Annotated in this window: 56 protein-coding genes, 1 other RNA gene and 1 pseudogene (1 of these 58 running past the window's edge); 24 read left to right on the plus strand and 34 right to left on the minus strand. The window is 66.1% G+C overall.

The window, feature by feature from the left end; genetic code table 11:
* Positions 1–1,736, minus strand: a 1,736-nt coding sequence (locus V6M48_RS08260; RefSeq protein ID WP_332812063.1) for a UvrD-helicase domain-containing protein, incomplete at its 3' end; no start/stop codon positions are given.
* Positions 1,737–1,894: 158 nt separating this feature from the next.
* Entirely contained in the window at positions 1,895–2,128 is a 234-nt protein-coding gene (locus V6M48_RS08265; protein WP_332812064.1) for a hypothetical protein, read from the minus strand.
* Positions 2,129–2,437: 309 nt separating this feature from the next.
* On the opposite strand from V6M48_RS08265, the gene V6M48_RS08270 reads away from it, so the two are divergent.
* On the plus strand, positions 2,438–3,805 hold the full coding sequence (locus V6M48_RS08270) for a hypothetical protein (RefSeq protein ID WP_332812065.1): 1,368 nt from the start codon (positions 2,438–2,440) through the stop codon (positions 3,803–3,805).
* A gap of 138 nt (positions 3,806–3,943) precedes the next feature.
* Entirely contained in the window at positions 3,944–4,168 is a 225-nt protein-coding gene (locus V6M48_RS08275) for a hypothetical protein (protein WP_332812066.1), read from the plus strand.
* Between the two features lie 103 nt (positions 4,169–4,271).
* Here the strand turns inward: V6M48_RS08275 and V6M48_RS08280 are convergent, their stop codons facing one another.
* Positions 4,272–4,415: a hypothetical protein gene (locus V6M48_RS08280; protein ID WP_332812067.1), complete on the minus strand. Its 144-nt coding sequence runs from the start codon at positions 4,413–4,415 to the stop codon at positions 4,272–4,274.
* Positions 4,416–4,474: 59 nt separating this feature from the next.
* Entirely contained in the window at positions 4,475–5,779 is a 1,305-nt protein-coding gene (locus tag V6M48_RS08285) for a glycoside hydrolase family 43 protein (RefSeq protein WP_332812068.1), read from the minus strand.
* Positions 5,780–5,962: 183 nt separating this feature from the next.
* On the opposite strand from V6M48_RS08285, the gene V6M48_RS08290 reads away from it, so the two are divergent.
* Entirely contained in the window at positions 5,963–6,784 is an 822-nt protein-coding gene (locus tag V6M48_RS08290) for a phytanoyl-CoA dioxygenase family protein (protein ID WP_332812069.1), read from the plus strand.
* 49 nt (positions 6,785–6,833) lie between these two features.
* Here the strand turns inward: V6M48_RS08290 and addB are convergent, their stop codons facing one another.
* The 5 genes from addB to V6M48_RS08315 form a co-directional block, all read right to left on the minus strand.
* Positions 6,834–9,881 (minus strand): double-strand break repair protein AddB, encoded by a 3,048-nt coding sequence (addB, locus tag V6M48_RS08295; protein ID WP_332812070.1) that lies wholly within the window; start codon positions 9,879–9,881, stop codon positions 6,834–6,836.
* A gap of 74 nt (positions 9,882–9,955) precedes the next feature.
* Entirely contained in the window at positions 9,956–10,720 is a 765-nt protein-coding gene (locus V6M48_RS08300) for a nucleotidyltransferase family protein (RefSeq protein WP_332812071.1), read from the minus strand.
* Positions 10,717–11,721, minus strand: coding sequence for an aminoglycoside phosphotransferase family protein (locus V6M48_RS08305; RefSeq protein WP_332812072.1), 1,005 nt, complete (start codon positions 11,719–11,721; stop codon positions 10,717–10,719). The genes V6M48_RS08300 and V6M48_RS08305 overlap by 4 nt, the downstream gene beginning before the upstream one ends.
* The gene (tsaE, locus tag V6M48_RS08310; protein ID WP_332812073.1) at positions 11,706–12,149 is read right to left on the minus strand and encodes a tRNA (adenosine(37)-N6)-threonylcarbamoyltransferase complex ATPase subunit type 1 TsaE; all 444 of its coding nucleotides are present in this window, start codon (positions 12,147–12,149) and stop codon (positions 11,706–11,708) included. Before tsaE ends, V6M48_RS08305 begins: the two co-directional genes overlap by 16 nt.
* 25 nt (positions 12,150–12,174) lie before the next feature.
* Positions 12,175–14,532 (minus strand): sensor histidine kinase, encoded by a 2,358-nt coding sequence (locus V6M48_RS08315; protein WP_332812074.1) that lies wholly within the window; start codon positions 14,530–14,532, stop codon positions 12,175–12,177.
* Between the two features lie 360 nt (positions 14,533–14,892).
* Here V6M48_RS08315 and V6M48_RS08320 point away from each other — a divergent pair, with 360 nt between their 5' ends.
* From V6M48_RS08320 to V6M48_RS08330, 3 genes are all read left to right on the plus strand, one after another.
* The gene (locus V6M48_RS08320) at positions 14,893–18,090 is read left to right on the plus strand and encodes a TonB-dependent receptor domain-containing protein (protein ID WP_332812075.1); all 3,198 of its coding nucleotides are present in this window, start codon (positions 14,893–14,895) and stop codon (positions 18,088–18,090) included.
* Positions 18,091–18,181: 91 nt separating this feature from the next.
* Complete coding sequence (locus tag V6M48_RS08325) at positions 18,182–19,174, plus strand: 2OG-Fe(II) oxygenase (protein ID WP_332812076.1); 993 nt, start codon at positions 18,182–18,184, stop codon at positions 19,172–19,174.
* Positions 19,171–21,003 carry a tetratricopeptide repeat-containing sulfotransferase family protein gene (locus tag V6M48_RS08330; RefSeq protein WP_332812077.1) on the plus strand — a complete coding sequence of 611 codons (1,833 nt, stop codon included), beginning with the start codon at positions 19,171–19,173 and terminating at the stop codon, positions 21,001–21,003. Before V6M48_RS08325 ends, V6M48_RS08330 begins: the two co-directional genes overlap by 4 nt.
* A 61-nt stretch (positions 21,004–21,064) precedes the next feature.
* Here V6M48_RS08330 and ahcY read toward each other — a convergent pair whose 3' ends face one another.
* From ahcY to V6M48_RS08345, 3 genes are all read right to left on the minus strand, one after another.
* Positions 21,065–22,477, minus strand: coding sequence for an adenosylhomocysteinase (gene ahcY, locus V6M48_RS08335; protein ID WP_332812078.1), 1,413 nt, complete (start codon positions 22,475–22,477; stop codon positions 21,065–21,067).
* 136 nt (positions 22,478–22,613) lie between these two features.
* Positions 22,614–23,039 carry a hypothetical protein gene (locus V6M48_RS08340; protein WP_332812079.1) on the minus strand — a complete coding sequence of 142 codons (426 nt, stop codon included), beginning with the start codon at positions 23,037–23,039 and terminating at the stop codon, positions 22,614–22,616.
* Between the two features lie 258 nt (positions 23,040–23,297).
* A complete protein-coding gene (locus tag V6M48_RS08345; RefSeq protein WP_332812080.1) occupies positions 23,298–23,858 on the minus strand; it encodes a YqgE/AlgH family protein in 561 nt (186 codons plus the stop codon).
* Between the two features lie 103 nt (positions 23,859–23,961).
* Here V6M48_RS08345 and V6M48_RS08350 point away from each other — a divergent pair, with 103 nt between their 5' ends.
* Positions 23,962–24,444 (plus strand): peroxiredoxin, encoded by a 483-nt coding sequence (locus V6M48_RS08350; protein WP_332812081.1) that lies wholly within the window; start codon positions 23,962–23,964, stop codon positions 24,442–24,444.
* 70 nt (positions 24,445–24,514) lie between these two features.
* On the opposite strand, the gene V6M48_RS08355 is transcribed toward V6M48_RS08350, so the two are convergent.
* The 7 genes from V6M48_RS08355 to trmD all read right to left on the minus strand — a co-directional run bounded on the left by V6M48_RS08355 (position 24,515) and on the right by trmD (position 30,623).
* A complete protein-coding gene (locus V6M48_RS08355) occupies positions 24,515–25,066 on the minus strand; it encodes a YbjN domain-containing protein (RefSeq protein ID WP_332812082.1) in 552 nt (183 codons plus the stop codon).
* 49 nt (positions 25,067–25,115) lie between these two features.
* A complete protein-coding gene (locus V6M48_RS08360) occupies positions 25,116–26,963 on the minus strand; it encodes a M2 family metallopeptidase (RefSeq protein WP_332812083.1) in 1,848 nt (615 codons plus the stop codon).
* A gap of 113 nt (positions 26,964–27,076) precedes the next feature.
* Complete coding sequence (locus V6M48_RS08365; RefSeq protein WP_332812084.1) at positions 27,077–27,838, minus strand: alpha/beta fold hydrolase; 762 nt, start codon at positions 27,836–27,838, stop codon at positions 27,077–27,079.
* The gene (locus V6M48_RS08370) at positions 27,819–28,262 is read right to left on the minus strand and encodes a GFA family protein (RefSeq protein ID WP_332812085.1); all 444 of its coding nucleotides are present in this window, start codon (positions 28,260–28,262) and stop codon (positions 27,819–27,821) included. Before V6M48_RS08370 ends, V6M48_RS08365 begins: the two co-directional genes overlap by 20 nt.
* Positions 28,263–28,347: 85 nt before the next feature.
* Positions 28,348–29,376 carry an aspartate-semialdehyde dehydrogenase gene (locus V6M48_RS08375; protein WP_332812086.1) on the minus strand — a complete coding sequence of 343 codons (1,029 nt, stop codon included), beginning with the start codon at positions 29,374–29,376 and terminating at the stop codon, positions 28,348–28,350.
* A gap of 82 nt (positions 29,377–29,458) precedes the next feature.
* Positions 29,459–29,881 carry a 50S ribosomal protein L19 gene (gene rplS / locus V6M48_RS08380; RefSeq protein ID WP_332812087.1) on the minus strand — a complete coding sequence of 141 codons (423 nt, stop codon included), beginning with the start codon at positions 29,879–29,881 and terminating at the stop codon, positions 29,459–29,461.
* 46 nt (positions 29,882–29,927) lie between these two features.
* The gene (gene trmD / locus V6M48_RS08385) at positions 29,928–30,623 is read right to left on the minus strand and encodes a tRNA (guanosine(37)-N1)-methyltransferase TrmD (protein ID WP_332812088.1); all 696 of its coding nucleotides are present in this window, start codon (positions 30,621–30,623) and stop codon (positions 29,928–29,930) included.
* Positions 30,624–30,700: 77 nt separating this feature from the next.
* Here trmD and V6M48_RS08390 point away from each other — a divergent pair, with 77 nt between their 5' ends.
* On the plus strand, positions 30,701–31,621 hold the full coding sequence (locus V6M48_RS08390; RefSeq protein ID WP_332812089.1) for an NAD(P)/FAD-dependent oxidoreductase: 921 nt from the start codon (positions 30,701–30,703) through the stop codon (positions 31,619–31,621).
* A gap of 15 nt (positions 31,622–31,636) precedes the next feature.
* Here the strand turns inward: V6M48_RS08390 and rimM are convergent, their stop codons facing one another.
* The 3 genes and pseudogenes from rimM to ffh all read right to left on the minus strand — a co-directional run bounded on the left by rimM (position 31,637) and on the right by ffh (position 34,378).
* On the minus strand, positions 31,637–32,185 hold the full coding sequence (rimM, locus tag V6M48_RS08395) for a ribosome maturation factor RimM (protein WP_332812090.1): 549 nt from the start codon (positions 32,183–32,185) through the stop codon (positions 31,637–31,639).
* A 230-nt stretch (positions 32,186–32,415) separates the two neighbouring features.
* A pseudogene (gene rpsP / locus V6M48_RS08400) lies at positions 32,416–32,859 on the minus strand (30S ribosomal protein S16); the annotation flags it as partial.
* A gap of 28 nt (positions 32,860–32,887) precedes the next feature.
* The gene (ffh, locus tag V6M48_RS08405; RefSeq protein ID WP_332812091.1) at positions 32,888–34,378 is read right to left on the minus strand and encodes a signal recognition particle protein; all 1,491 of its coding nucleotides are present in this window, start codon (positions 34,376–34,378) and stop codon (positions 32,888–32,890) included.
* A gap of 198 nt (positions 34,379–34,576) precedes the next feature.
* Between ffh and dapF the strand changes: the two genes are divergently transcribed.
* From dapF to V6M48_RS08435, 6 genes are read left to right on the plus strand one after another with little or no spacing between them, the layout of a single operon-like run.
* Positions 34,577–35,380 (plus strand): diaminopimelate epimerase, encoded by an 804-nt coding sequence (gene dapF / locus V6M48_RS08410; protein ID WP_332812092.1) that lies wholly within the window; start codon positions 34,577–34,579, stop codon positions 35,378–35,380.
* Positions 35,377–36,630, plus strand: coding sequence for a tRNA (N(6)-L-threonylcarbamoyladenosine(37)-C(2))-methylthiotransferase MtaB (gene mtaB / locus V6M48_RS08415; RefSeq protein ID WP_332812093.1), 1,254 nt, complete (start codon positions 35,377–35,379; stop codon positions 36,628–36,630). The genes dapF and mtaB overlap by 4 nt, the downstream gene beginning before the upstream one ends.
* The gene (ftsY, locus tag V6M48_RS08420; protein ID WP_332812094.1) at positions 36,627–37,565 is read left to right on the plus strand and encodes a signal recognition particle-docking protein FtsY; all 939 of its coding nucleotides are present in this window, start codon (positions 36,627–36,629) and stop codon (positions 37,563–37,565) included. The genes mtaB and ftsY overlap by 4 nt, the downstream gene beginning before the upstream one ends.
* Positions 37,562–38,173, plus strand: a complete 612-nt coding sequence (locus V6M48_RS08425; RefSeq protein ID WP_332812095.1) for a septation protein A — start codon at positions 37,562–37,564, stop codon at positions 38,171–38,173. Before ftsY ends, V6M48_RS08425 begins: the two co-directional genes overlap by 4 nt.
* Positions 38,170–39,135: an ABC transporter ATP-binding protein gene (locus V6M48_RS08430; RefSeq protein WP_332812096.1), complete on the plus strand. Its 966-nt coding sequence runs from the start codon at positions 38,170–38,172 to the stop codon at positions 39,133–39,135. Before V6M48_RS08425 ends, V6M48_RS08430 begins: the two co-directional genes overlap by 4 nt.
* Positions 39,132–39,905: an ABC transporter permease gene (locus V6M48_RS08435; protein WP_332812097.1), complete on the plus strand. Its 774-nt coding sequence runs from the start codon at positions 39,132–39,134 to the stop codon at positions 39,903–39,905. The genes V6M48_RS08430 and V6M48_RS08435 overlap by 4 nt, the downstream gene beginning before the upstream one ends.
* Here the strand turns inward: V6M48_RS08435 and V6M48_RS08440 are convergent.
* Positions 39,902–40,528 (minus strand): superoxide dismutase, encoded by a 627-nt coding sequence (locus tag V6M48_RS08440; protein WP_332812098.1) that lies wholly within the window; start codon positions 40,526–40,528, stop codon positions 39,902–39,904. The two genes, V6M48_RS08435 and V6M48_RS08440, sit on opposite strands and share 4 nt — an antisense overlap.
* 101 nt (positions 40,529–40,629) lie before the next feature.
* Positions 40,630–41,679 (minus strand): phage shock protein operon transcriptional activator, encoded by a 1,050-nt coding sequence (pspF, locus tag V6M48_RS08445; protein WP_332812099.1) that lies wholly within the window; start codon positions 41,677–41,679, stop codon positions 40,630–40,632.
* Positions 41,680–41,807: 128 nt separating this feature from the next.
* On the opposite strand from pspF, the gene V6M48_RS08450 reads away from it, so the two are divergent.
* From V6M48_RS08450 to V6M48_RS08480, 7 genes are all read left to right on the plus strand, one after another.
* Positions 41,808–42,002: a hypothetical protein gene (locus tag V6M48_RS08450; RefSeq protein ID WP_332812100.1), complete on the plus strand. Its 195-nt coding sequence runs from the start codon at positions 41,808–41,810 to the stop codon at positions 42,000–42,002.
* Positions 42,003–42,093: 91 nt separating this feature from the next.
* Entirely contained in the window at positions 42,094–42,780 is a 687-nt protein-coding gene (gene pspA / locus V6M48_RS08455; RefSeq protein WP_332812101.1) for a phage shock protein PspA, read from the plus strand.
* A gap of 4 nt (positions 42,781–42,784) precedes the next feature.
* Complete coding sequence (gene pspB / locus V6M48_RS08460; protein WP_332812102.1) at positions 42,785–43,072, plus strand: envelope stress response membrane protein PspB; 288 nt, start codon at positions 42,785–42,787, stop codon at positions 43,070–43,072.
* Complete coding sequence (gene pspC / locus V6M48_RS08465; RefSeq protein WP_332812103.1) at positions 43,069–43,455, plus strand: envelope stress response membrane protein PspC; 387 nt, start codon at positions 43,069–43,071, stop codon at positions 43,453–43,455. The genes pspB and pspC overlap by 4 nt, the downstream gene beginning before the upstream one ends.
* A 101-nt stretch (positions 43,456–43,556) precedes the next feature.
* Positions 43,557–43,739 carry a hypothetical protein gene (locus V6M48_RS08470; protein ID WP_443019065.1) on the plus strand — a complete coding sequence of 61 codons (183 nt, stop codon included), beginning with the start codon at positions 43,557–43,559 and terminating at the stop codon, positions 43,737–43,739.
* A 45-nt stretch (positions 43,740–43,784) separates the two neighbouring features.
* The gene (locus V6M48_RS08475; protein WP_443019063.1) at positions 43,785–44,042 is read left to right on the plus strand and encodes a hypothetical protein; all 258 of its coding nucleotides are present in this window, start codon (positions 43,785–43,787) and stop codon (positions 44,040–44,042) included.
* A 33-nt stretch (positions 44,043–44,075) separates the two neighbouring features.
* The gene (locus tag V6M48_RS08480) at positions 44,076–44,492 is read left to right on the plus strand and encodes a SufE family protein (RefSeq protein ID WP_332812105.1); all 417 of its coding nucleotides are present in this window, start codon (positions 44,076–44,078) and stop codon (positions 44,490–44,492) included.
* Between the two features lie 113 nt (positions 44,493–44,605).
* Here V6M48_RS08480 and V6M48_RS08485 read toward each other — a convergent pair whose 3' ends face one another.
* The 10 genes from V6M48_RS08485 to V6M48_RS08530 all read right to left on the minus strand — a co-directional run bounded on the left by V6M48_RS08485 (position 44,606) and on the right by V6M48_RS08530 (position 52,964).
* The gene (locus tag V6M48_RS08485) at positions 44,606–45,139 is read right to left on the minus strand and encodes a J domain-containing protein (protein ID WP_332812106.1); all 534 of its coding nucleotides are present in this window, start codon (positions 45,137–45,139) and stop codon (positions 44,606–44,608) included.
* Positions 45,140–45,342: 203 nt separating this feature from the next.
* An RNA gene (gene rnpB, locus V6M48_RS08490) (RNase P RNA component class A) lies at positions 45,343–45,725 on the minus strand.
* 6 nt (positions 45,726–45,731) lie between these two features.
* On the minus strand, positions 45,732–46,436 hold the full coding sequence (locus tag V6M48_RS08495) for an N-acetylmuramoyl-L-alanine amidase (RefSeq protein WP_443019064.1): 705 nt from the start codon (positions 46,434–46,436) through the stop codon (positions 45,732–45,734).
* A gap of 48 nt (positions 46,437–46,484) precedes the next feature.
* The gene (locus V6M48_RS08500) at positions 46,485–47,348 is read right to left on the minus strand and encodes a CheR family methyltransferase (protein WP_332812107.1); all 864 of its coding nucleotides are present in this window, start codon (positions 47,346–47,348) and stop codon (positions 46,485–46,487) included.
* Positions 47,339–48,409: a chemotaxis protein CheB gene (locus V6M48_RS08505; protein WP_332812108.1), complete on the minus strand. Its 1,071-nt coding sequence runs from the start codon at positions 48,407–48,409 to the stop codon at positions 47,339–47,341. Before V6M48_RS08505 ends, V6M48_RS08500 begins: the two co-directional genes overlap by 10 nt.
* Positions 48,410–48,435: 26 nt before the next feature.
* On the minus strand, positions 48,436–48,801 hold the full coding sequence (locus V6M48_RS08510; RefSeq protein WP_332812109.1) for a response regulator: 366 nt from the start codon (positions 48,799–48,801) through the stop codon (positions 48,436–48,438).
* 87 nt (positions 48,802–48,888) lie between these two features.
* On the minus strand, positions 48,889–49,374 hold the full coding sequence (locus tag V6M48_RS08515; RefSeq protein ID WP_332812110.1) for a chemotaxis protein CheW: 486 nt from the start codon (positions 49,372–49,374) through the stop codon (positions 48,889–48,891).
* Positions 49,371–51,722 (minus strand): chemotaxis protein CheA, encoded by a 2,352-nt coding sequence (locus V6M48_RS08520; protein ID WP_332812111.1) that lies wholly within the window; start codon positions 51,720–51,722, stop codon positions 49,371–49,373. The genes V6M48_RS08515 and V6M48_RS08520 overlap by 4 nt, the downstream gene beginning before the upstream one ends.
* A gap of 109 nt (positions 51,723–51,831) precedes the next feature.
* Positions 51,832–52,467, minus strand: a complete 636-nt coding sequence (locus V6M48_RS08525; protein WP_332812112.1) for a histidine phosphotransferase family protein — start codon at positions 52,465–52,467, stop codon at positions 51,832–51,834.
* A complete protein-coding gene (locus V6M48_RS08530; RefSeq protein WP_332812113.1) occupies positions 52,464–52,964 on the minus strand; it encodes a M67 family metallopeptidase in 501 nt (166 codons plus the stop codon). The genes V6M48_RS08525 and V6M48_RS08530 overlap by 4 nt, the downstream gene beginning before the upstream one ends.
* Positions 52,965–53,006: 42 nt before the next feature.
* Here V6M48_RS08530 and V6M48_RS08535 point away from each other — a divergent pair, with 42 nt between their 5' ends.
* From V6M48_RS08535 to V6M48_RS08545, 3 genes are all read left to right on the plus strand, one after another.
* Positions 53,007–54,032, plus strand: coding sequence for an RluA family pseudouridine synthase (locus tag V6M48_RS08535; protein ID WP_332812114.1), 1,026 nt, complete (start codon positions 53,007–53,009; stop codon positions 54,030–54,032).
* Positions 54,019–54,924: an RNA polymerase sigma factor RpoH gene (rpoH, locus tag V6M48_RS08540; protein WP_332812115.1), complete on the plus strand. Its 906-nt coding sequence runs from the start codon at positions 54,019–54,021 to the stop codon at positions 54,922–54,924. Before V6M48_RS08535 ends, rpoH begins: the two co-directional genes overlap by 14 nt.
* 77 nt (positions 54,925–55,001) lie before the next feature.
* Positions 55,002–56,225: the 5' portion of a hypothetical protein gene (locus V6M48_RS08545; RefSeq protein ID WP_332812116.1), read on the plus strand. It continues 339 nt past the right edge of the window; 1,224 of the gene's 1,563 nt are visible here — the first part of the coding sequence; the start codon lies at positions 55,002–55,004; its stop codon lies off the right edge, out of view.

Below are 56,225 nucleotides of genomic sequence, written 5' to 3' on the forward strand. Positions count from 1 at the left end.
AGCGGCCGGCCGCGTGCCTGGACATGAAAGGGATGGTCGAGCCACGCCCGCACCTGCTTGGCGAGCCGGGCCGCATAACGCCGCACCACGTCGCTGACCCAGCCTTCCTCGCCGGAGTCGCCATCGTCGCCCTCATTCTCCTCGCTATAGGGCTGCCAGAGCACGACCGTGCCGGGCCGATCGTGATGGTGGCTCTCGTGGCTGTTGGGCGGATCCGGCAGCCCAAGCGCGTCGTGGCCGAGCTCCTCGATCACCCGGTCGACCAATGCCAGGATCGGCGGCGCAGAGCGGAAGCTGCGGTCCATCGACAGGTCGAGGAAATCCTGCTCGGCAGCACGCGCCTCGCGCGCGAACCACGCGCGGGCGGTGTTGAACGATTCCGGGTCGGTGCCCTGGAAACCGAAGATCGCCTGCTTGTAATCGCCGACGGTGAAGATCGTCCGGTGCCGGGATGACGCGCCCTCGCCGACAAAATATTCCTGCGCCAGCGCCCGGACGATGTTCCACTGACGATCGTTGGTGTCCTGTGCCTCGTCGACGAGGATGTGGTCGATCGACTGGTCGAGCTTGTAGCGCACCCAATCGCCCATCCCCGGCGTCAGGAGCAATTGCTCGGCCCCGCGTATCAGATCGTCGAAATCGACCAGCCCGGCGGCGCGCTTGGCGCCGGCATAGGCCAAGGCGAAGCTCTGGCCGGCGCGCAGGCCGGCAGCGAGCAAGGCGACAAAGCCGGCGACCTTGCGCATGCTGACCAGCCGCGCACAGCAATCGAACGCGGCTCTCGCGAAGGCGGCATAATCATCATCCGCGGGAGCCTGGCCGCGGCCGAACGAGCGTATCTCACCATCCTTCTTGGCCCACACCGCGTGAAGCTGCTCGAGCAGCGCGGCACGCTCGGCCGGCGCGGCGACGAGCCAGCGCTCGCACAGCCCCGCGCGCTCCTGCCCGCTCTTGGTTGTCCAGCCGGCATTGAGCGAGGCGATGCGGCGCAACGTGGCGACATCGAAGACATCATCGCCGCATTCGGCGACGATCGCCTCCTCTATGTCTCCCGCGGGCAATCCGAACGCGCGCCGGAGACGCGCTTCCACGCCCTCGCGGACTCCGAGCGCAGCAATTGGCGCGCGCGCGCATTGCATCAGATAGGCTTCGGCGCCACCCTCGCCGAGGCGATGGCTCAGCGCCTGAAGATCGGCAATCAGCCCGAGATCGCCCTCGCGCTCGGCACGCACGAGCAGGTCGGCAAGGGTCTGCCGGGCCAGAAGCTGCTCCTCGCGTCCTTCGAGCGGCCTGAAGCCCGGCACCAGGCCGGCCTCGGCCGGAAAGGCCGCCAGCAACGATTGCGCGAAAGCGTGGATCGTCTGGATGCGCAGGCCGCCGCCCGGCGCATCGAGGACTCGCGCGAACAACGTCCGCGCGTTCGCGAGCGCCACCTCGTCATTGGGCTCATCGAGCGCGAACAGCTCCTTGCGAAGATCCGCGTCCTTCAAGCGCACCCAGGATGCCAGCCGGGCATGGATGCGGTCGGCCATTTCGGCAGCGCCCGCTTTGGTGAAGGTGAGACAGAGGATCGAGCCCGGATCGACTCCGGAGAGCAGAAGGCGAAGCACACGCGCGGTGAGCACGTGCGTCTTGCCGGTGCCCGCGGAGGCCGAGAGCGCGGCATGATCGCGCGGCGCCGAAGCCCGATGCTGATCCCCCTTCAAGGGAGATAGCGGCTTGAGGCGATTAGCCATGAAGGAAGTCAGCCGACATCGAGGCTGCTATAGGTGCGGATGGACCGCTTCGCCATCGCTCGACGGAGCGGACGCCCTATCGCAACGAAGCTGCCCCGGCGCCGACCGAACCATTCGGGCGGCCGGCGCCGTGTCTCTAAAGATCAGGGCGCCGACGATCAGGGGCTGGAGGGGTTGTCGATCGCCTCGTAGATGAAATAGCCGCCCAGGATCAGGGCAAGCAGGATACCGGCCTGGAGGAGCAAGCTCGCGCCATAAATCTGCTGGTTGTCGCCGCTGATCGTCTCGCTCGCCGGCGCGACGTCGGACGAGGCCGCATGGCCCCCCGCCGCGAGAACGGGCGTCGCCACAAGCGCGATCGAGGCAGCGGCCGCGACAAATTTCTTAAGCATGAAAACAGGTCCCCTTGATGTTCTGACCGCGATGCGGATTGCTGCTTCATACGAAATTTGTATTGCCGCGCAAAGTCTCCGCGTGAGATAATGAACGGGCCGCCGAAGCCGGGACCCGCTTCGGCGCAGATAATCCCGCTTTCGGCCTTCTCCTGCCCGGCTGTTTGGCTATGGCAGGCGGCGCTGCAGGAACCTGGCGAAGCTCTGGGCCAGGTCTTGGACCAGCGTCTTCGGGCAGGGTCTTTGCGCAAGACCTTTGCAGAATGGCTTGGCCGAACGGGCCGAGAGTTGGAAGGATCGCTAAGGCCGATGAGTGCAAGATTTGGGAAGCTGGCCCTGGCGGTGCTGAGCGTTGCGATGCTGATGCTTCCGACCGGGCTGCAGGCGCAAGACCAGGCGCAAGACAATGTGACGATCGGCCCGCCGCAGCTGCGCGGCTTCCAGCTTCCCGGCACGACGACCACCCCGGCGCCTCAGGAGGAGCCCCCCGCCACACCTCCAGCCACCGAGGCTCCGCCGGCGGGGACGGCTGAAACCCCTGCCCCGGCACCCGATCCAAACGCGCCGGCAGCGCCGGCGCGGGCAGCAGAGGCTGACGATGGCGCCCGTGATCCGGAACGCGTCGCGCCGGAGCGCACGCGCCCGCCGGTGCGTGCGCCGCTCGAGCCGGCCACGGCCCCGGCAAGCGACGTCCCGCTTTCTGCGCCCGAGGCGCTGGATGCAGCCCCGGTTGCACCGTCCGAACCAAGCGTAGCCGCTGAGCAGGCGGCAGAACCCGGCAGTGCGCTGCGTTGGCTTTACCTGTTCCTTGCCGTCGTGATCGCGGCGGCCGTAGCCCTGTTCGTCGCACGAAAGCTTCGCACCGCAGGCGTGGAAGAAGCGGAGGCCTATTATGCCGAACCGGCGCCGGAGGAACCGCAAGCTGGGATCGCACGCTCTCCCGCTCCGGCAAGTGTAGCAGAGCCCGCCCCTGAGCCGGCGCCGCCGGTCGCGTCGAAACCAGCTGGGCCGGTGGTCAGCACTTTGCTGCGGCCCGCACCTGCCGGGCCGGCCTCCGCTCGGCAGCCGGTTCCGGCGCAGCCTGCGCACCCGGCGCCCGCCCCGCCCGCGCCGGCCGCACCGGCTCCCGCCGTTTCCGCGGGTTCCGGCGTCGTGGGCCTGGCGATCCGACCGTGGCTGAACCTCGAATTCATCCCCGATCGGGCAGCGGCGACGCAGACCGAGGCGGTCGTGCAATATGAATTGCTGATCAAGAATGTCGGCAACATGGTCGCCGGCAACATTCGGGTGGCGGCCCGGATGTTCAACGCCGGCGCCGACCAGGACGAGCAGATCAATGCCTTCTTCAGCCAAAAGATCGGCACCGGCCCGTCGGTCTCGAAGGTGCTTGCGATCCCGCCGCGCAAGGGAGCACGGCTGCGCAGCGCCGTCTCGATGAGCAACGAGGAGGTGCGCGAGATCAGCGTCCAGGGACGCCGCTTGTTCATCCCGCTGGTCGCGATCAACGTCCTCTACGAGTGGGGCAACCGCCGCTCTGGTCAGACCGCGGCCTCCTATCTCGTCGGCCGCGAGCCCGACGCACCCGAGGGCAAGATGGGCCCCTTCCGTCTCGACCTCGGACCGCGCGTCTATCGCTCGGTCGGCCAGCGACCGAACAAGGTGGCGTTGGTGGTGTGATCGGCTCGTGCGGCGTGCGGCGGACGCTTCGCACGCATGAATTTGCCGACGTAGCGCTTGGAAACCCCCAAGTGGCTCTCTAAACCGAGGTCATCAGCCGAAGCCGCTTCGGCCCGGCGTGAAGCATGGAAGAGTGAGATGCCTGCTCGAAAATCCCCGCCCGACGATACCCGCCCCAGCAACACCGATTCCAGCAATGCCGAAGGAGCGAGCGACATAGCCGCCGGCGCGGAAGGCAAGCAAAGCGATGCCATGCGAAACAAGAAACTGGCGACCCGGGTCGCGGTCGGGATCGGCTCTGCCGCGATCGTCGCAGCGTTGCTCTATGCGGGGCGCAACAAGATCGGCGATCGGGACAAATAGCCGAGAGCAGGTTGCGATGAAGTGGAATCGCAACCTGCTCTCTTACCTTTGATACCGCATTGCTGCTCGCGAAAAGCCGGTACCCACCTTTTCGCTCAATGCTTTAGAAAGGCAGCATCCCGAAATAATGAAGCACCGCGACGACCGCGATCAGCAATGCGATCGCGGCAATGATGCCGCCGCCACTGCCGCGCTCGACGATCACAGTCTCTTTTTCCACCGTAGCGTTGCGATCCGGATCGCTCATCGACAGTCTCCACTATAGTTACAGAGGTGAAACGCTCCCTAGCACCGGCTGTTCCGGCGCTACCCAAGCGGATCGACGCTGTCGGTCCCGAACGCCAATCCGCAACTCAGCAAGGCCCTGAACTCCTTATAGCCGGCCCGGCCGGGGACGAAGGCATGAAAGAACAACCTCGGGACTCCGTCCGGCCCGAGCGCGACCGAGGGGTGGCCTGGGCCCCGCCAATCGGCCGACGAGCGCAGGATCGGATCGTCCATCTTGCGAAACGGGCCGAGCGGAGACGAAGCGATGGCGACTCCGATGCCGTATTCGGCGGTCGAGAAATCGTTGCCCGAGTAGAACAGATAATAGTGATCGTCATGGCGCGTCAGCCACGGCCCTTCGATCAAATGGCCTTCCCAAGCGAGATCGTTGACGAGGATGATGCCCGGGGATCCGATCAGCGATTGGCCGTCGGGTGTCAGGGGTTGCGCGAAAATCGGCGTGCGCATCGCCTCAAGGATCGGCTCCGCTACGGCTTTCCCGGACGTTTCCTGATCGAGGCGGGCCAGCTTGCGGCGAAGGAGCGTGAAATCTTCGACTGCCGCCTCGATCAGCGGCTGCAGCGCGAAAAAGCGCTCCATCGGCTCGAGCCCGCGCACCAGCGGCCAGAGCGCGCCCGCCAGTGCCGCCGTGCGCTGATCCGCAGGATCGTCGAACAACGGTCGCGCGAGTGCGGGCCGTTCGTGGAGCAGCGCGGCGAGCAATGCCGGCCAGCGATCGTTGCTGTCCTCCTTCCACAGCAATAAGATCGATCCGTCCGCATCGACGAAGATGTTCGGGTCGATCATCCCGCCGCGCAGCAGCGGCCAATCGGGCAGGCTGTACGGTCCTTCGGGGTGCGCCGATCGCGCGATCGCGATGGCAAGCGTGCCGTCCTGCTCGCGGGCGGAAAAGCAGAGCAGATATTCGTCGCCTGAGCGGTGCAGCTCGGGCGCCCAGCAATCGCTCGTTCCGACACCTTGCGCGATCCAGTCGGGCCAGCGTCCCTCGGGAAACACGAAGCCTTTGAGCTGCCACTGCTCGAGATCGCGTGAGCGGAGGATCGGAAACGCATTGGGCGCATCGTTCGAGGTGACGACCAGGTAATAGACGGGCGCGCCATCCTCTTCGGTACGCAGCACCGCAGGGTCGCCATAGCCATAGAGGATGTCGGGCGAGATATTGCTCGTCAGCAGGGGTCGCCACGGCTGGGCGGGGCCGGGTGCCGGCTGCGGCTGGCGATTGCGTGGCATGCGGGTTGCGAAATCTTCCGCGATCGCGGCGAACCAATCGAGGTAATCCTGCTGCCCGGTGCCGGTGAGCCGATAGACCCTTCGCACCGCCACCGCGGAGCCGCGCTCAGGCCCGGTAATCGTAATGCGTCGCTCCTCTCCGCGGGGATTCGGATCCGCGTCGATCGTGAAGCGGGGCGGAACTGAATCGGGTCCAGCGGCTTGCATCGGATAGGACAGCTTCCTCGCAATCAGTATAAGCGACTTGGGACGACACGCGATGCGAATGCAATTGGCATGAACGATCGGGATCTGGATCCGGCTGCGATCATGGGCGGCCTCTACGGCGACGGCATCATCGCGCTCAAGGGCGCGTTCAGCCGCCAGTGGACCGAGCGAATGCGCGAAGACATCGAGAAATTGTTCGCCGAAGCCGTTGCGACGCCGGGCAGCGCATTGCCGCGCGGCCCCGAACGTTATTATGTCGAGGTCCATCCGGAGCGTATCCGCGGCCTCGTCGACATCGTCACCCATCCCTGGTTCGTTGCGGTCTGTAAGGCGGTGCTCGGCCCCGATTACAAGGTGGTCGAGGTCGGTTTCGACATTCCGTTCCCGGGCGCTCAGGACCAGCCGTGGCATCGCGACTTCGCCGCGCCCGCCGCGACCCTGGTGGGGCGACGCCTCAACTCGCTGGCATTCAATCTCACGGCGGTCGACACGATCGTCGAGATGGGGCCGCTCGAGATCGCGCTCGGCACGCAATGGGACGATCTGTCGCAATACCCCAACGGCATGTTCCCGCCGAAAGAGCTCTATCCCCGCTACATCGAACGCGCGGTGCAGAAGCTTCCGCAGATGGGCGACATTTCGGCACGCTCGGCGCTGACCATCCACCGCGGCACCGCCAACCGCTCAGACCGGGCGAGGCCGGTGCTGGTGGTCGGCGCCGATGCGCCCGACGGCACCAACGCCAAACATCACGACCTGCAGATCACGCGCGCCTATGCCGAGAGCATCCCGCCCGAAATGCTCGAGCATTTGACCTATCGGCTCGTCGACCAGCTTCGGACGGTGAAGCAGCATCATGTCATCGAGGGGCTGCTCGAAGCGGCTTATTGAGCGCACAAGCACTCTCCGTTCGCGACCACCGCCTCGCAAGAGCCTTATATTACGCCGGAGCCGCCCCTCCGCCCCCGTCAGGGCGGCCCGCCTCCTCGCGCCGCGGAGCATCGTCCTCCGCCTCGCGGCCGTACCATTCGTCGAGCCGCATCAGCTGATCATATTCCTCGTACGGCGCATAAGCCGGGTGGAGCTTGGCGGTGAATGGCGCCTCGCCGGTCAGCCAGAGACGCGCGGCGGCGATGAAATTGCGCGCCGCCAGGGTCGTGAACTCGCCCGGATCCACGCCGCTGCGCCCGCCGGTCGGGCTGGCGACATAGCCGAGCCTTCCCTTGTCCTTGGCGAGCGACCAATATTCGAACGCGGCCGGGAGCCCTTCGACGTCGTCGAAGCCGCCATGCTCGGCGATCAGGCCGAGCAAGCCGAGCTGCATCGCATAGCCATCGTGCACCGCTTTGGCGCTCGGCGCGCGACCGGTCTTGTAATCGACGATCGCAAGGCCCCCGTCGGCCAGCCGGTCGATCCGGTCGGCACGGCCGTAGAGCATGACGCCCTCGATCACGCACTTGCCGTCGGCCTCGGCTCGCAACGGCCGCCGCCCGGCTTCTTTATTGCGGTCTATTTCCTCCGCGATCCAGTCGATCGCTTCGAGCAGGCGCGGCTGCCACAAGGCGCGCATCAGCGGATGGGCGCTGCTGCGCGCGAGCAACGCTTCGGCGCGCGGGCGCAGCTTGGCGGGATCGCAATCATCCTCCTTCATCCACTTTTCCAGCACCTCGTGCACCGCGCTGCCGCGCCAGGCCGGGCTTGGATCGGCGTCGATCACGTCGAGCGCCGCGAGCGACAGCATCTTGCGCGCGTAGAAAGCGAACGGATCGGCCTTCAACCGGTCGACCTCGGTGACCGAGATGCGCTCCGGGCGATCCGCGCGATCGGGCGCCGGCGCGGGCCGCGCGGCCGGCTTATAGTCCGCCGGCTGGTCGATCGCGTGCGCCCAGGAGCGGAGGCGCGGCGCGCGGGTCAGCCCGCCGGTCATCGCCTCGAGCCGCAGCCAGAAGCGCGATGCGATCGCCGGCGCGCGGCTGTCGCGGCGGGCGCGAGTCACCAGCACGTCGCGACCGCCGAGCGCGGTGGCGAAGTCATGCGCGGCGAGCCCTATCCGGCGCTCGAGCCCCGGCAGTCCAAGGTCGTGACGGATGCGCGGCGCGAGCCAGGGATCGGGGGTCGGTAGCGATGGCCAGGTGCCTTCGTTGAGGCCGCCGAGGATCATCAGATCGGCGTGCTGCAGACGCGCCTCGAGCAGGCCCCAGATGAACAGCCGCGGATGCTGGCCATAAGGCGGGCGAACCGCCGCGGAAGCCATCAGCTGCTCGAGCAACGGCGGCAGATTGTCGACATCGAGGCGCGCCGGCCCATGCTCCGCCGCCGGCTCGAGCGACGCGAACAGGTCTGCCGCGCAACGTCCTGCCGGTCCGGCCCAGGCTTCATCCCCGGCGAGCGCCGACACCGTTTCGCGCAGCGCCGCGATCAATGCGCTCATGCTCGGGCGCGCCGCGCAGAACGCCTGCTCGAGCGGCGCCAACAACGGCGCGACCTCGGCCCACCATAGTGCGGCACGCTGACGAATCTCATGATCGCGCGCATCGCCTTGAGCGAGATGCGTGCTGATGCCGTCGAGGCCGCCCGGCGGCCGCGGCCCCCGCAACGCGAGATCGAGGGCCCGCGCGCCGTCGAGCCAGGCGAGGCGCGCCTCCCCTTTCCGCACCAACGGATGCTTGAGCAAAGCCAGCAACGGCACCGGCGCGAAGCTTTCGACCGCGGCCGCGGCGAGCACAAGGATGAGCGTGCCCGGCGGCGTCTCCGAAAGCGGCCGGCCGGCGCTGTCGTCCGCCTCCACGCCCCACCGTTTGAGGTGCGCCGAAACCCGGCGCGCGAGCAGGCGATCGGGCGTGACCAGCGCCGCGGTGCGGCCGGGCTGATCGAGCGCTTCACGCATCGCGATCGCGATCGCCTGGGCTTCCTGCGCGGGATCGGCCGCCTCGAGCGCGCGGACGCCGCCCAGCCGCCGCTCCGCCGGCCTGAGCGCCTGCCATTTGGACGTGAAGGAGGCGGGCGCCATCGCGTGCGAGATGGCGCGGCTGCGCACCGCCGGTGCGTCGCGGCGCGCGCCCTCGGCTCCGCCATAGCGCCAGCGCTCGACCTCGCCGCGTCCGACTCCCATCCGGTCGAGAAGCAGTTTGAGGTGGAATTGAGGATGGGTCTCGATCGACGGGCGGCGGCGCGTCGCAGGATCGGCCCTCTTCAGCGGGTCGGGCTCGTGCGGCCCGAGCGCGTCCCATTCCTCGTCCGGCATCGCAAGGTCGAGCGCGGGAAAGACGACAAGCCCGTCGGGCAATCGCGAGACGGTGCGCAGCAGGCGCGCGACCGCGGGCGCGCCGGTGGTGATGCCGGCCGCGGCGACGAAGCCTTTCGGCGGCGTCTCGCGCCAGCGCCGGGCCGCGGCCGAAAGCAGCCGGTTACGGCGGTCGGCGAGCTCGATGCAGCCGCGCGCCGCGAGCATTGCTGGCCATTCGTCGAGGATGATGCGCAGGCGGTCGAGCGACTTCTGCCAGTGCAGCGAAAGGTCCGGGAGATCGGCGGCGATGCCGTGCAGCCGGGCCGGATCGACCTCCTCGATCAGCAGGTGATCGAGCGTGCGCGCGAGATCCTCCGCGAGGCGAAGCGCTTCGGCGGCTTGCATCTCGCCAGGCATGTGCTGCTGGACGAGCTGGGCGAGCCGCATCAGCCGCTCGATCGGCGCCATCGCTGGCGGTATCGCGTCGGCCGCATCCAGCGGTTCGATCGCGCCGCCGATCCGTGCCTCGAGATCATCGTCGCCGATCGGGACGAGGCGCGGCAGCAGCAGCCCCCCATCCGAGCGCCGCACGAAGGCGGCGGTGATCGCCCGTGCGGCGCGATTGCTCGGCACGAGGATGATCCCTTGGGCAAGCGCCACCTTGTCCCTGCCGTGACGCGCGATCAGCCCGGCCGCGAGCGCATCGGCGAACGCGCGATGCGGCGGGATCGTGTAGACGGATGGGCGCGACGACGGGTTCACACCCAGGGACTAGCCGCTTCGATGCGGCCGCGTCGAGATCAAGCCGTCAGATGATCCCGATCAGCCGGTGCCGATCAGATCGTGCCGAGCAGCTCTTCGGTCTTGGTGACGTTGCTCGGCGTGCCGACGTCGAACCACAGGCCCTGATGGACCGCGCCGAAACAGCGCCCCTTGGCGATCGCACGGTCCCACAGCATGTTGGTCGAGAACGGGCCTTCCGGCACCGGCCCCTCGCAGAGCCGCTTCGAGACCATCTGGATGCCGGTGTAGACGAACGGCGCGACCCCGCCGCTCTTCTTGCGGCGGAGCGCCCCGGTCGCTCCCATGTGGAAATCACCCTGGCCGGAATGGCAATTCGCGCGGGCCAGCGGGACCAGCAGCAGCAACGCGTCCATCCGCGCATCGTCCCAGCTCGACGCCAGCAGGCGAAGCGAATCGAGCGGTCCATCGATCCACAGATTGTCCGAATTGACGACGAAAAAGGGATCGGCGTCGATCAACGGCAGCGCCTTGATCAAGCCGCCGCCGGTTTCGAGCAGCTGGCTGCGTTCGTCGGACACGATGATGTCGATGCCCTTCACGCGATTGGCGAGATGCGCCTCGAGCGCGTCGGCAAGATAGTGGACGTTGACGACCGCGCGCTTGACCCCCGCCGCGCGGAGGCGATCGAAGCAATGATCGATCAGCATCTTGCCCGCCACTTCGACGAGCGGCTTCGGGCGGGTGGCGGTGAGCGGGCGCATGCGCTTGCCGAGCCCGGCAGCCATGACCAATGCCACTTCGGGAACCGCGACTTGCGGATCGGGACGGATCGCGAGCGGCCGCTGGGTGCGCGTCATCGGCTGCCCTCGGCCGCCCAGGCGGCGGCGCGCTTTTCGGGCGGTACGTTTGCGTCGAACCAGGCGCGGACCGGCTCGAGCGCCGGGTGGCCCAAATTGCGTTCGAGATAGCCCCACACCCGCGGCTGCAGCGGAAGATAGTGCGGCTTACCGTCACGCTTCCAAAGCCGGGTGAAGATCCCGAGGATCTTGCTGTTCCGCTGCGCTCCCAAAATCTCGTAATGCGCACGGAACTGGGTAGGATTGGTGATATCGGCCGCCTCGTAATAATGGTCGAGCATCGCTTCCTCGAGCGCCGGATCGACGTCGCGCCGCGCATCCTGGAGCAGCGACACCAGATCATAGGCCGGATGGCCGGCGAGCGCGTCCTGGAAATCGAGCAGGCCAAGCTCGCGGCGGCCGGGAAGCACCATCAGATTGTCGGCATGATAATCGCGCAGCACCAGCACCGGCTTGCGCGCGACCCATTCGAGGACGTCGCCCCACACCGCCTGCCAGGCGGCGCGGTAACCGGCCTCGTCGATGTCGATCGCGACGGCCGGCGCATACCATTCGGTGAGCAGTCCCGTTTCGCGCTCCATTGCCGCTGCGTCGTAAGGCGGGATGTCGCGCGGCGCGGGCGTGCGGCCGAGTGCAGCGAGCGTATCGACCGCGCTTTCGTAGATTTCGCGTTCGCGATGCGGCTCGCGGGCGAGCACCGGCCCCACTCTGTCGTCGCCGAAATCCTCCAGCAGCAGCAGCCCTTTTTCGCGGTCGAGCGCGAGCGGCCGCGGCGGCGTGAACCCGCGTTCGAGCAGATGATGCGCGACCCTGAGGAACGGCCCGACATCCTCATGCTCGGGTGGCGCGTCCATCAGCACGGCGCTTTCGCCGTCGCGGTGAACGCGGAAATAGCGGCGGAAAGACGCATCCCCCGCCAATGGGCGGATGTCGGCACCAGCCCAGCCGTTGGCAGCCAAAAATGCCGGCGCCGACGCCGGCGGAATCATCGTGGAGGCCATCTGCCCTCCCAAGCGGGCGGCACCTGGGCTGTCAAGGAGCGCGCGCCGTCGCTACTTTCCTCGAGGTGGAGCCGGAGGCTGTCGGGCCACAGCGCGCCGCCGAGGCGCTCGGGCCATTCGATGATCAACGCCGCCTCGTCGCGCGCCTCGTCGAGCGCCAGCTCCGGCAATTCCTCCTGGTCCTCGATGCGGTAGAGATCGACGTGCCAGAGCGGGAGGCGCATACCCGGGTCGTCGTAGACCTGGACGATCGGGAAGGTCGGGCTGGCAACGTCGCCGTCGAAGCCGAGCCCGCGAAGCAGTCCCCGCGCCAAGGTCGTCTTGCCGGCACCGAGATCGCCGAACAAGGCGACGACATCACCAACGCGCAACGATCTCGCCAGAGCCTGACCCAGCCTGCCGGTGGCACTCGCATCGGGAAGACGCATCAAGCCGGTGCGCGGACGAGGCGCATCAGGCGGCAGCGGTCGTGCGCGGCAGGCGCACGGTGACAGTGGTGCCCTCGCCGACCTTCGACTGGAGCTCGATCGATCCGCCGTGCGCCTCCACGAATTGCTTGGCGAGCGGCAGCCCAAGCCCGAGCGCCGCCTCCTCCACCGCCACGCCGTCGGCGCTGCGGCTGAAACGGTCGAACACGCGCGCCTGATCGGCGGGGGCAATCCCAGCGCCCGTATCCGAGACGCTGATCTCGACATGCTTGTGATTTCCGCCGCCGCGCAGCGCGATCCTGCCACCCTCGCCGGTGTGGGCAAAGGCATTGCGAAGCAGATTGTCGAGCGACTGGCGCAGCCGCCGCCGGTCGCCGGTGATCTCGCCGATGCTGCGCTTGACGTCGACGACGAACTCGATCTCCTTGCGCAGCGCCGTCTCCTGGAACGCAGCGGCTGCCTCGCGGCACAAGGCGGCGAGATCGACGCGATCCTCGGCGAGCAACAGGCTGCCCGAATCGCTCTGGGTGAGGTCGAGCACATCGTCGATCAGCGCTCCGAGGCGGGCCACCGAGTCGAGAATCGCGCTGACATAATCGGCTGCCTGCGCCGGCAACTCGCCGGCATAGCCGCCGGCGAGCATTTCGGCGAAGCCGCTGATCGATGTCAGCGGCGTCCTGAGCTCGTAGCTCATGTTCGAGACAAAGGCGGTCTTGAGCCGATCCGCCTCCTCGAGCGCCTCGTTGCGTTCGCGCAGCGCCGTCTCGATCACCCTTGAATCGGTGATGTCGAGCATCGTGAACAACGCATTGCCGTCGGGCAGCGGCACCGCAGCAAACTCGAAGTCGCGGCCGTCGACCAGCGAAACCCGGCCCTTGCGCTGCTTGCGCTCGACGGTGGCGGTGCGCACCAGCTCGCGCATCAAGCCGGCATGGGACGGGTTCTTGAGCTTCTTGGCGAGGTGCGGCGTCAGCATATCGACCCGCGGGTGCGCGGCGAGCTGCTCTTCGTCGAACTGCCAAAGCTCGCGGAAGCGATTGTTCCACAGATGCAGCCGCCCGTCCGATGCGAACACACCGACCGCCTCGAACAGATTGTCGAACGTCGCGGTGCGAACGCGCAGCAAGGTGTCGCGCGCCGAGGCGAGCTGGATCTGCTCGGTGCGATCCTCGAAGATGAGCAGCAGCCCACCGTCGGGCAGCGGCTGCGCGACGACTCTAAGATGCTTGCCGCCGGGGAGCAGCCAGTCTTCCTCGTCGGCGACGAGGCCGGCGGTGAACCAGCCCCGCTTCTCGTCCTTCCAATCCGGGAAGTCGCGCACCTCGGGCAGGTTTCCGCCCTCCCGCATGCGATCGATCACGCGATCGAATTCGGGGCGGTCGGCGAGCCAGTCGGCCTGGAGCGAGAACAGTCGGGCGAACGGCTGGTTGAAGAAGATCAGGCTGCGATCGCGCCCGAATTGCGCGACACCCGCGGAGAGACGATCGAGCATGTCGCGCTGCGCCCGCACGAAGCGCGCGAGATCGGCGCGCGCCTGCTCGCGATCCTCGACGTCGATCGCGAAGCCGGCCACCCCGTCCCTGCCGAGCGGCACCTCGACGACGCGCATCATCCGCCGCTCACCGGCGATCGTCGCCGGCACGGTGCGCGCCGATGCTTCGCCCTTCTCGCGCACCTCGGCAGCCTGGTCGATCGCGCTCCGGCCCTCCCCTTCATCGACCAGCTCGATGCCGGCGCGGATCACCGCAAGCGCGCTGTCCGCCTCGACCGCTTCGACATAGGCGCTGTTGACCATCGCCAGCGACAGATCGGGGCCGCGATGCCAGATCGGAAAAGGTGCCGCCTCGATCAGCCCCGACAAGGCGTCGAGCGCGGAAGAGAGGCGTTCGCCTTCGCCGCGCAGTGCCGCGATCTGCTCCTCGGTCTCGGTCGCGTCGATGAACCACAACAGCACCGCCCCGTGGGGAAACGGCGACGGTGCGGGAGACCCGCGCACGAGAAAGACGCGCGGCGAGCCTTCCGGCGCGACCGCCGTCGAGAAATTGCCGCCCCCCAAAGCGACGTCGCGCAGCCGAGCTGCAAGCGTCGCCGCGTCTGTGGGCTTCAGGCGCGCGAAAGCGTCCTCGACCCGCGCCGGGGCGTGATCAAGGCCGAGCAGATCGAAAACACGCGCCGAGCCGTCGACTGTCCCGTCATGATGAACGAGGAGCGACAATGCCGGGCTCGCCGCGAGCAGCATCGCGGCGCCTGCAAGCTCCCGATCTTGCGCGGCCGCCTCGCGACGACGCCGCAGCCCCACAAGCGTCGCCCAGCCGGCGATCCCGAGCCAGAGCCCGCAAAACAGCGCGATCGACGCGAGAGCCGTGCGCGAGAATTCAATCATTCAAGCACTGCTTAGCAGGATCGGAACAGCGCTATCCGACGCGCTGAGGTTTGCTGCCGCGGCCATGATCGCCGTCTAAGCACTTCTCCCTTCTAGGGAAAGGCCTCGAGCGAGATGGCACGTTTCGATTCGGCTGTTCCGCCCCCTTTCGCGACTCACGCGGGGCCTTCGGTATCATCGCGGAATCCTTGGATTAAACTGGATCAACACCGCATTTGCCGCACCTGTTGCAGATGCGTGACAGCGAAACGCCATTGCTCTGATGAACGCCGCGTTAACCTTGAATCGAAACGCGTTAACCTTCAATTCGGGCCTAATGAGCCGCAACAACGCCGGCTAAGAATTTTTGAAGGGAAATCCATGAAACGATATGGTCTGCTCGGCACGAGCGCGCTCCGCTCGGCTGCGGCGCTCGGCATTTTCGCGACCTCGCCCGCCTTCGCGCAAGAGGTCCCGGCCGAGGTCACTCCTCCGCAGGCGCTTCAGAGCGAGCCTGAGATCGAGTCCGGCACGTCCGCGGCCAATACCGCGCAGACCGGCGACACGAGCGCCACCGCCGACGAGCAAGCCATCGTCGTCACGGGATCGCGCATTCGCCGGCCCAACCTCGAATCGACCATTCCTATCGCATCGATCGGCGGCGAAGAGTTCTTCGAAACCGGCCGGGTTTCGATCGGCGACACGCTCAACGAGCTGCCGGCGCTGCGCAGCACGCTCGGCCAGGCCAATTCGACCGAAGGGCTCGGCACCGCTGGTCTCAACCTGCTCGATCTCCGTGGCCTCGGCATCGGCCGCACCTTGGTGCTGCAGAACGGCCGCCGGCACGTCGCCGGCGACATTCTCTATTCGGGTACCGCAGTCGACGTTAACCAGATTCCGACCGATCTGGTCGAACGCGTCGACATCGTCACCGGCGGCAGCTCCGCGATCTACGGCTCGGACGCGATCGCCGGCGTGGTCAACTTCGTCCTCAAGCGCGACTATGACGGAATTCAACTTCGCGGGCAAAGCGGCATCAGCTCGCGCGGCGACGCCGGCAGCTATCTGGTGAGCGCGATCGCCGGCAAGAATTTCGCCGATGGCCGCGGCAATATCGCCGGGAGCTTCGAATATACGCGCCAGAATCAATATCTCGGCAGCAATCGCAGCTATTATTCGGAGAATGCGAACTTCACGGTGGTCGACACCGACCCGGCAAGCGCGCCGAGCGACAGTTCCCCGGATCGGATCTTCATCAGGAACCGCACTTCGGCGACCCTCAGCAGCCAGGGCTATGTCGTGTTTTTCAACGACGGGCCGTTCGCGAACCCTTATTCGTTCGAGCCGAACGGCGACCTCGTCGAGCTGACCGGCGACCGCGTCGGCATTCCGCCCTATGGGCAATTCGTCAATGCCAACCGCCAGGATCATTTGCGCGACATGCGGCAGCTGCAGCTCCTGCCGCGCAACGACCGCTACAATTTCAACCTGCTGGGCCACTTCACCGTCAGTGAGGCGTTCGAGCCGTTCTTCGAAGCGAAATACATCAAGTCGACGTCTCGCGGCAGCGGCTTCACCGGCCCCGCCTTCACCCAGGCCGGCTCCACCTTCGGGTCTCCGCGCGACCGCTTCTACACCGACAATGCCTTCCTGACTCCGCAGGCGCTGGATGTCATCCGCCAGGGCTATGGCGACTATTATGGCGATTATGATGCCGACGGGAATCCGCTGGGCAATGGGGCGAACGACGCCGACGAATTCGGCTTCACGATCTGGAAGAATCTTTTCGATCTCGGGATCCGCAACGAAGTCGCCAAGCGCAAGACCTATCGTCTGGTCGGCGGCGTGCGCGGCACGTTCAACGAGGATTGGACCTACGAAGTCTCCGCCAACTACGGGCACTTCAAGGAAAGGACGCATGTCGGCGGCAATCTGAACGTGCAGCGCTACCTGCTCGCGACCGACGCCGTCCGGGATCCGGGCACCGGCAACATCGTCTGCCGCTCACAGCTCGATCCCTCGAGCGCCGCACCTTATGAAAGCGCACTCGATCAAGCCGCTGCCGCGGCGCAGCTGCCGAACGACATCGCGCAGTGCGTTCCGGTCAATCTGTTCGGTCTCGGCACCGTCAGCAGCGCGGCACGCAACTATCTGATGCAGGACACGGTCTCGCGGGGAAAGATCACCCAGCTCGTGTTCAACGGCTTCATGTCGGGCGACACCAGCGAGTGGTTCAACCTGCAAGGCGGCGCGGTCGGCTTCTCGATCGGCGCGGAATATCGGCGAGAGACCAATTTCTTCAAAGCCGATCCGCTCGTCGAGCAGGGTCTGACCTTTTATAACGCGCTGCAGACCTTCTCGTCGCCGTCGTTCGAGGTGAAGGAAGCCTTCGGCGAACTTCGCATCCCGCTGCTTCGCGACAAGCCGTTCATGCACGAGCTGACGCTCACGGGCGCCGGGCGCGTCGCGGATTACAAGGGCGCGACCGGCACCGTCTTCGCGTATAACGCCGGTGTCGACTGGGCACCGGTTCGGGACATTCGCTTCCGCGCCAATTATGCCAAGGCGGTGCGCGCGCCGAGCCTGGCCGAGCTTTACCAGACGCTTGGCCAGAATTTCGCGCCCGGCTTCGCCGATCCCTGCTCGCTGCGCAACATTTCAAGCGGCAGCGCGACCCGTGAGGCGAATTGCCGCGCAGCGGGTATCGGGCCGGATTATGATTACCAATATATCCAGTCGCTCGAGATCTTGTCGGGCGGCAATCCGGACCTTCGCGAGGAGAGCTCCAAATCACTGACGATCGGCGCGGTCGTTCAGCCGCGCTTCGTGCCGGGTTTCTCTTTTTCGGTCGATTATTACGACATCAAGGTCGACAAGGTCATCCAGTCGGTCGATGCGCAGACCATCGTCGATGCTTGCTACGATGCGCCGGATCTCGACAACCAGTTCTGCGATCTGATCCAGCGCGCCGGCCCGAGCGGCGGATCCCACCAGGAAATCCCAGGCCAGATACTCGAAGGCACGCTCGAGGTGACGCCGCTCAACTTCGCGGCGCTGAAGGTGCGCGGCATTGACTTCGAGGCGAGCTATCGCCGCGATATCGGCATCGGCACGCTGTCGAGCAGGCTTCTCTATACCCATGTCCTCCAGGCGGATGAGTTCCTCGACCCGGTCGATCCGGGCCGCGCCGACCAGTATCTGAAGGAAATGGGCGATCCCCAGGATCAGGCCGTCCTCAAGACCGAGTTCAAGGCTAATAACGGGTGGTCGTTCGGTTACGACCTGCGGTACGTCGGCAAGCAGCTGGCGATCAACACGGCCGAATATGAGTTCTTCTTCTCGAAGCAGGGCCGGCCCGCCCAGAATAGCGACTATTCCGATCCGGTCTGGGCACCAGCGCGCTGGTACCACGACATCCGGCTCGGCTATGACATCAAACCGAACTTCAACATCTACTTCGGTGTCGACAACGTGACCGACAAACTGCCGCCGTTCCGCAATCAGGGTATCACTGCGGAGAGCGCGATCTGGGATAACGTCGGCCGCTTCTTCTACGCTGGCGCCGTCGCCAAATTCTGAGCGGAAACAACGCTATCTCGAGGGGCCGGAGCGCAAGTTCCGGCCCTTTTTTTGTAGCCGCCACAACCCCAAGCTGCCACAGACTCGGCCGATGGGAGCAGTGACGCCCTCGCCCGCTCAGGCTGCCGAGGCGCTCGCCTCGCGCGGGCGATTGCCCGAGGCACTGGATTTGCTGCGGCGCGGCGTCGCCGAGAGCGATCCCGATGCCGCATTCACACTCGCCGCCTGGTGCCTGTCCGGCCAGCATGTCAGACGCGACTTGGCGGCTGCGCGCCAGCTGTTCGAACGCGCCGCCGCTGCGGGTCACGGCGATGCGGAACCCATATTCATCGCTTTCCTCGCGAACGGCACCGGCGGCACCCGGGATTGGCGGGAAGCACTGCGCCTTCTGGCGAGAAGGTCATCCGGCCATCGCGAGGCCAACGAAGAAATCGAATTGCTGGAGGCGATGCAGCTCACGTCCGATGGCGACCCTGCGACGGTGCCGGAACCGGAAATCCTCAGCAGCCGGCCACAGGTCGCGCTCTATCGCGGCCTCTTCACCCGCCGTGAATGCGACTATCTGATCAATGTCGCGAGCCCCTTCTTCACCCGCTCGGTCGTCGTCCACCCCGACACCGGACAATTGATCGAAGATCCGGTGCGCAGTTCCGATGTCGCTGCCTTTCCTCTCGCCTATGAGACGCCTGCCGTCCACGCGCTCAACCGCAGGCTTGCGGCGATCAGCGCGACCGCTGCCGAGCAGGGCGAGCCGCTGCAAATCCTCCGCTACGGAACGGGCCAGCAGTATAAGGCGCACAGCGATGCCTTGCCGAACGCCGCCAATCAGCGGATCTGCACCGCTTTGATCTATCTCAACGACGATTATGCCGGCGGAGAGACGCACTTCCTCGCCAATGATCTCAAAGTGCGCGGTGCTGCGGGAGACGCCATCCTGTTCGTCAACGCCGATCGCGACGGCCGCCCGCATGCCGACGCGCTTCACGCCGGGCTTCCAGTCACACGCGGCACGAAGCTGCTCGCGTCGCGCTGGATCCGCGCACGCCCGCTCGACCTTTCCGCGCCTGGAGCGACAGCGGCATGACCGACGCCAGAGATGACGCAGCCGAGGACGTTGTGGCGGCGCTTGCACACGCCAGCGGATTGCTCGGCGATGACCCGGCAGCGGCGCTCGAGCAGGCGCAGGAGATTTTGGGCAAAGACCCCCATCACGGCCACGCCCTGCGTCTCGTCGCCCGCGCTTTGCGCCGCCTTGGCCGCGACGCGGAGGCCGAACAGGCCGAGATGGACGCGATCCGCGCCTCGGCACACAATCCGATCCTGGTGCAGACGGCGCGGGCTATCACCGAAGGCCGCTGGCGCGATGCCGAGCATCAGCTCCGCCCCTATCTCGGGAGCGTTCCCGACGATGCTGCGGCGATCAACATGCTCGGCCAGATCGCGCTGCATGTCGCCGCGCATGACGAAGCCGAGCGCCTGTTCCGTCAGGCGATCGCGCTCGCTCCCCGTTTCACTGCGGCACGGCTCAAGCTTGCCGACACATTGATGCAGCAGAATCGGCGCGGCGAAGCGATTGCCGCACTCGACGAGCTGCTCGCCTACGAGCCCGGCCATTTTCGGGCGCAGAGCACGCGAGCGGCATCGCTCGCGGCGATCGGCGACTATGACAAGGCCGCAAGCTCCTACCGCGGACTGCTCGATGTTCATCCCGACCGGGGGGCGCTGTGGATGAGCTACGGCCATGTCCTCAAGACCGTCGGCCGGCTCGCGGAGTCGATCAGCGCCTATCGCCGGGCGATCGCGCTCGATCCCGGCCTTGGCGAAGCCTGGTGGAGCCTCGCCAACCTCAAGACGGTCGAACTGGGCGAGACTGACCGAGCCGCGATGCTCGCCGCGCTGGAGACTGCGGGAGACGATCCGGATCGCCGGCTGCACCTCCATTTCGCGCTGGGCAAGGCCTATGAGGACGACGGCCGCTTTGCAGAGTCGTTCGCCCATTATTCAACCGCCAACGGCATCAGGCGCAGCATGCTCGGCTACGATGCCGACAAGCTCAGCGACCAGGTCGACCGGCTGATCGCGCTCAGCTCACCCCACTTCTTCGACACGCGACGCCCGGACGAACAAACCGCCGCCGATCCGATATTCGTGCTGGGCATGCCGCGCGCCGGCTCGACCCTGGTCGAGCAGATATTGTCGAGCCACTCGATGGTCGAAGGAACGTCCGAGCTTCCCTATATCCCCGTACTGGCGCGGGAATTCATCAGCGAATTGTGGCGCTCGCCGGACATCAGCTACCCGGAACTGCTCGCCGAGCTCGACGCTTCCGCCCTGAGGCGGCTGCGCGAGGAATATCTCCGGCGCGCCGGCTTGCACCGCAAGACCGATCGCCCCTTTTTCGTCGACAAGCTGCCGAACAACTGGATCGATATCGCTTTCATCCAGCTGATCCTGCCCGACGCAAAGATCATCGATGCTCGGCGCCACCCGCTCGCCTGCTGCTTTTCGAACTTCAAGCAGCATTTCGCGCGCGGCCAGGCCTTCGCTTATTCGCTCGAAGACATGGGCCATTATTATCGCGATTACGTGCGGCTGCTCCGCCATTATGACGAGGTGCTACCCGGTCGGGTCTACCGCGTGATCCACGAGGATCTGGTGGCGCAGCCGGACGCGCAGATCCGCAAGCTGCTCGCGCACCTCGAGCTTCCGTTCGAGGAAGCGTGCCTGCGTTTCCACGAAAATACCCGCGCGGTCCGCACCCCCAGCGCCGAGCAGGTCCGCCGGCCGATCGACCCGAGCGGCCTCGACCATTGGAAGGCCTACGAAGCCTGGCTGGACCCGCTCAAGGCCGTGCTGGGGCCGATCGCCGATCTTTATCCCGACGTACCCGAGGAGCTTCCTCAGACCATTTGAAGCGAGCCTGATTCACGCTCTCGGCGGAAGCGCGAAGCGCTTCCACCTCAAACGATCAGGCTCAGTAGCGATAATGTTCGGGCTTGAACGGCCCTTCGACCGGGACGCCGATATAGGCCGCCTGCTTTTCCGTCAGCTTGGTGAGCTTTACCCCGAGCTTCTCGAGGTGAAGCGCGGCGACCTTCTCGTCGAGGTGCTTCGGCAGGACATAGACGTCGTTCGAATATTTGTCGGCGCCGCCCCACAGCTCGATCTGCGCGAGCACCTGGTTGGTGAACGACGAGCTCATCACGAAGCTGGGATGGCCGGTCGCGCAGCCGAGATTGACCAGCCGGCCCTTGGCGAGGACGATGATCTTCTTGCCGTCCGGGAATTCGACCTCGTCGACCTGCGGCTTGATCTCGATCCACTTGAAGTTGGACAGCGCGCTGATCTGGATCTCGCTGTCGAAATGGCCGATGTTGCAAACGATCGCCATGTTCTTCATCTCGCGCATGTGATCGAGCGTGATGACGTCGGCATTGCCGGTCGCGGTGACGAAGATGTCGGCGCGCTTAGCCGCTTCCTCCATCGTCACGACCTCATAGCCTTCCATCGCCGCCTGCAGCGCGCAGATCGGATCGACTTCGGTGACGATGACGCGCGCGCCGCCGTTGCGCAGGCTCGCGGCCGAGCCCTTGCCGACGTCGCCGAAGCCGGCGACGCAGGCGACCTTGCCGGCGAGCATCACGTCGGTCGCGCGGCGGATCGCGTCGACGAGGCTTTCCTTGCAGCCGTAGAGATTGTCGAACTTCGACTTGGTGACGCTGTCGTTGACGTTGATCGCCGGGAACGGGAGCTTGCCCTTCCTGGCGAGCTCGTAGAGCCGGTGGACGCCGGTGGTGGTCTCTTCCGAGACGCCCTTGATCGCCTGCACCGTTTTGGTCAGGAAGCCGGGCGATTGCCTGATCCGCTCGCGCACGAAGCGCTGGAAGATTTCCTCTTCCTCATTCTCGGGCGCCGGAAACTCCTCCCCGGCCTCGATTCGAGCGCCCCACAAAGCGAACATCGTCGCGTCGCCGCCGTCGTCGAGGATCATGTTGGCGGTCTCGCCATTGCCCCAGTCGAAGATGCGATCGACGTAATCCCAATATTCCTCGAGGCTCTCGCCCTTGACCGCGAACACCGGGATGCCGCGCGCGGCGATCGCGGCGGCGGCATGGTCCTGGGTCGAGAAGATGTTGCACGAGGCCCAGCGGATCTCGGCGCCGAGCGCGATCAGGGTCTCGATCAGCACCGCGGTCTGGATGGTCATGTGGAGCGAGCCGGTGATCCGCGCGCCGGCGAGCGGCTGGGCGGCACCATATTCGCTGCGCAGCGCCATCAGGCCCGGCATCTCGGTCTCGGCGATCTCGATTTCCTTGCGGCCGAAGTCGGCAAGGCTGATGTCGCGGATCACATAATCGTCGAATTTCGTCTCGGGCTGGGTGGCCACGACGCTCTCCTCAAGAAGGCAAAGGCCGCCCGAAATGGCAGAGGCGGCCGCAGCAGATTGCTCTAGCCGCGCCCGCCTCCCAAGGCAAATATAAAGATATCTTTATATGTGTATTACCCGCCTGCAGATTTGCGGGTTACTCGCCGATCGAAGCGAAGGTGACCTTGCACCTGCCGCCCGGCAGGCTCGGCTCCGAGCCCATCGAGTCCGCGATGTCGAGCAGCCGCTGGACATCGCCCCGAGCGGCGACGGCGTCCTGCGCACGCTCGGCTGTCTCGCGGCAGACCGACGCATTGGTCGGCTCTGCGCCATAAGCATTGGCGAGGACGGTCGTGAAGCGGTCATATTCGGTCTGGCCGCGCGCGCCGAAGCCCTTGGCGAACTGCGCCTTGATCACGCCGTTCGCATCCTGGATCGTCCCGCGGTTGGTGCGCACGAATTCATTGTAGGCGGGCAGCACGTTGATGCCCATCGCGTTGCAGCGCATCGTCGCGACCATCAGCCGCGACTGAAGATCGCGGATCTTCGCGGCCGCGACATGCTGCGCGTTCCAGCAGTTCATTGCTGCATGCGCCGGCTGCATGAAAAAGCCGGCAGCGATCACGGCGGCGCATACGCCGCCCTTCAAAAGGTGATTTGTCACTATGATTCCCCGTGTCCCCCCGGCACGTCGGTGCGCCGGTAAGCTCTAGTTCCCACAACGGAATTTTCGGGAAGTGACTGGAATTGGTTAACGGAACCTAAGACATATTTTCTTTTTTTAAGACTTTTTTCAGGGCGCGAATTTCAGGGCGCGAACCAACTGCGGCCGCGGCCGCAATCAAGCGGTTCCGAAGTCGGAGGTGAGCAGACGCGGGTCTATGCCGGCGCTCTTGAACGCATTCTCCCAGCGCGATTTGACGTCGCAATCGTAGAGCAGGGCATCGCCGCCGGGCGTCGCGAACCAACCATGGCCGGCCATCTCGCGATCGAGCTGCCCCTCGCCCCAGCCGGCATAGCCGAGCGCCGCCACCCATCGCGACGGACCCCGCCCTTCCGCGATCGCGCGCAATATGTCGAGCGTTGCGGTCAGCGCCCAGCGGCCGCTCACCTCGATACTGTCCTCGCCGCTCCAGTCGAGCGTGTGGAGGATGAAGCCGCGCTGCGGCTCGACCGGACCGCCGAGGTGGATCGGCACGTCGGGGGCGACGCCGGGATCGATTTCGAGCTGGCGCAGCAGGGTGTGAAAGCCGATGCGCGGAATGATGCGGCCCAGGCCGATGCCGAGCGCGCCGGCCTCGTCGTGGACGCACATCGCGATCACCGCTTTCTCGAAGCGCGGATCGCCGATACCCGGCAAGGCGAGCAGGAACTGACCGCTGAGGAACCGTGGTTCGTCCATTCGCTTCGCCTCTCCCGGCCACGCGCCCAGCCAAGCCACTATCGCGCCTCATTGAGCCTTGCTAGAGGCTCACGACCTTCATTGTAGAGAGAGAGCGAAGAAGATGGCTATCAAAGTCGGTGATCGCATTCCCACCACCAATTTCGTCAAGGCGACCGCGGACGGCCCCCAGCCGGTCGACAGCGACAGCTTCTTCAAGGGCCGCAAGGTGGCGCTGTTCTCGGTGCCCGGCGCCTTCACGCCCACCTGCTCCGCGCGTCACCTCCCCGGCTTCATCACCAAGGCCGACGAACTCAAGGCCAAAGGCGTCGACGAGATCGCCTGCACCGCAGTCAACGATGCCTTCGTGCTCAACGCCTGGTCGGATAATGCCGGCGCCAAGGACAAGGTGACAATGCTCGCCGACGGCAACGGCGATTTCGCCAAGGCGGTCGGCCTGCAGATGGACGCCAGCAAATTCGGCATGGGCCAGCGCGGCCAGCGTTTCTCGATGGTGGTCGACGACGGCGTCGTCACCCAGCTCAACGTCGAGGAGCCGGGCGCGTTCAGCGTCAGCACCGCCGAGCATATGCTCGATCAACTTTAGGCCGAGCGGCGGAGGCGATGCGCTAATCGGGCGCCGTCTCCGCCTTCGCAGCCGATGGGATCACAGTGGGTCAGCGCGGTCCGGCACCCTTGCCGACAAGGGGCTCGAGCACCTCACGCGCGAAGCGCTCGGCCTGATCGGCGAACACGAGCAGATCGACCGCGAGATTGCCGCGCAGGAAGCCGTAATCGCCGGTCAGATAATATTGCAGCGCCGGCCGGCCATCGCCGGTCACGAACGCCTTGGCGAAGGCATAGCGCTGGTTGAACCTGCCGATCGCCTCGGCGAGCCGCTGCGGCGGAACCGCCGGCTTCGTCCAGGAGGCCTGGATGGTGAGCGCCTTGCAGGCACTGCCGCTGCGATTGCACGCGCTCAGCGCGATCACGGCGCGGCGGCCGGTCGGAAGCATCGCGACGATCACCGGGTTCGACGGATCCGAACCGCTGCGCTGGGAACGTGCGCCGATCGCGGCAAGCACGCTTTCGACAGCGCCCAGACTGAAGGCGGGGATGAGCTGGTTGTTCTCCGGCGCCTTGGGGTTCCAGCGTGGCAGCGTCGGTTGCGCCAGCGCGGGCGCAGCCACAGCGACCAACGCCAGGCACAAAGTTGCATGCGCTTTCATCGCGCCGACTCCACCCGTTCACGCGCCGAGCTTCTAGCCCTGCAGAGGCTCACCAACCGCAGCGACGGCCCTTATTCTGCTGCTGCAGCCAGGTCGACAGCGGCCGAAAATATTCAAGCAGCGCATCGCCCGACATCTCGCGGCTGCCGGTGAACACCTTGAGCGCGTCGGGCCACGGCTTGGACGCGCCCATCGCCAGCATCGCTTCGAGGCGCTTGCCGACCTCCGTGTTGCCATAGAAGGAGCAGCGGTGCAGCGGCCCTTTCCAGCCCGCCTGATCGCACGCCGCCTTGTAGAATTGGAATTGAAGCACGCGCGCCAGGAAATAGCGCGCATAGGGCGTGTTGCCGGGGATATGATATTTGGCGCCCGGATCGAACTGCGCCTCGCTGCGCGGCACCGGCGGGATGATGCCCTGATATTGCAGCCTCAGATCGTTCCAGGCCTTGTTGTAGCCGCTGGTCGGAATGCTGCCGCTGAACACCCCCCAGCGCCATTTGTCGATCAGCAGGCCGAACGGCAGGAACGCGACCTTGTCCATGGCCTGGCGCAGCAGCAGCCCGATGTCCCGGTCCGCAGGCGGCACCTGCGAGCGGTCGAGCAGGCCGAGCCGGACCAGATAGTCCGGCGTCACCGACAATGCGACGAAGTCGCCGATCGCCTCGTGGAAGCCGTCGTTCGCGCCATTCTGATGGAGGTGGGACTGGCCGGCATAAGCGCGCTGGTAATAATTGTGGCCGAGCTCGTGGTGGATGGTCACGAAATCGTCGGCATTGACCTTGGTGCACATCTTGATGCGCAAATCGTCCTTGGCGTCGATATCCCAGGCCGAGGCATGGCAGATCACCTCGCGATCGCGCGGGCGGGTGATCATCGAGCGCTGCCAGAAGGTCTCGGGGAGCGGCGCGAGGCCAAGCGAGGTGTAGAAGCCCTCCCCTGTCCGCACCATCCGCACAGGATCATATTTCCTCGCCACGAGCAGCTCGGTGAGATCGTAGCCGATGTCGCCCGCGCCGGCGGGCGCGACCACGTCATAGATATTGCCCCATTCCTGCGCCCACATGTTGCCCAGCAGATCGGCGCGGATCGGCCCGGCAGCGGGCTGCACCTGCGCGCCGTATTTCTGGTTGAGCTTGGCGCGCGTGTAGCAATGGAGCTGATCGTAGAGCGGCTTGACCTGCGCCCACAGCCGATCGGTCAGAGCAGCGAATTCGTCAGGCGGCATATCGTAGCTCGAGCGCCACATTGCGCCGACGTCGCCGAACCCGAGCTCGCGCGCGCCCTCGTTGGCGATCGTCACCATTCGGGCATAATCGCTACGCATCGGAGCGCCGACATTGTCGTGCCAGCTGGTCCACATCTCCTTGAGCTGTGCGGGGTCGCGCACCGTCCCCATCTTCTCTTCGAGATCGTCGCCGGTCATCACCTTGCCGCCGAGCGTGCCGCGGCCCTTGCCGTAAGCGGAGTTGAGTCGCGTCGCGATGTCGTTGAGCTCGGTGGCCGCTCCGGGGGCGGACGGCGCCGGAAGGATGATGCCGCCGCGCAGGATGTCGAGCTTGCGCCGAGCTTCGGCGCTGAGCCCGGGTGCTTTCTGGTAACGCGCAGCCTCGGACGCCAAGCGCACCTGCATTTCTGTGCTGATCGTTCCGAAATAGGCGGCGAGCGCGTCGGTATCGTCGTTGATATAGGTGTTGTTGACCCATTGGGCGCGCGCGTTGATCACGTTGAAATCGGCCAGCTCCTTCTCGGCGCGCGCGAGGAAGGCCTGCGCCTCGGCGGCGGTCGGCGCGGCCTGCGGGGCGGCGGTGGTGGCAGGCGTCTTCTTGCTCTGCGCGATAGCCGCCGAGCCGGCGGCAATCATGATGGCAATGGCGAACGCGGATACTGTGGCTTTCATGGGCAGGTCCTGGATACTGGTATGGAATTGCGCGCGATTTGGACGGCGCAGCGCATGCCGGTCAAGCGGCGCTCGCCAAAATTCGTCTTTCCTGCAAGCACTTGACGCGCCTTTCAGTCTCGCTCGAGGAAATCTGCGATCGCCTTTCCGAACTCGGCCTTGGTGACCACGTTCATATGGTTGCCCGGCACCTCGACATAGTTCGCATCGGGCAGCAGTCGGGCGAGCGCTTCGGCCGAGCCGTTATCGCGATCGTCGGCGCCCGACAGGACGAGAGTCGGCTGCGCGACCGCGGCGATCTCCGCCTCGCTGGTGTCGGCGAAGCTGTCGAGCAACGGCAGCAGCGCCGCCGGATCACCGCCGGTGGTCCTGAGGAACTGCTCGGCCATCCATTCGGGCGATCCTTGCGCAAAGCTGCCGAGACCTTCGAGGATGCGTTTGAAATGCGCCGCACGCGCGCCGGTATCGAGCAGGCCCTCGAGCCCCATGCCGGCGACGATCAGCCGCCGCGGCCTCGCGCCGGTGACGACCATGCGCAGCGCGGTGCGAGCGCCAAGCGAATAGCCGCCGAGATCATATTCCTCGAGCGCGAGGTGCGCGATCAGCTCCCGCGCATCGCGGACCAGCACCTCGCGCGGGTAAAAGCGCGGGTCATGCGGCTTCTCGCTCTGCCCGTGAGCCCGCAGATCGGGCATGATCACCCGAAAGCCGCGGCCGGCGATCCGCTCCGCATGGCCGAATTTTATCCAATTGACATGGGCATCCGAAAAAAGACCGTGGAGCAGCACGACGGGCTTGCCCTCGCCCAGCTCGTGCCAGGCCAGTCTGATGCCGTCGGACGCAGTGAAGTCGTGGCTAGTCAGGGAGCTTGCCAATCGCCTTCACCCACCGTTCCACGAGAGCCGGATACTGATCGCTGCGATACTCGGGCAATCCCTCGGTATTGATCCAGGCACGGTGCAGACCCTCGCTTCCAAAATGATGCTTGGGCACGAAACGCGCCGGATCGTCGAACGAGCCCACCGTCAGGTCCATCTTGTCGCTATCCGGATAATCGAAGCTCAGCGACGTGCCGCATGCGGCGCAATAACCGCGGCGCGCGATCGGCGAGGATTGGAAATAATCGGGCTCGCGCTCCCAGCGCACCGCCTCCTTGGGCAGGTTCTTGAACGCCATCGACACGCCGCCGCTGGCCTTCTGGCACATCCGGCAATGGCAGAGATAGGCATCGTCATTGGCGACGGCGGCCGCGTAGCGGACCCTGCCGCACGCGCAGCCGCCGGTCATCATCTCAGACATCGGGCACCTCCTCAGCAGGCTGCAGGACGAGACGAACCGACGGGGCTCCTCCATCATACCAGTCAAGAAAGCGCGCGCGAGAGGCTCAGGCCGCTTTCTGCAGATGCTTGCGCCCGAGCAGTTCGGCGATCTGCACGGCGTTGAGCGCAGCACCTTTCCTGAGGTTGTCCGAGACGCACCACAGGGACAGACCGTTCTCGATCGTCGAATCCTCGCGGACGCGGCTGATGTAGGTCGCATATTCGCCGACGCATTCGACCGGCGTGACGTAGCCGCCGTCCTCGCGCTTATCGACCAGCATCACGCCGGGCGACTCACGAAGGATGCTCTGAGCCTTGGCGGCGCTGATTTCATTCTCGAACTCAATGTTGATCGATTCGGAATGGCCGACGAATACCGGCACCCGCACGCAGGTCGCGGTCACCTTGATCTTGGGATCGAGGATCTTCTTGGTCTCGACCACCATCTTCCATTCCTCCTTGGTCGACCCGTCGTCGAGGAAGCTGTCGATATGAGGAATGACGTTGAACGCGATCTGCTTGGTGAACTTCTTCGCCTCGACGCTGTCGCCGACGAAGATGTTGCGGCTCTGCTCGAACAGCTCGTCCATGCCCTGCTTGCCGGCGCCCGACACCGATTGGTAGGTCGAGACGACGACGCGCTTGATCGTCGCATAATCGTGCAACGGCTTCAGCGCGACGACCATCTGCGCGGTCGAGCAATTGGGGTTGGCGATGATGTTCTTGCGGGCATAATCCTTGATCGCCTCGGGATTGACCTCGGGCACGATCAGCGGAACGTCGGGGTCCATCCGGTAGAGCGAGCTGTTGTCGATCACGGTGCAGCCCGCCGCCGCCGCCTTGGGCGCGTAGATCTTGGTCGCTGCCGACCCGCAGGCGAACAGCGCCATGTCCCACCCTGCGAAATCGAAATGCTCGATGTTCTTGACCTTGAGCAGCTTGCCGGTGTCGCCGAAATCGATCTCGTCGCCGGTCGAACGCGACGATGCGACCACAGCCAGCTCATCCAGCGGGAATTCGCGCTCGGCGAGGATGTTGAGCATTTCGCGCCCGACATTGCCCGTGGCGCCCACGACGACGACCCGATAACCCATTTTCTTGTGCTCCAAACGTGCGGACGGCCGGATGTTCAAATAAGAACCCGGCCGCCGGCTTTTAACTCTGTGAAAGCGAATTTCAGCCTTCGGCGGTTTCCGTTTCCGGGGTGGCGGTCGGCGCGCTCGCCCGTGCGTCGGGACGAGTGTCGCGCCGCTCGGTAATTCGAGCGGCTTTGCCGGTACGGCCGCGAAGATAATAGAGTTTGGCGCGGCGCACGGCGCCACGGCGGACGACCTCGATCGTCTCGATGTTCGGCGAATAGAGCGGGAAGACACGCTCGACGCCCTCGCCGAAGCTGATCTTGCGGACGGTGAAGCTGCTGCCCAGGCCGCGGTTCGCGCGGGCGATGCAGACGCCTTCGTAATTCTGGACGCGGGTGCGGTCGCCTTCGACGACGCGCACGCCGACGCGGACGGTGTCGCCCGGCCGGAATTCGGGAATGGTCTTGGTGCTCTTGAACTGCTCGATGGCCTCGGCCTCGAGCTGCTGGATGAGGTTCATGTTCTTCGCCTTCAATCTCGTGCCGCGCGCCAGAGGGCGGTGACCCTCAAACGTCCCGATGACGTTCGATCAGGTCCGGCCGCCGTGACCGTGTATCTTCCTCCGCCCGGGCTTTGCGCCAGGCGGCGATCTTAGCATGATCCCCCGATCGCAGCACTTCAGGGATCGTGCGCCCCTCCCATTCGGTGGGGCGGGTGTAATGCGGATATTCGAGGAGCCCGGCTTCGAAGCTTTCCTCCACCCCGCTCGTCGCCGCGCCCATTACGCCGGGGAGCAGCCGAATGCAAGCATCGAGCAGCACCAAAGCCCCTGTTTCGCCTCCGGAAAGCACATAATCGCCGATCGAAACCGGGATGATCGTGCGCGCCTCGAACAAGCGCTCGTCGATCCCTTCGAAACGGCCGCACAGGATCGACACGCCAGGGCCAGCGGCGAGCGCACGGACGAGCAATTGGGTGAGCGGCAATCCGCGCGGCGTCATTGCGATCACCGGCGCCTGCGGCTGGCGCTCCAGCACATGATCGATCGCGGCGGCGAGCACGTCCGCGCGCATCACCATCCCCGCGCCGCCGCCCGCCGGCGTGTCGTCGACCGAGCGATGCTTGTCGGTCGCGAAATCGCGGATCTGCACCGTATCGAGCGACCAGATGCCGTCGTCCAGCGCGCGGCCGGCGAGGCTGTGCGCCAGCGGGCCGGGAAACATTTCGGGATACAGGGTGAGGACGTTCGCGTTCCAGCTCATCCGCCCTCTTTCACGACTTCACGCTCTTCCCGCAAGCGCGATCGGAACCAAGCCGCTGCGCGGCGCGCTGACCGCCGATGACCGAACCCCTCTACGATTGCCTCGTGATCGGCGGCGGCCCCGCCGGGCTGACCGCCGCCCTCTATCTCGCGCGCTTCCACCTCTCGCTCAAAGTGGTCGACGCCGGCGACAGCCGCGCGGCGATGATCCCATGCACGCATAATCATGCCGGCTTTCCCGACGGCATTTCCGGCGAGGAGCTGCTCGCGCGGATGAGGGCGCAAGCGGAGAAATATGGCGCGTCGATCGCGCGAGGCCGCGTGACTCGCCTCGATCGCGATAGGGAAGGCTTCAGCGCCGAATGGGGCGGCGGTGCGGCCGGCGCGCGCACAATATTGCTCGCCACCGGCGTCACGAACCGCCGGCCCCTGATCGACGAGGCGCTGCACGATGAGGCGGTGGCGCGCGGGCTGATCCGCTATTGCCCGATCTGCGACGGCTTCGAAGTGACCGACAGGAAGGTGGGAGTCATCGGCAACGGCGCCCGCGGCCTGGCCGAGGCTGTCTTCCTGCGGGGCTATAGCGCCGACATCAGCCTGGTCGCGCCCGACGCGCCGCACGAGTATGACGAAGCGGATCGCGCCCAGATCGAGCGCCTCGGCATCACGCTGATCGACGGGCCGTGCCAGCCGATCGAGATCGACGATAATTCGATCCTCGTCACGACTGCCGAGGGCGAACATCGCTTCGACAGCGTCTACCCAGCTTTGGGATCCGACACCCGGGTCGAGCTTGCACGGCAGGTCGGTGCCAAGCTTGCCGGTGAGACCAGCTGCATCACGGTCGACGCGCACCAGCGCACCTCGATCCCCGGCCTCTATGCGGCCGGCGACGTCGTGATCGGGCTCGATCAGATCAGCCATGCGATGGGTGAAGGCGGCGTGGCGGCGACGACCATCCGCAACGATCTGGCGAAGAAGCGGCCGCTGCTGAGGTAAGACGAGCCGGCGCTTTTAGGCCAGGAACACAGGGTCGACGACGATCTTGCCGGAAACGAGGTCGGCGACATCCTTGCGAAACGGCACCATCGTGCGCTTGCCGTCCGGCTTCTCGATCTCGATCACGTCGCCGGCGCCGAAATTCTCGACCGCCACGACGACCCCCAGGGTCTCGCCCGCCTGACTCTCGCAAGCCAGCCCGAGCAATTCCGCATAATAATATTCACCGTCCTCGAGCGGCGGCAACGCGCTGCGCGGGACGGTGACGAGGCTGCCGCGCAATTGCTCGGCAGCGGCTCGATCGTTGATTTCGGCGAAGCGCGCGACCGGCGTCTTGCCGGCAGCCTTGACCGCGACCAGGGTCAACGTCCGGTCTCCAACCATCACCTGCTTGTGGCGCTGGAGGCTCGCGGGGCTTTCCGCGAACAGCTTGAGCCGGACCTCGCCCTGGATGCCATGCGCGCCCATCACCGCGGCGAGCGCGACATTGTCGTCCCGCTCAGGGCCGTGCTCAGGACGCGCAGGAGGGGGCCCCGCCGCCGGCGGAGCCCCTTTGCCCGTCATCCGGCCTTCTCGGCGCCTTCGGCCGGAGCATTCTCGGCCGCGCCTTCGGCCGGCTCGTCGGTCGATTCGCCTTTGTTCGGCGCCTCGTCGGCCGGGGTTGCTTCGCCGCCCTCGCCCTGCTCTCCACCGGCCTCGGCAGTCGGCTCGGCAGCCGGCTCGTCGGCCGCGGGAGCGGCTTCCTCGGCGGCCGGCTCGGGCGTTGCTTCCTCGACTGCGGCAGCCATCACCTCGACCGTTTCAGCCTCTTCAGCGGCCACATCCTCGGCTGGAGCTTCCTCGGCTGGAGCTTCCTCAGCCGGAGCTTCCTCGGCCGGCGCCGCAGCGGCTTCGGCAGCGGCCGCATCGCGCGCGGCACGCTCTTCGGCGCGCTCCTTGGCCTTTTCGCCAGGCACGCCCTTGTTCGGGTTGCTGCGGGCCGGACGCTCGACGATGCCGGCTGCATCGAGGAAGCGAAGGACTCGGTCGGACGGCTTGGCGCCGACCGACAGCCAGTGGCGGGCGCGCTCGGCGTCGAGCTTGACGCGCTCTTCGCTGTCCTTGGGAAGCAGCGGATTGTAGCTGCCGATGCGCTCGATGAACTTGCCGTCGCGAGCATTGCGCGCGTCGGTGACGACGATCTTGTAATAAGGCCGCTTCTTCGCGCCGCCGCGCGCCAGCCGGATTGCAACTGCCATTTTCTTCAGTCCTTTCTAGTGATTCGATCTATTTCTTGATGAACTTGTTGAAGCCTGGGGGAAGGTTGAACGGAGCGCCGCCGCCCATCGAACCGCCGGGTCCCGGCAAGCCCGGCAGACCGCCCGCCGGCATCCCGGCGCCTCCGCCCGCCCCGCCGCCGGTCAGGCCACCGAGGCCGCCTCCGCCGCCGCCGAACATCGCGCCGAGCTTGGCAAGGCCGCCCATCTTCCGGATCTTCTTCATCGCCGTCGCCATCTCCTGGTGCATCTTGAGAAGGCGATTGACGTCCTGAACCGTCGTTCCGCTGCCCTTGGCAACGCGGATCTTGCGCTTGGCATTGAGCAATTCGGGCTTGGTGCGCTCCTTGGGAGTCATCGATCCGATCATCGCGTCGAGCCGGGTCAGCGTCTTGTTGTCGACCGCCGAATCGATCGCGCCCTGCATCTTCTTCATGCCCGGAAGCATGCCGGCCAGCGCGCCGAGGCCGCCCATGCGCTGCATCTGCAGCAGCTGGTTGCGAAGATCGTTGAGGTCGAACTGGCCCTTGGCCATCTTGCGGGCGAGCGCCTCGGCCTCTTCGACCTTGATCGTCTCGCTGGCGCGCTCGACCAGGCTGACGACGTCGCCCATGCCAAGGATGCGGCCCGCCACGCGCTGCGGATGAAAGCCTTCGAGCGCGTCGATCGCCTCGCCGGTGCCGGCGAACTTGATCGGCCGCCCGGTGACCGCGCGCATCGACAGCGCCGCGCCGCCGCGCGCGTCGCCATCGAGGCGGGTGAGGATGACGCCGCTGAGGTCGACCTGATCGGAGAAGTTGCGCGCGACGTTGACGGCATCCTGGCCGGTCAATGCGTCGACGACGAGAAGGATTTCCTGGGGCGAGGAGACGTCGGCGACCGCCTTCATCTCGTCCATCAGCGCCTGATCGACGTGCAGCCGGCCGGCGGTGTCGAGCAGCAGCACGTCATAGCCCTGCAGCTTGGCCGATTGCAGCGCGCGGCGCGCGATCTCGATCGGCTGCTGGCCCAAGACGATCGGCAAGGTCGCGACGTTCGCCTGCGCGCCAAGCACGGCGAGCTGCTCCTGCGCGGCCGGGCGATTGACGTCGAGCGAGGCCATCATGACCTTCTTGCGCTCGCGCTCGGTGAGGCGCTTCGCGAGCTTGGCGGTGGTGGTGGTCTTGCCCGAGCCCTGCAGGCCGACCATCATGATCACCGCCGGCGGGGTGACGTCGAGCGCGAGATCGGATTCGTCGGCGCCGAGCATCTCGACCAAGGTGTCGTGGACGATCTTGACGACCTGCTGGCCGGGCGTGACCGATTTCAGAACCTGCTGGCCGACCGCCTGCTCGGTCGCCTTGTCGACGAACTCGCGAACCACCGGGAGCGCGACATCGGCCTCGAGCAACGCGACGCGCACCTCGCGCATCGCTGCGCGAACGTCCGCCTCGTTGAGCGCACCGCGGCCGCGCAGGCGGTCGAAGACCCCGCTCAGGCGATCGCTCAGGCTCTCGAACATGCTCTTGCTCCCAAACACAAAAGCGCCGGCGGGCGAAACCTCGCCGGCCAGCGCACGCCCGCAGGCGCCAATTGAACCCTATTCGTCAAAACAGGATGCGGCGCAGATAAGCGTCTCCCCCGCGAAAGGCAAGCCGCCGCAGGAGGGACCGGCCGCGCGACTGTGGACTTGGACGCCGCCACTGCCTAGATCGCCGCGATGAACCGCCGCTTCGACAAGATGCATGGCCTCGGCAACGACTTCGTGATCTTCGACGGGCGCACCGAGCCTCTCGAGATCACCGAGGCGCGCGCCCGCGCGATCGCCGACCGCCGAACCGGCGTCGGCTGCGACCAATTGATCCTGCTCGAACCATCGGTAAGCGCCGACGTCAGGATGCGGATCTTCAATTCGGACGGCGGCGAGGTCGACGCCTGCGGCAATGCCGCGCGCTGTGTCGCGATCCTGATCGGCGGGGACCCGACGATCGAGACCGCCGGCGGCCTGATCAGCAGCGACACCGGTTCGGGCGAAGCGGTGATCGACATGGGAGCGCCGCGCTTCGGCTGGGACGAGATCCCGCTCGCCTACGCGATGGACACTGCCGAGATGCCGGTCGGCTGGGAGGATCTGCCGCAGCCGGCGGCGGTCAACGTCGGCAATCCGCACGTCGTCTTCTTCGTCGAGGATGCAAGCGCGGTCGACGCCGCTCGCCTCGGCCCGTTGATCGAGCGCGACCCTTTGTTCCCGCAGCGGGTGAACGTCAATTTCGCTTCGATCGACAGCGATGCGATCAAGCTGGTCGTCTGGGAACGCGGCGCGGGCCTGACCCAGGCCTGCGGCACCGGCGCCTGCGCGACGGCGGTGGCGGCAATCCGGCGCAAGCTGGTGCGCAGCCCCGTGCCGGTGCATCTTCCAGGCGGGACCTTGGTGATCGACTGGTCGCCCGGCGGCCCGATCCGGATGCGCGGCCCGGCGGCCCATGTCTACAGCGGCGAAATCGACGTCGAGGCGCTGGCATGAGCGGCGCCGAGATCATCACCATGGGCTGCCGGCTCAACGCCGCCGACAGCGAGGCGATGCGGCAGCTCACCGCCGATGCGGACGATCTGATCATCGTCAACAGCTGCGCGGTCACCAACGAGGCGGTGCGCCAGACGCGGCAGGCGATCAGGAAAGCCAAGAAAGGCCGACCCGAAGCGCGCGTGATCGTCACCGGCTGCGCGGCCCAGATCGACCCTGCGCCATTCGCCGCGATGCCCGAGGTCGCGAGGGTGCTCGGAAATCTCGAGAAGTTCGATCCCGCGGCTTTTGGCGCTGGTGACGAAGCACGCGTGCGGGTCTCGGACATCATGGCCGTGCGCGAGACAGCCCCGCATCTGCTGACCGGCTTCGCCGAGCGCGCGCGGGCGTTCGTCGAGGTCCAGAACGGCTGCGATCACCGCTGCACCTTCTGCATCATCCCCTACGGGCGCGGGAACAGCCGTTCGGTCCCCGCCGGCCTGGTCGTCGATCGCATCAAGGCGCTGGTCGACCAAGGCTTCGCCGAGATCGTGCTGACCGGCGTCGACGTCACCAGCTACGGCCCCGACCTGCCGGGATCGCCGACCCTGGGGCAGTTGGTCGAGCGGATCCTCAGGCACGTCCCCGCTTTGCCCCGCCTGCGCCTGTCGTCGCTCGACAGCGTCGAGATCGACGACCGCCTGTTCGACATCATCACCGGCGAGCCGCGGCTGATGCCGCACCTTCATCTCTCGCTCCAGGCCGGCGACGACATGATCCTCAAGCGGATGAAGCGGCGCCACACTCGCCGCCAGGCGATCGAGACGGTCGCGCGGCTCAAGGCGCGGCGGCCGGAGATCGCGATCGGCGCGGACCTGATCGCCGGCTTTCCCACCGAAGACGAAGCTATGGCCGAGAACAGCCTCAAGCTGATCGACGAATGCGACATCGTGATGGGCCATATCTTCCCCTTCTCGCCGCGCTCCGGCACACCCGCGGCCCGGATGCCCCTGGTGCCGCCCGCGACCGTCAAGCAGCGTGCCCGGCGGCTGCGCGAGGCGAGCAGCCGACGCAAGACGGCGTGGCTGCAAAGCCTGGTCGGAACGCGCCAGTCATTGCTCGTCGAGCGCGACGACGGCACCGGCCATTGCGAGAGCTTCGCACCGATCCGCCTGCGCCCTGATGCGTCGGGCGGCGCGGCAGCAGGAACCGTGGTCGAGACGCGCCTCACCGGTCTCCAAGACGACGTGCTGATTGGAGAGAGGGTTTGAGCGAGACAGGCTGGCTCGATCGGCTCCGCGGCGGCTTCAAGAAGACTTCGGACCGGCTCGGCGACAATCTCGCCGGCTTGCTGACCAAATCGACGCTCGATGCGGAAACGCTCGACGAGATCGAAGAAGCCCTGATCGCGTCCGATCTCGGCCCGGCCGCGGCAGCGCGGGTCCGCGCACGGCTCGCGACCGAACGCTTCGAGCGCGGGCTCGATGAAGCGGCGGTCCGCGAGATCGTGGCACAGGAGCTGGCGAAGATACTGGCCCCGGTCGCCAAGCCGCTCGAGATCGAGGCCTTCCCGCGGCCACAAGTGATCCTGGTCGTCGGCGTCAACGGTTCGGGCAAGACGACGACGATCGCCAAGCTCGCCAATCTGTTCCTGGAGCAGGATTATGGCGTGTTGCTCGCCGCCGGCGACACGTTCCGCGCCGCAGCGATCGGGCAGCTCAAAACATGGGCCGATCGGGTCGGGGTACCGATGATCGCCGGGCCCGAGGGCGGCGATCCCTCGGCGGTGGTGTTCGACGGCGTCAAGCGCGCGACTGCCGAAGGCATCGACGTGCTGATCGTCGACACCGCAGGGCGGCTCCAGAACAAGAAGGGGCTGATGGACGAGCTCGCCAAGATCAGGCGCGTGCTCGGGCGGCTCAATCCGGCGGCGCCGCACGACGTCGTGCTCGTGCTCGACGCGACGACCGGGCAGAATGCGCTGTCGCAGATCGAAGTGTTCAAGGAGGTCGCTGGCGTCACCGGCCTGATCATGACCAAGCTCGACGGCACTGCGCGGGGCGGCGTGCTGGTCGCGGCCGCCGAGCGCTACGGCCTGCCGATCCACGCGATCGGGATCGGCGAGCGGATCGACGATCTGCGCCCGTTCGATCCGCTCGACACCGCGCGCGCGATCGCAGGCGCCACTGGAGAAAGCCGGACATGAACGCGAGCAAAGAGAGCAAGCCCGAACCAAGCGCGATGATGCGGCTGGCGACCGACCTCGGGCCGCTGATCGTCTTCTTCGCGGCCAATGCCTGGCGCGGCATCTTCGCCGCGACATTGGCGTTCATGATCGCGATCACGGTCGCGATCGTCGTCTCATTGGTCAAATACCGCCACATCTCGCCGTTGCTGTGGTTCTCCGGGGTGATGGTGCTGGTGCTCGGCGGCATCACCATCTGGCTGCACGATGAGACGTTCATCAAGATCAAACCGACCATCTATTATTCGTTCGTCGCGGCGCTGCTGTCGTTCGGCCTCTACACCGGGCGCAACCTGCTCAAGATGGTGCTCGGCTCTGCCTATCCGGGCCTGTCGGAGCGCGGCTGGCAGCTGCTCACCCGCAACTGGACCTTGTTCTTCGTGGCGATGGCGGTGATCAACGAGCTGGTCTGGCGCAACAGCAGCACCGATTTCTGGATCGGCTTCAAGCTTTGGGGCGCGCTGCCGGCGACGCTCGTGTTTGCGCTGGCCAACATACCGATGCTGATGCGGCACGGCCTGCAGCTCGAAAAAGCGGAGCCGGAAGCCGGCGTGCCTCCGCCGCAGTGACCGCTTCCGCCACGCCGGCTGCGGTCGAGATCTCGAACCTCAGCAAAATCTATCCTTCGGGGCTGGAGGCGCTCAAGCACGTCGATCTCTCGATCCGCAAGGGCGAGATCTTCGCTTTGCTCGGTCCCAACGGCGCCGGCAAGACGACCTTGATCAACATCGTCTGCGGGATCGTCACCCCGTCGACCGGCACGGTGCGCGCCGACGGCCACGACATCGCCCGCGACTATCGCGCCGCGCGCGCTAGGATCGGCCTGGTGCCGCAGGAGCTGACCACCGACAGCTGGGAGACGGTGTGGGCGACGGTGCGCTTCAGCCGCGGGCTGTTCGGCCGCTCGCCCGACCCCGCGCTGATCGAGCGGATCCTGCGCGACCTGTCGCTCTGGGACAAGCGCAAGGCGCGGATCATGGAGCTTTCGGGCGGCATGAAACGCCGCGTGATGATCGCCAAGGCGCTCAGCCACGAGCCCGAAATATTGTTCCTCGACGAGCCGACCGCAGGTGTCGACGTCGAGCTTCGCCGCGACATGTGGGCGCTGGTGCGGGGCCTGCGTGAGCGCGGCGTCACGGTGATCCTCACCACCCATTATATCGAGGAAGCCGAGCAAATGGCCGACCGGATCGGCGTGATCAGCAAGGGCGAGCTGATCCTGGTCGAGGAGAAGAGCGCGCTGATGCAGAAGCTCGGCAAGCGGCAGCTCACGCTCAACCTCAGCGAACCGATGGCGGCGCTTCCTCCCGAGCTGGCCGAGTGGAACCTCACGCTCGAAGCGGACGGCCACGAACTGGTCTATGTCTTCGACGCCACGGCCGAGCGCACCGGCATCCCGTCGCTGCTGCGGCGGATGAGCGACCTCCACATCGGCTTCAAGGACCTCAACACCAAGGAAAGCTCGCTCGAGGAGATTTTCGTCAGCCTGGTGCACACTCCCCGCCAAGACGGAAGCGAGGCCGGCCGGTGAGACTGCAATTCAACCATCATGGCGTCTGGGCGATCTACCGGTTCGAGATGGCGCGCGCGCTGAGGACCTTGTGGCAGAGCCTGGTCACGCCGGTGATCACGACCTCGCTCTATTTCGTCGTGTTCGGATCGGCGATCGGATCGCGGATGAGCGAGGTCGGGGGCGTCAGCTACGGCGCGTTCATCATCCCGGGGCTGATCATGCTGTCGCTGTTCACGCAGAGCATCTTCAACGCCTCGTTCGGCATCTATTTTCCCAAGTTCACCGGCACGATCTACGAATTGCTGTCCGCGCCGATCTCATCGTTCGAGGCGGTGCTCGCTTATGTCGGCGCGGCGGCGACCAAGTCGATCGCGCTCGGCCTGGTGATCCTCGCGACGGCCGCCCTGTTCGTCGATTTCGCGATCCTCCACCCGTTCTGGATGATCGCCTTCCTGCTGCTGACCGCAACCACCTTCAGCCTGTTCGGCTTCATCATCGGCATCTGGTCCAAAGGGTTCGAACAGCTGCAGATCATCCCGATGCTGATCGTGACGCCGCTGACCTTCCTCGGCGGCGCCTTCTACTCGATCGACATGCTGCCGCCGCTGTGGCGGACCGTTTCGCTGTTCAACCCGGTCGTCTATCTGATCAGCGGCTTCCGCTGGAGCTTCTACGGCACCTCGGATGTGAGCATCACGCTCAGCCTGGGCATGACGCTCGGCTTCCTGATCGTCTGCCTGCTGATCGTCGCGTGGATGTTCAAGACCGGCTACCGCCTGAAAAGTTAGCCCGGCTGGTCGGCGCGCTTCTCGCCCTCGCCGTCGAGATTGCTGCCGACGAATTCCCAGTTGATCAGATTGCCGAGCACCGCGTCGGCGAAGTTGGCGCGAACGTTGCGGTGGTCGATGTAATAAGCATGCTCCCAGACATCGAGCGTCAACAGCGGCTTCAGCCCGTCATGGGCGACCGGCGTGTCGGCATCGTGGAGCGAGGTGATCTTGAGCTGGTCGCCCTCGAGCACGAGCCAGGCCCAGCCGTTGGAGAAATGGCTGAGCGCTTCGGCCTTGAGCGAGTCGAGCAGGCCGGCCGTCGAGCCGAACGTCTCCTCGATCATCTCGGCGAGCTGCCCGGTCGGCGGCTGGCCCTCGGGCGGCGCCAGGCATTGCCAGAAGAAGCTGTGGTTCCAGACTTGCGCCGACTGGTTGAACAAAGTCGTCTCGCCGCGCTCGCGCGCCGTCCGGATCACGTCGAGCAAGGACGTGCCTTCGAGGCCCTGCTCGACGATCAATTCGTTGGTCTTGTCGACATAGGCCTTGTGATGCTTGCCATGGTGATATTCGAGCGTTTCGGCCGACATATGTGGCGCGAGACGATCCTTGGCATAAGGCAGGGCAGGCAAGCTGAACGGCATTGGGTCGAGTTCCTCTTTGGGTGATGCTCTGTCCAACGCGCGCGAGCGCCGTAAGAGCCGCATTATCCACCGGCCGTGCAAAAGCAGCGGGGGCGCGGGCTTCAACCCAATTTGTGGCGCTTGAGCGCGTGGCGAAGCTGATCGTAGCTGAGCTGCAGCGCGTTCGCCGCGGCCCGCTGGTTCCACCGGCACCGCTCGAGCGCCGACGCCAGGATGGCTTTCTCATATTCGGCGATCGCGAGGCGGAAGTCGGCGCAGCTGCCCGGATCGTGGCCTACACCCACAGGCACAGGCGCAGGTGCAGCCCGCCCCTGCCCTTCGCCCTCCCGCAGCAGCGGCACGTCCGCCGGCAGTTGGACCTGGCTCACAGCCGGGCGCCACGCTGATTCGAACGGATCGAACTGGATGGCGTCGATCGGACTGTCAGGTTCCTGCCAGCGATAGACTGCACGCTCGACGACGTTGCGAAGCTCGCGGACGTTCCCCGGCCAGTCATAGGTCTGCAGCTGCGCCGCCGCCGCGCTGCTGAAGCCGGGCCATTGCGGCCATTCCAGCTCGAGCGCCATCCGCCGCGCGAAATGATCGGCGAGCACTGGGATGTCGCTCTGGCGGTGCCGGAGCGGCGGCAGGGTCACCACCTCGAAGCTCAGCCGGTCGAGCAGATCGGCGCGAAAACGGCCCTGCTCGACCATCCTGGGCAGATGCTCGTTGGTGGCGGCGACGATGCGCACGTCGACCTCCACCGGCCGCGACGCTCCGATCCGCGTCACCTCGCCATATTCCACCGCGCGCAGCAGCCGATCCTGCGCGCCCGACGACAAGGTGGCGAGCTCGTCCAGAAACAAGGTGCCGCCGTCCGCCTCTTCGAAGCGGCCGGCGCGCGCCTTAGTCGCACCAGTGAATGCGCCCGCCTCGTGACCGAACAGCTCCGCTTCGATCAAGGCTTCGGGCAGCGCCGCGCAATTCATCACCACCAGCGGCCCGTCCCAGCGCGCGGACAGGCGATGCAGCCGCTCCGCAACCAGCTCCTTGCCGGTGCCGCGCTCGCCGACCACCAGCACCGGCCGGTCGAGCGGGGCGGCACGGCTGGCACGTTCCACGGCATCGAGGAAGGAGGAGGATTGGCCGACGAGCTGTGTGTTGCGTTCCATTCCCATCTTTTGGGATAATCTGCCGTTTCTTGGCAAGACGAAAACTCGGTGATCGCGGCTCCCGAAGGCAGAAATGGCTGTTTTCTGCCAGTCTCCGCACTTGGCACGGCTCTTGTAGAGATTGGGGCATGACCGCCGATGCGGCGGAGCAAACATCGGGGAGACCGAAGATGTTCACTGGGGAAAAATTGAAGCATATTGGTGCGCTGTTTGGCGCTTTTATCCTGACGACCGCCGCGGTGGCGGCCTCCGTCGAGCCGACGCGGGCGGCATTGAGCCCTTCGCATGCGGCGCAGACGGCGGCGGATCGCACGGTCGCCTGAACCGGCGATGGGGAGAGGCGCAACATCCTCTCCCCTCTCGCCGAGAAAAGAGCCGGATCGTCGCGCAGCAGATGAGGTGAAGGAGTAGAAGATGAGTATCTTTTCGCGCACGCGCGATATCATTGCCGCGAATGTGACCGACCTGCTCGATAAGGCAGAGGATCCCGCCAAGATGATCCGCATGATCATCATGGAAATGGAAGAGACTTTGGTCGAGGTGCGCGCGTCCGCCGCACGCACGATCGCCGATCAAAAGGAGATGCGGCGCCACATCGCCAAGCTCGAGGGCCTCCAGCAGAGCTGGATGGAAAAGGCCGAGCTCGCCCTCTCGAAGGACCGCGAGGATCTCGCCAAGGCGGCTTTGGCCGAACGGCAGAAAGCCGTCGACATGGCCGACAGCCTCCACGCTGAGATCGCGGTGCTCGACGATGGCCTGCGGGCGTCCGAAGCCGATATCGCCAAGCTCCAGGCCAAGCTGCGCGAGGCGCGCTCGCGCCAGAATGCAGTGCAAAGCCGGCTCGAGGGCGCGCAGAACCGAGTGCGGATGCGCGAAATCTATGCGGGCACGAAGGTCGACGAGGCCTTCTCGCGCTTCGACCTGCTCGATCGCCATGCCGATCTGGTCGAAGGCCAGGCGGATGCGCTCGCGCTCGGCGCGGCTCCAAAGACGCTCGAAGAGGAAATTGCCGAGCTCAAGAATGCGGACAAGGTCGATGCCGAGCTCGAGGCCCTGAAGGCCAAGCGCGCCGGCACCGCCACAGCCGCCCGGAAGGATTGATACTATGGATGATTTCCTCCTCCCGATCATCATCGTCGGCATGCTGTTCGTCGGCCTGCCGTGGGTGATCCTGCACCACATCACCCGCTGGAAAAGCCAGGCGACGCTCACGGCCGAGGACGAGAATCTGCTCGACGAGCTGCACGAGCTCGCCCGCCGGCTCGATGAGCGCTTGTGCACGATCGAGCGGATCATGACCGCGGAAAACCCCAATTGGCGTTCGGTCGCTTGCGACCCCGCCAGCATTGGCATCGAAGACATCATCGCTCGACCGGAAAGGATCGGCAAATGAGCGCTCCCCGTCACACCAAATTCTATCTCGACCGCCAGAACCGCAAATGGCTCGGCGTCTGCGCCGGCCTGGCCGACTATACCGGGATCGACGTGACGCTCGTCCGGATCGGAGTCGTCGTGCTGACCTTGATGGGCGGCTTTCCGTGGACCTTGATCGCTTATTGGATCACCGCCTGGATGGCGTCCGACAAGCCGGCCGAGCTCGCCGATGAGACGCCCGAGCAGGCCAAATTCTGGCGGGGAGTGCGGACATCTCCGCGGCGGACGGTGCGCGACGTGCGCTCGCGCTTCCGCGACATGAACCGCCGGCTCGCCGACATCGAGGCTTATTACACCAGCTCCAACAGCCGGCTTGCACGCGAAATCGAGCAGCTCCGTTGACGAGCCGAACGTCTCCCAGTGACCGCTTGCGATAGGGGAAGCCGACCATGAAGCTGTTCGAGATGCTGGTGCTGGTCGCGGCGATCGTCGCCATCGCCTGGATGTTCCGTCCTCGGCGCAGGCAACCGACTGCGCACGCGAACGACGCGTCTGCCGTGGCCGAGAACATGCGCCTCAAAGAGGAGATGAAGGCGCTCAAGGAGCGGGTCGCGGTGCTCGAGCGGATCGCCACCGATCGCGGCAGCCTGCTCGATCAGGAGATCGAACGTCTAAGGAAGCAATAGGCCGCGCCGCGTCGCAGGACGCCTGAACGGCGGAGGAGAAGGCATTTGACTGACCCCGAAGCGATGCTAGCACTCACCGCGGCGGTGCTGATGGGCCTCGCTATCGTGAGCGCTACGAGCCTGCGCGCCTGGCACGGCTGGCTGGAGCTCAAACGCCTCGAGATTGCGGCGGTGCGGAGCGAGACCCAGCGGAGTGAGATGCCGCCCTCCCCCACCGCGTCGACGGGGCGTATCGAACTCGCAGATCTGAAAGAGCGGGTACGAAAGCTTGAAGCGATCGCTGCCGGTATCGATCTGGGATGACGCCCCTGGGACCACGTGCTAACCGCCGCCGCCATGACTGCGCTCGAAGCCATTTACAGCGACTATGAACTGCTCGAGGCCGACGACCGTTACCGGCTGCTGATCGATCTCGGCCGCGCGCTCGAGCCAATGCCCGACGCGCTCAAGACGGACGCGACCTTGGTGCGCGGCTGCTCGGCAGCGGTGTGGGTCTATCCAACCGTCTCCGCCGACGGCACGCTTCATTTCCTCGCCGACAGCAACGCCGCGATCACCAAGGGGATCATCGCTTTGCTGCTGACGGCGGTCCAGGATCGCAGCCCGGTCGAGATCGTCGCGACCGACATCGAGGCAGCGCTCGCTCCGTTTGATCTCAAGAATCAGCTGAGCTCGAACCGCACGCAGGGCATTCCCAACATGATCGCGCTGATCCGCAAGACCGCCGAACGCCTCAGCCAGCAGGAAGGTTGAGAGCGCAGCGCTAGAGCGGAATGCGCGATATCTGGATCGCGCATCCCGCTCTTATCGTTTGTTACCGCATCGTTTCCTGCGCAAAACCGGTTCCCACTTTTGCGCACGATGCTCTAGCGCTGGCCGTTGCGGCGTTCCTCGGAATTGCGCAGGACGTCATAGGCCGCCTGCACCGCCTGGAAGCGCAATGCGGCGTCGGCGTCGTCCCTGGCGGTATCGGGGTGGTTGGCTTTGGCAAGCCGGCGATAGGCCGATTTTATCTCGTCGAAGCTGGCATCGACGTCGACCTCGAGCAGCTCGAGCGCCTTCATTTCGTCGCGGCTGCGCGTCCCGTCGCCGGGGCCGCCCCAGCCGTAATGCTGCGCGCTGCGATAGCCGTTGGCGCTGCTCGTCTCGTCGGCTTCGCGCGCGGCGGCTTCCTCCGCGTTGAGGCCGTGAAAATAATTCCAGCGGCGGTTGTAATCGGCGGCGTGGGCTTCGCAGAAATACCAGCGGTCGGGATGGTTCGGCGCCTTCGGGGCCGGATGCTTGCCTGGCTTGTCGCAGCCGTGCCGGTCGCAGCTGCGAACCTCGACGGCTTCGCTCTTCGAGCCATAGCCTCGCCAGCGCGGAAAACCCCAGTCATTTGATCGCGTCGGACGAGCCATAGATTCAACCAGTCTAAACGTGGGTGCGCCTGAGCGCTACCCAGATGGAGAGAAAATGCGCGCGACGTGTGTGCCGCGCTCTTCGTTTGTGTCCCGCTAACGCGGGACCCGCACCGGCCCGCTCCCCCACCCGACCTCCCAATCCATGATACCGTGTTGGGAGGCCGGGTGGGGGAGCGGGCCGGTGCGGCCTTCACCGCAAAAACGCCAGAGGGCCTATAAGCCGGGTTCTGTCCGGCGGATTGCTCCGCCTGTGCGACCATTCCTCTAGGAGACGGATCACTCCGCCCCTCAAGCAACCAACCCGGGCGACGAGCCGGAACCAGGCCCATGTGCCGCCCCTATTCGGTCTTGCTCCCGGTGGGGTTTACCTCGCGGCCTGCCGTTGCCGGAGACCCGGTGCGCTCTTACCGCACCCTTTCACTGTCACGCCTCCGAAGACTTAGGGCCGAAGCCCGGCGCGACCTGCTTTCTGTTGCACTTTCCCTGGGGTCGCCCCCGCCGGGCGTTACCCGGCACCGTGGTTCCATGGAGCCCGGACTTTCCTCTCCCTTGCACGCAAGGCAGCGGCCGCCCAACCCTCTGGCGCGCCCTATCTAGCCAGTCCGCGTTCCCGATCCAAGAGCAGGCTGAGCAATATCGCGCGGCATTCGCCATCGATCACGCCGTCGAGCAGCTCAGGCCGAAAGCGCCGCTGAAACGCGATGACCGCCGCGCGGGGCTCGCGGATATCGTAGCCGAACCGCTCCAGCGCCAGCAGGAAGCCACCGTCGGTCCAGAGCGGATCGGCGAGATTCTTCACCGGCCGCGCCAACGCCAGCCGCGATTTGGCAAGCCGCCCCCAGTCGAACAGCTCGCCCGGATCCTGCTTGCGCGCCGGTGCGATGTCCGAGTGACCGACGACATTGGAGGGATAGATGCCGTGCCGTTCGACGATCCCGGCGACGAGCGGAAGCAGCGCCTCCATCTGTTCGTCGGGAAAGGGTCGGTAGCCGAACTCGTGACCCGGATTGACGATCTCGATGCCGATGCTTGCCGAATTGATGTCGGTGACACCCCGCCAATAGGATCGTCCGGCATGCCAGGCGCGCTTTTCCTCGGGCACCATGTTCAGCACCTTGCCGTCTTCGGCGACGAGATAATGGGCGGAAACCCGGGCTTCGGCGTCGGTCAGCCGTGCAATTGCAGACGGCGCGTCGGCCATGCCGGTATAGTGCAGGACGAGCAGCGAGATCGGCGCCTCGCGCTCGTCGAAATTGGGCGATGGGCAGTCGATCGAGTCTAGCATCGCGTACATGCGCGATAATTTGGCGGGAAGGTCAACGTCTTTTCGGCGCTCTGCACGCTACCCGCGGGCGCGTTTGGCGAACGCCAATGACGGCACCGCCTCGGGCTGCTCGACACGCACGTAGAGGCCGCGGAACGCCGGGTCGGGCGCGAACCGGCTCGTCTGTCCGATTACCGTCTCCGCGGCGCCAAGCATCAGCAACGCGCCCTCCTCCTCGGCGCCAGCCAGCCTGTCGAACACTGCGCGCCGCGTCTCGGCCCCGAAATAGAGCAGCACGTTGCGGCACAGAATCAGGTCGAAGCGACCCGAAGGGGCAGCCTCGGCGAGGTTGTGCACGTCGAAGCGCACCGCGCCGCGGAGCTGCGGCGACAGGCGCCAGCCGCTGTCCTCCTGCTCGAACCAGCGCAATGTCTGGATCGCCGACAAGCCACGCTGCACCTCGAATTGCGAATAGAGCCCCTGCCGCGCCCGCTCGACCGCGGAGCGCGACACATCGGTGCCGAGTATGTCGACCCGCCACCCGGCCCATCGCGCAGGATCCTCAGCGAACGCCATCGCCAGCGAATAAGGCTCCTGGCCGGTCGAGCAGCCGGCGCACCAGATCGAAAGCCGCCTGTCGGCGCCGCGCGCCGTGGCGAGCCTGTCGAGCGCGCCGCCGAACAGAAGATCGAACGGCCGCCGGTCGCGGAAGAAATAGGTCTCGTGGTTCAACAATCCTTCGACGACATCGTCGGCGAGCGTTGGATCGCCGCCGCGAACGAGAGCAGCGACGAGCTCGTCGACGCTGTCGATGCCCCGCGCCCGCATCAGCGCGTTGAGCGCCGTTCCGATCCGCCACTGGCGGCTGATCGCGAGCTGCTGGCCGGTGCGCGCCTCGAGCAGATCCGAAAGGATGCGGATGGCGCTGTCGCTTACGTCCATGCGCTTGCTCGCGCAGCGACGTGGCCGGCTATTTCGGCCGGCGTGAGGATGGCGGAGGCGAGCCCGGCTGCGGCGACCGCGCCCGGCATTCCCCACACCGACGAGGACGGTTCGTCCTGGACGAGGACCGCCCCGCCCCGATCGATCAACCGCGCGCTGCCGACCAAGCCATCGCGGCCCATTCCGCTGAGGATGACGCCGAGCGCAGCGGCGCCATAGACCTCCGACAGCGCCGCAAGCATGACGTCTACTGACGGCATGCAGCCGGAGCTGGCAGACGAATAGTCGAGCTCGACGATGACCTCGTTGCCGCGGCGGCGAAGGCCAAGGTGCGCATCGCCCGGCGCGATGATGATCTCGTCGGCGACGAGCCGCATCCCGGTCTCGCCGACCTTGACCGGGCGGCCGGAGACCGTCGCGACCTGCCCGGCAAAGACGGGCATGAATTCGGCTGGAAGATGCTGGGTGATCAGTATCGGCGCGCAGATACGCGGCGGAAGCAATGCGAAGAATTGGTTGAGCGCAGGAAGGCCGCCGGTCGACGCGCCGAGCGCCAGGCAGGCGAGCTGCTCCGCCGGCAAGGACTTGAGACCAGCGTCCGCGGCGGCCGGACCGCCTTCGCGCCTTGTGGCGGCCGGGCCGATCTGGCGCAGACGCTCGGCCAGAACTTCGGCAAAGCGGCCCCCGAACGCGCCTGTCCCCGGCTTGGGCAGGGTATCGGCCGCGCCGAGCGCCAGCGCCTGGCGCATCGTCTCACCGCCATCGTCGCACAGCGACGAGACCACCAGCACCTGGGCGCCGCGACCCTGCGCGACGATTTGCGGCAGGATGTCGATGCCGGTGTCGCCCGGCATCTCGAGGTCGAGGATGACGATATCGAACCGGTGCTCGTCGAGCGCCGCGAAAGCCTCGCGCGCATCGGCGGCGAGCGCGACGACTTCCAGATCCTTGTGCGGCGAGATCATCCGCGCGAGCACCGCGCGCGCGACCGCCGAATCATCGACGATCATCAGCTTCAACGGAGCGGCGAATGCCCCCTTGCCGCCCGTCCCGTCGGCCATCGGCCGAAGCGCCGCCGCTCCCGCGGTCACGCGACCCCGACGATCTGCAGCTTGCTCTCCAGGGTCTCGCGATCGAACGGCTTCATCACGAATTCGTCCGCGCCCGCGTCGAGCGCGGCGCGGATGTGCGCGACGTCGTTCTCGGTGGTGCAGAACACGACCTTGGGCTGGGTGTCGAAATCCTGCTGCCGCAAATTGCGCAGGAATTCCATTCCGCCCATCACGGGCATGTTCCAGTCGAGCAGCACCACGTCGGGCATCTGCGCGGCGCAGCGATCGAGCGCCTGACGTCCGTCTTCCGCTTCTTCGACCGAAAAATCGAGGGTTTCCAATATGTGCCGGGCGACTTTGCGGATCACCTTCGAATCATCGACGACGAGACAGCTCTTCATTCTTTCCCCGCTCCCTAGGCCGCGCTGGCTTGAGACTTGGCGCGCAAACTAGGGCGCAATAGGTAAGAACAGCGTTAAGGGCCGCGCTCAGGCCGCGCGCGCCGCGCCGCGCGCTGACGCATCGGGACGGGCATCGTCTGCCGCCGGGCCTCCGGGTGCGGCGAGCAGCGCCTGGATGTCCACCAACAGCAACGGCGCGCCATCGATTTCGGTCATTCCCCACGTCACGCGGCGCCAGCCCGGGCTCAGCCGCACGCGCACCGGCTGGATATCGAGCGCGACCTCGACCACGTCCTCCGCCTGATCGATCAGTAATGCATAATTGTGGCCGTCGACCGTCGTCACGATCGCGTGCCGCCGCCGCCGGCGCGGCCGCGGTGCCTCGAGCGCGAGCGAGGCATGGCAATCGATCACGGTCAGGACCTTGCTGCGCAGCGCGGCGAGGCCTGCGACATGCGCCGCGGCACGGGGCACGGGCACCAACGCCCCGATCTCGACGACCGCTTCGACGTCTGAGGCACGAAGCGCGATACGCTGCCCCGCCAAGGTGACGATCAGGAGAAGCTCGGTCATCTTTTGCCAATCGCCGCGGCACGCTCGCCGAGCGCGCCGAGCAGACGCGCACGATCGTAGCGATAGATGCTGTCGTCGGCTGGTCCACTTGGCGCGGGGACAGCCCGCAGCTTGAGGACGGCCGGCGCGGCAGGAGGGATCGCGGCCTCAGCGCCGATGATGACGAGATCGGCCTGCTCGGCACCGGCCTCGCCGAGCCGAACCGTGCGATAGCCGGCCGCCTCGATGAGCGGGCGCAGAATGTTTTCCATCCAGCCATCCTCGGAAAGTGCGCAGATCAGGCCGACGCCACTCGCGGGCGATTCGGCCTGCCCGTCGACCACGCCGCCGAACAGCCAATGCGGATCGAGCAGCTCCACCTGCTCCCCGTCGATCAGGGCAACGCCACCGATCTCGCCCGGCGCGGCAGCCGGCTGCACCTCCTCGGCCAATTCGACGATGTCGATCACATCGGCAAAGCCATAAGCCAATTCGGCGCTGCCGTCGGACAGCCTGAGGATGTGGAGCATGCCTTGCGGCGCGCTTTCGCCGCACCCGGCGAGCGGGACGATCCTGCCGCCGAGCGTGATCCGCAGCCGGCCCGCGCTAAACCTCGCCGCGTCCGCCGAAACTTCCTCGATCCGTTCGACGACCGACAGGCGCACCGCCTTCTTGGCCCCGTCGAGGGTTCGGAACAGCAGCGCCGGGACTCGCCGTGCCTCCTCCTCCGGCTCCCCAGTGCCGGCGGGCGCCGTCTCGACCACCTGCTCCAGGTCGACGCCGGCGCTGGCGGCGATCCCGACCGCGTCGAGCAGCAGCACCGGACATCCGTCGTCGGTGAGCGTGGTGCCGGCATAGAGGCCGGCGGCCATCACCGCCGGCGCCGCCGGCTTGACGACCACTTCCTCGTGATTGTGAACGGCGTCGACTGCCAGAGCGAAGTCGCCGCGACCGGTCGGCCGCAGCACGATGATCGTCTGGGCGGCGGCGGAGCAGGCGCTGGCGACACCAAGCACATCCGCGAGCGAGACCAGGGGTATGCGGCGGTCACGAACCGAGGCGATGCTTGCGCCGGCAAGGGTTTCGATGCGGACCGCGGCGTTGGCAGCGCCGATGATCTCCTCGATCGCCGAGCGCGGAAGCGCGAATTTGCTGCCCCCGGCGCTGATCGTGAGCGCGGGGATGATCGTCAGGGTCAGCGGCACATGCAGAGTGAGACGCACGCCCTGGCCCGGCCTGCTCTCGGCGTCGACCAGCCCACCGATATGCTCGATGTTGGCGCGCACCACGTCCATGCCGACGCCGCGCCCGGAAATCGCGGTGACCGCGTCGGCGGTCGTCAGGCCCGCTTCGAAGATCAAGGCGGTGCGCTGCGCAGGGGAAAGACGTTCGCCCTGCTCCGCGCTCAGCAGGCCGCTTGCGATCGCCTTGCGGAGCAATTTGTCGCCGTCGATGCCGGCGCCGTCGTCGGCGATCTCGATGACGATCTGGTTGCCGGCCTGCTGCGCGGAGATGCGCAACGTCCCGGTCGCGGGCTTGCCCGAGCTGATGCGCTGCTCGGGACTTTCGATGCCGTGGTCGATCGCGTTGCGGACGATATGCGTCAGCGGATCGCGGATCATGTCGACCATCTCGCGGTCGAGCTCGACGTCGCCGCCCTCGACCTGCAGCGCGACCTTCTTGCCGAGCTGCGCGGAAATGTCGCGGACCATTCGTGGCAGCAGCACGAACAGGCTGTCCATGCGCTGCATGCGGGTGCGGGTGATGGCGTCGCGCATCTCGGCGATGCAGGCCGAAACGCGCTCGAAGGCATTCTCGACCGCAGTCTCGCCCGGCGCCTCGCGCAGCCGCCGCGCTAGCTCGTTCCTCGCCAGCACCATATCGGAGATGCCGTTCATCATCTGGTCGAGAAGGTCGACCGACAGGCGGATCGAGCGGATGGCCTTGCCGCGATCGCCCTCGGCCGCCGCCACTCTTTTCCCGCCCTCGCGCGCTCCCCCGCGCCTCTCGGTGAGCGCGGCGATGAGCTGCTCGTCGTCCGCGCTGGAAATCGCCTCGCCGGTCTCGAGTGCCTGGACCAGCTCGGCGATACGATCGAGGATCGCGAGCACCGCGCTGACCAGATCGTCGTCGGGCACCCGCTCGCCGGAGCGCACCTGGGCGAGCGCGCCCTCGGCGGCATGGCTGAGGATCTCGAGCCGCGGCAGGTTGAAGAAACCGCAATTGCCTTTGACGGTGTGGACGAAGCGGAAGATCTCGTCGAGCCGGCCCTTGTCCTCGGGCGCAGCTTCCCATGCCACGATCTCGCCGCCCAAAGCCTCGAGCATCTCGCGCGTCTCGGCGATGAAATCGGCAATCAGGTCTTTCATGCGCTCCACTCGCGGACGGCGAGCAGCGCTTATGGCGCCAGGCTGGTAAAGAAGCCTTTACGACGCAGGGCTTGCCGACCGCGGAAGCAGCGGGCGAAACGGGTCGAAGTTAGGCGGGGAGCGAGGCTCCGAACAGCAGCACGCCTTCCTCACTGTCGGCGACCTGGACCTCGCCGCCGCCCTCCACCACCAGCGAATGGATCAGCCAGGCGGCGGCCGCGCGCGGCGCGATCGACTCTTCGTCGGTGTGGCCGAGCAGCACCTTCTTGAGCTCCGGGTCGAGCACGATCCGGCCGCCTTCGGCGCGAATGACGATATCGAGGCCGTCGTCATGCCGCTCGGCGCCGACATCGAGCCGGCCGCCGCGCACCAGCGCGTCGCCGGCGAGCAGGACGAGGTTGAGCAGCACCTTCAACGCCGATTTGCTCATCGTCGGCTCGTCCACCATCCAGCCGAGCTGGATACGGCCGTCGCCGCCGAACAGCCCCTCGATTGCGACCCGTGCCTCGCGCGTGTCGACCTCGTCGGCGAAGCCACCGGCCGCTCCGAACGCGAGGCGGAAGAATTTGAGCTTGTTGGCCGAGGCGCGCGCGCTCTCGCCGAGCAGGTCGAGGCAGCGCGCGCGCATTTCCGGATCATGCTCGTCCGAAAGCAGCTCGATGCCGTTGTTGAGCGCACCGATCGGGCTCAGCAGATCGTGACACAGACGGGAACAGAGCAAGCTCGCGAAGTCGTGGGATTTCATTGCGGTGACGGCCCCTGTCGTGGCGCTTGAGATGTGCCCCGCCTCCTATTGGCGCTTGCGCCTGCAGGTTGCAAGTGCGCCTGGAGGTTCCACGGGGAGCTTTCCCGAAAGGCCGGGGCTTCAATGATTTGGAGCTCGACCGGGTCGAACCGTCCCGCAATTTGCCCGCCGGCGCGGCTGATCCACAGGCGCCGGCGCGCGCCGTCGATGATCAGCCAGTAGAAGCCGTCCTGCGCCGCCTCTGCAAGGTCGGCGGCGGACGGCGACAAATTGCCGCTCGGATGCGAATGATAGCAGCCCACCACGGCCAGACCCGCCGCGCGGGCGAAGCGCGCCGCGGCGAATTGGTCGGCGGGCGAGATCGCGAAGCCGCGCGCCGGCTCGGGCGCGACGTTCGGCAGCGCGAGCGCGTCGTGGATCACATCGTCTCGTCCGAGCAGCAAACCGCATATTTCGCGCGGGTCGGCGGCGGCCTCGGCGGCGAAACGATCGAGCAAAATCCTTGAAATACGGCACTTCATCCCCACATTGCCTAGCGAATGGACCGGGGGGTGTCGATCATTCGAGCAACGATCGCGGGTGCCAGCGCAGGCTGGCGGCTCGATCGTGCGCTCGCTGCGGCGCTGCCGGCGCTTTCGCGCGAGCGCCTCAAGCAATTGATCAGCAGCGGCGGCGTGCTCAACCAGGCCGGCGACGCGATCCGCGATCCCGCCGCCAAGGCGGCAGGCGGGCAGGTGTTCGAGGTCCACGTGCCGGAGCCCGCGCCGGCGCACAATGTACCGCAGGATCTGGCGCTCGTCGTCGCTTATGAGGACGAGCATCTGATCGTCATCGACAAGCCGGCCGGGATGGTGGTCCACCCCGCGCACGGCAATCCGGACGGCACCTTGGTCAACGCCCTGCTCCACCATTGCGCCGGGAATTTGTCCGGCATCGGGGGCGTGGCGCGGCCGGGGATCGTCCATCGGATCGACAAATTGACCTCGGGCCTGATCGTCGCAGCCAAGACCGACGTGGCGCACGAGGGCCTTTCGGCGCAGTTCGCGCGGCACAGCATCGACCGCCGCTATCAGGCGATCGTCGCCGGGCTTCCGAACCCGGCCAGCGGCACGGTCGACGCACCTTTGGCACGTTCGTCCGCGGACCGGCAGAAGATGGCGGTGGTCGGCAGCGACCGCGGCAAGCGGGCGGTGACGCATTACCGGCTGATGACGCCGCTCCGCGATGCGGCGCTGGTCGAATGCCGGCTGGAAACCGGCCGAACGCATCAGGTGCGCGTGCACATGACGTCGATCGGCCATCCTTTGTTGGGCGATCCGGCTTATGGGCGGACCCGTCCGGCTCATCGTGAGTTATTGAAACGACTGGATTTTAAGCGCCAGGCGCTGCACGCGGCGGAATTGGGCTTCGAGCATCCGGTCTCGAAGGAAAACTTGTCCTTCAAAAGCGCCATGCCGTCCGATATGCAGGAACTGTTCAGGGCGCTTACCGTAAAGCAAGCAAGTGTCGGCAAGAGGTGGAACACCGGTCCGGCGCCCAGGGAGAATGAAGATGGCAAGCGGTAATAATGTCCCGACGATTCCCGCCACGGGCGGTGAAGCGGGGCTCAATCGCTATCTCGCCGAGATAAAGAAGTTTCCGATCCTCGCGCCCGAGGAGGAATATATGCTGGCCAAAAGGTGGCAGGAGCATCAGGACACTGAAGCCGCCGCCAAATTGGTCAATAGCCACCTGCGCCTCGTCGCCAAGATCGCGATGGGCTACCGCGGCTATGGCCTGCCGGTCAGCGAGCTGATCTCCGAGGGCAATATCGGCCTGATGCAGGGCGTGAAGAAGTTCGAGCCCGATCGCGGCTTCCGGCTCGCGACCTACGCGATGTGGTGGATCCGCGCGTCGATCCAGGAATTCATCCTGCGCTCGTGGAGCCTCGTCAAAATGGGCACCACCGCCGCGCAGAAGAAATTGTTCTTCAACCTGCGGCGGATGAAGAACCAGATCGAAGCATTCGAGGACGGCGACCTCAAGCCCGCGGATGTGACCAAGATCGCGACCGACCTCGGCGTCTCGGAAGAGGACGTCATCTCGATGAACCGGCGCATGGCGATGGGCGGCGACACGTCGCTCAACGTGCCGCTGCGCGAGGAAGGCGAAGGCCAGTGGCAGGATTGGCTGGTCGACACCGGCCCGCTGCAGGACGAGAGAGTCGCCGATGCCGAGGAGACGAGGGTCCGCCACGAGCTGCTGATGCAGGCGATGGACGCGCTCAACGACCGCGAGAAGCACATCCTCACCGAGCGGCGCCTGTCCGAGGATCCCAAGACCCTCGAGGAGCTCAGCCAGGTCTATGACGTCAGCCGCGAACGTATTCGCCAGATCGAGGTGCGCGCGTTCGAGAAATTGCAGAAAGCGCTGATGAACCTCGCCAGCGAGCGGCGTCTACTGCCAAGTCTCGCCTAACCGCCGCGCTCAGGCCGGCGCGAGAGAGGTTCGAGGAACCGCTTGTCGATGCGGCTGCGGAACGTCATTGCTTCGACGTGACGTCCGCAGATTCCACCACTGCTTTGCCAAGCTCGCAACTGGGCCTGCGCCGCATCTTCCTCGTCTTCGTCGCCGTGACGCTGCTCTGCGCGGCGGCGGCGAGCCTGTCGCGCGGCATCTGGCTCGACGAATTCTGGTCACGCCATAACGCGAACCCCTCGGCATCGTGGTCGGAGCTGGCGCAACGCTGGCTCAACGATCCCCATCCTCTGCTGCCCAATCTGCTTTACCGATTGGTGCTTGCCGCCGCAGGGGATTCGATCGGCTGGAGCCGGATCCTGCTCAACGCGCCGGCGATGCTTGCGTTGTGCGCCGCGACCCTGTTCTTCCACCAGCGCAGCAGGACCTCGCACCCGTTCTACATCGTCCTTGCCATCCTGCTGATTTCGCTGCCGTCGTTCATCGACTCATTCTCGAACCTGCGCTCCTATCTCTGGCAGATCTGCTGGGTGGGGATCGTCGCCCAATTCCTCTTTTTCACGCTCACCGAATCCTTCGACGAGGGGGGGGAACCCCAGGCGCAAGCCTCGGCTTCGCAGGCCGCTCCGCTCGTGCTCGGCATGATCGCCATCTTCGTGTCGATCAATCTCCACTTCCTCGGCGGCGCGGTGATCAGCGTCGCAATTGTCCTGCTGCTCGGCCACCTCCTCCGCCGTCGAGAGTGGCGCCCGTTCGGCTCAATCGCCGCGGCAGCCGCGCTCGCCTGGCTGGCGATCCTGATCCAGGCCGCGCTCCAATATCGCAACGTCGCGCGCAACCTGGATTTCAATTGGATCGCGACCTCGACATCTGACGCCTTGGCGGCGTTCGCCGGCGCGATCGGCATGATCGTGATCGTCAGCCCGATCGCCGCCTGGCTTGCCGTGTTCGGCCGCGCAACGCATGCCGGCGACGATCCGGCGATCGCCGCGTCCGAGCGGGATTTCATCCGCCTGCTTCTGCTCGCGCTCGGCCTCTCTGCGCTGCTCCTGCTCGCGCTCAATTCGCTCAAGCCGGTCGTCGTCGATCGCTATCTGCTCGGCTGGCAGGTGCTGGCGTGCGCAATCGTCGCAGCGGCCGCCGCGCGGGCGCTGGCCGCAAGCCGGTTGCTCTTTGGATCGTTCGTGCTGGTCGCCGCGCTGTTCGTCCTCGGCGCAACGATCCATTTCGCGCGCGCCAAGGCCTGGCATGCCGGGCGAGATCATATCGCCGCGACGGTTCGCGCCTGCCCCTCGACCAAA

The sequence above is a fragment of the Sphingomonas sp. genome, from assembly GCF_036677245.1.
Classification (GTDB): domain Bacteria; phylum Pseudomonadota; class Alphaproteobacteria; order Sphingomonadales; family Sphingomonadaceae; genus Allosphingosinicella.

Coding starts and splice junctions, on each gene's coding strand:
- V6M48_RS08390 (WP_332812089.1), top strand. CDS start 30,701: ATGACCGAACCCCTCTACGATTGCCTCGTGATCGGCGGCGGCCCCGCC.
- V6M48_RS08340 (WP_332812079.1), bottom strand. CDS start 23,039: ATGAACTGCTGGAACGCGCAGCATGTCGCGGCCGCGAAGATCCGCGAT.
- V6M48_RS08425 (WP_332812095.1), top strand. CDS start 37,562: ATGAACGCGAGCAAAGAGAGCAAGCCCGAACCAAGCGCGATGATGCGG.
- V6M48_RS08355 (WP_332812082.1), bottom strand. CDS start 25,066: ATGAAAGCGCATGCAACTTTGTGCCTGGCGTTGGTCGCTGTGGCTGCG.
- pspB (WP_332812102.1), top strand. CDS start 42,785: ATGGATGATTTCCTCCTCCCGATCATCATCGTCGGCATGCTGTTCGTC.
- V6M48_RS08265 (WP_332812064.1), bottom strand. CDS start 2,128: ATGCTTAAGAAATTTGTCGCGGCCGCTGCCTCGATCGCGCTTGTGGCG.
- V6M48_RS08280 (WP_332812067.1), bottom strand. CDS start 4,415: ATGAGCGATCCGGATCGCAACGCTACGGTGGAAAAAGAGACTGTGATC.
- V6M48_RS08500 (WP_332812107.1), bottom strand. CDS start 47,348: ATGGACGTAAGCGACAGCGCCATCCGCATCCTTTCGGATCTGCTCGAG.
- ffh (WP_332812091.1), bottom strand. CDS start 34,378: ATGTTCGAGAGCCTGAGCGATCGCCTGAGCGGGGTCTTCGACCGCCTG.
- rimM (WP_332812090.1), bottom strand. CDS start 32,185: ATGACGGGCAAAGGGGCTCCGCCGGCGGCGGGGCCCCCTCCTGCGCGT.
- V6M48_RS08485 (WP_332812106.1), bottom strand. CDS start 45,139: ATGGCTCGTCCGACGCGATCAAATGACTGGGGTTTTCCGCGCTGGCGA.
- V6M48_RS08450 (WP_332812100.1), top strand. CDS start 41,808: ATGACCGCCGATGCGGCGGAGCAAACATCGGGGAGACCGAAGATGTTC.
- V6M48_RS08270 (WP_332812065.1), top strand. CDS start 2,438: ATGAGTGCAAGATTTGGGAAGCTGGCCCTGGCGGTGCTGAGCGTTGCG.
- V6M48_RS08525 (WP_332812112.1), bottom strand. CDS start 52,467: ATGAAATCCCACGACTTCGCGAGCTTGCTCTGTTCCCGTCTGTGTCAC.
- V6M48_RS08535 (WP_332812114.1), top strand. CDS start 53,007: ATGGACCGGGGGGTGTCGATCATTCGAGCAACGATCGCGGGTGCCAGC.
- V6M48_RS08375 (WP_332812086.1), bottom strand. CDS start 29,376: ATGGGTTATCGGGTCGTCGTCGTGGGCGCCACGGGCAATGTCGGGCGC.
- V6M48_RS08320 (WP_332812075.1), top strand. CDS start 14,893: ATGAAACGATATGGTCTGCTCGGCACGAGCGCGCTCCGCTCGGCTGCG.
- rplS (WP_332812087.1), bottom strand. CDS start 29,881: ATGAACCTCATCCAGCAGCTCGAGGCCGAGGCCATCGAGCAGTTCAAG.
- mtaB (WP_332812093.1), top strand. CDS start 35,377: ATGAGCGGCGCCGAGATCATCACCATGGGCTGCCGGCTCAACGCCGCC.
- pspF (WP_332812099.1), bottom strand. CDS start 41,679: ATGGAACGCAACACACAGCTCGTCGGCCAATCCTCCTCCTTCCTCGAT.
- V6M48_RS08510 (WP_332812109.1), bottom strand. CDS start 48,801: ATGAAGAGCTGTCTCGTCGTCGATGATTCGAAGGTGATCCGCAAAGTC.
- dapF (WP_332812092.1), top strand. CDS start 34,577: ATGAACCGCCGCTTCGACAAGATGCATGGCCTCGGCAACGACTTCGTG.
- V6M48_RS08515 (WP_332812110.1), bottom strand. CDS start 49,374: ATGACCGAGCTTCTCCTGATCGTCACCTTGGCGGGGCAGCGTATCGCG.
- V6M48_RS08345 (WP_332812080.1), bottom strand. CDS start 23,858: ATGGACGAACCACGGTTCCTCAGCGGTCAGTTCCTGCTCGCCTTGCCG.
- V6M48_RS08370 (WP_332812085.1), bottom strand. CDS start 28,262: ATGTCTGAGATGATGACCGGCGGCTGCGCGTGCGGCAGGGTCCGCTAC.
- V6M48_RS08520 (WP_332812111.1), bottom strand. CDS start 51,722: ATGAAAGACCTGATTGCCGATTTCATCGCCGAGACGCGCGAGATGCTC.
- rpoH (WP_332812115.1), top strand. CDS start 54,019: ATGGCAAGCGGTAATAATGTCCCGACGATTCCCGCCACGGGCGGTGAA.
- V6M48_RS08305 (WP_332812072.1), bottom strand. CDS start 11,721: ATGGCCTCCACGATGATTCCGCCGGCGTCGGCGCCGGCATTTTTGGCT.
- V6M48_RS08505 (WP_332812108.1), bottom strand. CDS start 48,409: ATGGCCGACGGGACGGGCGGCAAGGGGGCATTCGCCGCTCCGTTGAAG.
- V6M48_RS08315 (WP_332812074.1), bottom strand. CDS start 14,532: ATGATTGAATTCTCGCGCACGGCTCTCGCGTCGATCGCGCTGTTTTGC.
- V6M48_RS08350 (WP_332812081.1), top strand. CDS start 23,962: ATGGCTATCAAAGTCGGTGATCGCATTCCCACCACCAATTTCGTCAAG.
- tsaE (WP_332812073.1), bottom strand. CDS start 12,149: ATGCGTCTTCCCGATGCGAGTGCCACCGGCAGGCTGGGTCAGGCTCTG.
- V6M48_RS08480 (WP_332812105.1), top strand. CDS start 44,076: ATGACTGCGCTCGAAGCCATTTACAGCGACTATGAACTGCTCGAGGCC.
- V6M48_RS08470 (WP_443019065.1), top strand. CDS start 43,557: ATGTTCCGTCCTCGGCGCAGGCAACCGACTGCGCACGCGAACGACGCG.
- V6M48_RS08330 (WP_332812077.1), top strand. CDS start 19,171: ATGACCGACGCCAGAGATGACGCAGCCGAGGACGTTGTGGCGGCGCTT.
- pspA (WP_332812101.1), top strand. CDS start 42,094: ATGAGTATCTTTTCGCGCACGCGCGATATCATTGCCGCGAATGTGACC.
- V6M48_RS08275 (WP_332812066.1), top strand. CDS start 3,944: ATGCCTGCTCGAAAATCCCCGCCCGACGATACCCGCCCCAGCAACACC.
- V6M48_RS08300 (WP_332812071.1), bottom strand. CDS start 10,720: ATGACGCGCACCCAGCGGCCGCTCGCGATCCGTCCCGATCCGCAAGTC.
- V6M48_RS08440 (WP_332812098.1), bottom strand. CDS start 40,528: ATGCCGTTCAGCTTGCCTGCCCTGCCTTATGCCAAGGATCGTCTCGCG.
- V6M48_RS08290 (WP_332812069.1), top strand. CDS start 5,963: ATGAACGATCGGGATCTGGATCCGGCTGCGATCATGGGCGGCCTCTAC.
- pspC (WP_332812103.1), top strand. CDS start 43,069: ATGAGCGCTCCCCGTCACACCAAATTCTATCTCGACCGCCAGAACCGC.
- V6M48_RS08325 (WP_332812076.1), top strand. CDS start 18,182: ATGGGAGCAGTGACGCCCTCGCCCGCTCAGGCTGCCGAGGCGCTCGCC.
- trmD (WP_332812088.1), bottom strand. CDS start 30,623: ATGAGCTGGAACGCGAACGTCCTCACCCTGTATCCCGAAATGTTTCCC.
- V6M48_RS08495 (WP_443019064.1), bottom strand. CDS start 46,436: ATGTACGCGATGCTAGACTCGATCGACTGCCCATCGCCCAATTTCGAC.
- V6M48_RS08360 (WP_332812083.1), bottom strand. CDS start 26,963: ATGAAAGCCACAGTATCCGCGTTCGCCATTGCCATCATGATTGCCGCC.